54 protein-coding genes (1 of these 54 only partly in view) are annotated in these 55,423 nt (G+C 73.2%); 32 read left to right on the top strand and 22 right to left on the bottom strand.

The window, feature by feature from the left end:
• From ACIGAN_RS01110 to ACIGAN_RS01075, 8 genes are all read right to left on the bottom strand, one after another.
• A protein-coding gene (locus ACIGAN_RS01110; RefSeq protein WP_365097868.1) for a phosphatidylserine decarboxylase crosses the window boundary here: on the bottom strand, positions 1-443 show its 5' portion. The gene continues 214 nt to the left of window position 1, outside the view; 443 of the gene's 657 nt are visible here — the first part of the coding sequence; the start codon lies at positions 441-443; its stop codon lies off the left edge, out of view.
• Positions 444-613: 170 nt separating this feature from the next.
• Positions 614-1,819 carry an acyl-CoA dehydrogenase family protein gene (locus ACIGAN_RS01105; RefSeq protein WP_365739624.1) on the bottom strand — a complete coding sequence of 402 codons (1,206 nt, stop codon included), beginning with the start codon at positions 1,817-1,819 and terminating at the stop codon, positions 614-616.
• 2 nt (positions 1,820-1,821) lie between these two features.
• Entirely contained in the window at positions 1,822-2,334 is a 513-nt protein-coding gene (locus tag ACIGAN_RS01100; RefSeq protein ID WP_365739761.1) for a MaoC family dehydratase, read from the bottom strand.
• 5 nt (positions 2,335-2,339) lie between these two features.
• Positions 2,340-3,314, bottom strand: a complete 975-nt coding sequence (locus tag ACIGAN_RS01095; RefSeq protein WP_365097873.1) for an HpcH/HpaI aldolase/citrate lyase family protein — start codon at positions 3,312-3,314, stop codon at positions 2,340-2,342.
• Positions 3,311-5,359 (bottom strand): protein meaA, encoded by a 2,049-nt coding sequence (locus ACIGAN_RS01090; protein ID WP_399854350.1) that lies wholly within the window; start codon positions 5,357-5,359, stop codon positions 3,311-3,313. The genes ACIGAN_RS01095 and ACIGAN_RS01090 overlap by 4 nt, the downstream gene beginning before the upstream one ends.
• 10 nt (positions 5,360-5,369) lie before the next feature.
• On the bottom strand, positions 5,370-6,707 hold the full coding sequence (ccrA, locus tag ACIGAN_RS01085; RefSeq protein WP_365097903.1) for a crotonyl-CoA carboxylase/reductase: 1,338 nt from the start codon (positions 6,705-6,707) through the stop codon (positions 5,370-5,372).
• Positions 6,708-7,114: 407 nt separating this feature from the next.
• A complete protein-coding gene (locus tag ACIGAN_RS01080; protein WP_311680911.1) occupies positions 7,115-7,924 on the bottom strand; it encodes a TetR family transcriptional regulator in 810 nt (269 codons plus the stop codon).
• Positions 7,925-8,060: 136 nt separating this feature from the next.
• Positions 8,061-9,866, bottom strand: coding sequence for a 3-hydroxyacyl-CoA dehydrogenase family protein (locus ACIGAN_RS01075; protein ID WP_399854349.1), 1,806 nt, complete (start codon positions 9,864-9,866; stop codon positions 8,061-8,063).
• 418 nt (positions 9,867-10,284) lie between these two features.
• Between ACIGAN_RS01075 and ACIGAN_RS01070 the strand changes: the two genes are divergently transcribed.
• Positions 10,285-10,860, top strand: coding sequence for an adenylosuccinate lyase (locus ACIGAN_RS01070; protein WP_365739619.1), 576 nt, complete (start codon positions 10,285-10,287; stop codon positions 10,858-10,860).
• Between the two features lies 1 nt (position 10,861).
• Here the strand turns inward: ACIGAN_RS01070 and ACIGAN_RS01065 are convergent, their stop codons facing one another.
• From ACIGAN_RS01065 to ACIGAN_RS01050, 4 genes are all read right to left on the bottom strand, one after another.
• Positions 10,862-11,359: a GNAT family N-acetyltransferase gene (locus tag ACIGAN_RS01065; RefSeq protein ID WP_365739760.1), complete on the bottom strand. Its 498-nt coding sequence runs from the start codon at positions 11,357-11,359 to the stop codon at positions 10,862-10,864.
• 20 nt (positions 11,360-11,379) lie between these two features.
• Positions 11,380-11,775: a RidA family protein gene (locus tag ACIGAN_RS01060; RefSeq protein ID WP_399854348.1), complete on the bottom strand. Its 396-nt coding sequence runs from the start codon at positions 11,773-11,775 to the stop codon at positions 11,380-11,382.
• Positions 11,776-11,836: 61 nt separating this feature from the next.
• Positions 11,837-13,426 (bottom strand): alpha/beta hydrolase, encoded by a 1,590-nt coding sequence (locus tag ACIGAN_RS01055; protein WP_399854347.1) that lies wholly within the window; start codon positions 13,424-13,426, stop codon positions 11,837-11,839.
• Positions 13,427-13,563: 137 nt separating this feature from the next.
• Positions 13,564-14,607, bottom strand: coding sequence for an Rv2578c family radical SAM protein (locus ACIGAN_RS01050; RefSeq protein WP_365097881.1), 1,044 nt, complete (start codon positions 14,605-14,607; stop codon positions 13,564-13,566).
• A 170-nt stretch (positions 14,608-14,777) separates the two neighbouring features.
• Between ACIGAN_RS01050 and ACIGAN_RS01045 the strand changes: the two genes are divergently transcribed.
• The 11 genes from ACIGAN_RS01045 (at position 14,778) to ACIGAN_RS00995 (ending at position 30,075) form a co-directional block, all read left to right on the top strand.
• Positions 14,778-15,221, top strand: a complete 444-nt coding sequence (locus ACIGAN_RS01045) for an SRPBCC family protein (RefSeq protein ID WP_351361730.1) — start codon at positions 14,778-14,780, stop codon at positions 15,219-15,221.
• A 184-nt stretch (positions 15,222-15,405) separates the two neighbouring features.
• Positions 15,406-17,790 (top strand): MFS transporter, encoded by a 2,385-nt coding sequence (locus ACIGAN_RS01040; RefSeq protein ID WP_365739612.1) that lies wholly within the window; start codon positions 15,406-15,408, stop codon positions 17,788-17,790.
• 144 nt (positions 17,791-17,934) lie between these two features.
• The gene (locus ACIGAN_RS01035; RefSeq protein ID WP_365739611.1) at positions 17,935-20,394 is read left to right on the top strand and encodes an ATP-binding SpoIIE family protein phosphatase; all 2,460 of its coding nucleotides are present in this window, start codon (positions 17,935-17,937) and stop codon (positions 20,392-20,394) included.
• 97 nt (positions 20,395-20,491) lie between these two features.
• Positions 20,492-21,217 carry a class I SAM-dependent methyltransferase gene (locus ACIGAN_RS01030; RefSeq protein WP_399854346.1) on the top strand — a complete coding sequence of 242 codons (726 nt, stop codon included), beginning with the start codon at positions 20,492-20,494 and terminating at the stop codon, positions 21,215-21,217.
• 105 nt (positions 21,218-21,322) lie between these two features.
• Positions 21,323-22,420: an SGNH/GDSL hydrolase family protein gene (locus ACIGAN_RS01025; protein ID WP_399854345.1), complete on the top strand. Its 1,098-nt coding sequence runs from the start codon at positions 21,323-21,325 to the stop codon at positions 22,418-22,420.
• Between the two features lie 74 nt (positions 22,421-22,494).
• Positions 22,495-23,328, top strand: coding sequence for a M55 family metallopeptidase (locus ACIGAN_RS01020; protein WP_399854344.1), 834 nt, complete (start codon positions 22,495-22,497; stop codon positions 23,326-23,328).
• Positions 23,321-24,634 (top strand): M20/M25/M40 family metallo-hydrolase, encoded by a 1,314-nt coding sequence (locus ACIGAN_RS01015; protein WP_365097891.1) that lies wholly within the window; start codon positions 23,321-23,323, stop codon positions 24,632-24,634. The genes ACIGAN_RS01020 and ACIGAN_RS01015 overlap by 8 nt, the downstream gene beginning before the upstream one ends.
• Before the next feature lie 4 nt (positions 24,635-24,638).
• Positions 24,639-26,606, top strand: a complete 1,968-nt coding sequence (locus ACIGAN_RS01010) for a S9 family peptidase (RefSeq protein WP_399854343.1) — start codon at positions 24,639-24,641, stop codon at positions 26,604-26,606.
• A complete protein-coding gene (locus ACIGAN_RS01005) occupies positions 26,603-27,535 on the top strand; it encodes an LD-carboxypeptidase (protein ID WP_399854342.1) in 933 nt (310 codons plus the stop codon). Before ACIGAN_RS01010 ends, ACIGAN_RS01005 begins: the two co-directional genes overlap by 4 nt.
• 148 nt (positions 27,536-27,683) lie before the next feature.
• Positions 27,684-29,468, top strand: a complete 1,785-nt coding sequence (locus ACIGAN_RS01000) for a CocE/NonD family hydrolase (RefSeq protein ID WP_399854341.1) — start codon at positions 27,684-27,686, stop codon at positions 29,466-29,468.
• 46 nt (positions 29,469-29,514) lie between these two features.
• Positions 29,515-30,075, top strand: coding sequence for a GNAT family N-acetyltransferase (locus ACIGAN_RS00995; protein WP_399854340.1), 561 nt, complete (start codon positions 29,515-29,517; stop codon positions 30,073-30,075).
• 18 nt (positions 30,076-30,093) lie between these two features.
• Here ACIGAN_RS00995 and ACIGAN_RS00990 read toward each other — a convergent pair whose 3' ends face one another.
• On the bottom strand, positions 30,094-30,441 hold the full coding sequence (locus ACIGAN_RS00990) for a VOC family protein (protein ID WP_365739593.1): 348 nt from the start codon (positions 30,439-30,441) through the stop codon (positions 30,094-30,096).
• 48 nt (positions 30,442-30,489) lie between these two features.
• Here ACIGAN_RS00990 and ACIGAN_RS00985 point away from each other — a divergent pair, with 48 nt between their 5' ends.
• Positions 30,490-30,966, top strand: coding sequence for a phage holin family protein (locus tag ACIGAN_RS00985; protein WP_399854339.1), 477 nt, complete (start codon positions 30,490-30,492; stop codon positions 30,964-30,966).
• 192 nt (positions 30,967-31,158) lie between these two features.
• On the opposite strand, the gene ACIGAN_RS00980 is transcribed toward ACIGAN_RS00985, so the two are convergent.
• Both ACIGAN_RS00980 and ACIGAN_RS00975 read right to left on the bottom strand, forming a co-directional pair.
• Complete coding sequence (locus ACIGAN_RS00980; RefSeq protein ID WP_399854338.1) at positions 31,159-31,542, bottom strand: hypothetical protein; 384 nt, start codon at positions 31,540-31,542, stop codon at positions 31,159-31,161.
• A gap of 49 nt (positions 31,543-31,591) precedes the next feature.
• Positions 31,592-32,545: an LLM class F420-dependent oxidoreductase gene (locus ACIGAN_RS00975; RefSeq protein ID WP_399854337.1), complete on the bottom strand. Its 954-nt coding sequence runs from the start codon at positions 32,543-32,545 to the stop codon at positions 31,592-31,594.
• A 173-nt stretch (positions 32,546-32,718) separates the two neighbouring features.
• Between ACIGAN_RS00975 and ACIGAN_RS00970 the strand changes: the two genes are divergently transcribed.
• The 13 genes from ACIGAN_RS00970 to ACIGAN_RS00910 all read left to right on the top strand — a co-directional run bounded on the left by ACIGAN_RS00970 (position 32,719) and on the right by ACIGAN_RS00910 (position 42,763).
• A complete protein-coding gene (locus tag ACIGAN_RS00970; protein WP_399854336.1) occupies positions 32,719-34,527 on the top strand; it encodes an FAD-dependent oxidoreductase in 1,809 nt (602 codons plus the stop codon).
• Positions 34,524-36,371, top strand: coding sequence for a transketolase (locus tag ACIGAN_RS00965; protein WP_399854335.1), 1,848 nt, complete (start codon positions 34,524-34,526; stop codon positions 36,369-36,371). Before ACIGAN_RS00970 ends, ACIGAN_RS00965 begins: the two co-directional genes overlap by 4 nt.
• On the top strand, positions 36,368-37,354 hold the full coding sequence (gene ligD, locus ACIGAN_RS00960; RefSeq protein WP_399854334.1) for a non-homologous end-joining DNA ligase: 987 nt from the start codon (positions 36,368-36,370) through the stop codon (positions 37,352-37,354). The genes ACIGAN_RS00965 and ligD overlap by 4 nt, the downstream gene beginning before the upstream one ends.
• 93 nt (positions 37,355-37,447) lie before the next feature.
• The gene (locus tag ACIGAN_RS00955; protein WP_399854333.1) at positions 37,448-37,819 is read left to right on the top strand and encodes a gas vesicle protein GvpO; all 372 of its coding nucleotides are present in this window, start codon (positions 37,448-37,450) and stop codon (positions 37,817-37,819) included.
• A gap of 49 nt (positions 37,820-37,868) precedes the next feature.
• The gene (locus ACIGAN_RS00950; protein ID WP_362282388.1) at positions 37,869-38,291 is read left to right on the top strand and encodes a gas vesicle structural protein GvpA; all 423 of its coding nucleotides are present in this window, start codon (positions 37,869-37,871) and stop codon (positions 38,289-38,291) included.
• A complete protein-coding gene (locus tag ACIGAN_RS00945) occupies positions 38,288-39,061 on the top strand; it encodes a GvpL/GvpF family gas vesicle protein (protein WP_365093810.1) in 774 nt (257 codons plus the stop codon). The genes ACIGAN_RS00950 and ACIGAN_RS00945 overlap by 4 nt, the downstream gene beginning before the upstream one ends.
• 4 nt (positions 39,062-39,065) lie before the next feature.
• Entirely contained in the window at positions 39,066-39,329 is a 264-nt protein-coding gene (locus ACIGAN_RS00940) for a gas vesicle protein GvpG (protein WP_365093812.1), read from the top strand.
• Positions 39,326-39,967, top strand: a complete 642-nt coding sequence (locus ACIGAN_RS00935) for a DNA primase (protein WP_399854332.1) — start codon at positions 39,326-39,328, stop codon at positions 39,965-39,967. The genes ACIGAN_RS00940 and ACIGAN_RS00935 overlap by 4 nt, the downstream gene beginning before the upstream one ends.
• Positions 39,964-41,151 carry an SRPBCC family protein gene (locus tag ACIGAN_RS00930; RefSeq protein WP_399854331.1) on the top strand — a complete coding sequence of 396 codons (1,188 nt, stop codon included), beginning with the start codon at positions 39,964-39,966 and terminating at the stop codon, positions 41,149-41,151. The genes ACIGAN_RS00935 and ACIGAN_RS00930 overlap by 4 nt, the downstream gene beginning before the upstream one ends.
• Positions 41,148-41,486, top strand: a complete 339-nt coding sequence (locus ACIGAN_RS00925; protein ID WP_309094210.1) for a gas vesicle protein — start codon at positions 41,148-41,150, stop codon at positions 41,484-41,486. The genes ACIGAN_RS00930 and ACIGAN_RS00925 overlap by 4 nt, the downstream gene beginning before the upstream one ends.
• Complete coding sequence (locus ACIGAN_RS00920; protein WP_399854330.1) at positions 41,483-42,238, top strand: GvpL/GvpF family gas vesicle protein; 756 nt, start codon at positions 41,483-41,485, stop codon at positions 42,236-42,238. The genes ACIGAN_RS00925 and ACIGAN_RS00920 overlap by 4 nt, the downstream gene beginning before the upstream one ends.
• A 16-nt stretch (positions 42,239-42,254) precedes the next feature.
• Complete coding sequence (locus ACIGAN_RS00915) at positions 42,255-42,443, top strand: gas vesicle protein (RefSeq protein WP_003994122.1); 189 nt, start codon at positions 42,255-42,257, stop codon at positions 42,441-42,443.
• Positions 42,440-42,763: a gas vesicle protein K gene (locus ACIGAN_RS00910; RefSeq protein WP_365093819.1), complete on the top strand. Its 324-nt coding sequence runs from the start codon at positions 42,440-42,442 to the stop codon at positions 42,761-42,763. The genes ACIGAN_RS00915 and ACIGAN_RS00910 overlap by 4 nt, the downstream gene beginning before the upstream one ends.
• A gap of 59 nt (positions 42,764-42,822) precedes the next feature.
• Here ACIGAN_RS00910 and ACIGAN_RS00905 read toward each other — a convergent pair whose 3' ends face one another.
• Entirely contained in the window at positions 42,823-43,644 is an 822-nt protein-coding gene (locus ACIGAN_RS00905; protein WP_399854329.1) for a class I SAM-dependent methyltransferase, read from the bottom strand.
• Positions 43,645-43,743: 99 nt separating this feature from the next.
• A complete protein-coding gene (locus tag ACIGAN_RS00900; protein ID WP_399854328.1) occupies positions 43,744-45,231 on the bottom strand; it encodes a diacylglycerol kinase family protein in 1,488 nt (495 codons plus the stop codon).
• Between the two features lie 90 nt (positions 45,232-45,321).
• Between ACIGAN_RS00900 and ACIGAN_RS00895 the strand changes: the two genes are divergently transcribed.
• Complete coding sequence (locus ACIGAN_RS00895) at positions 45,322-45,864, top strand: MOSC domain-containing protein (protein ID WP_399854327.1); 543 nt, start codon at positions 45,322-45,324, stop codon at positions 45,862-45,864.
• A 90-nt stretch (positions 45,865-45,954) separates the two neighbouring features.
• The gene (locus tag ACIGAN_RS00890; protein WP_399854326.1) at positions 45,955-47,574 is read left to right on the top strand and encodes an ABC-F family ATP-binding cassette domain-containing protein; all 1,620 of its coding nucleotides are present in this window, start codon (positions 45,955-45,957) and stop codon (positions 47,572-47,574) included.
• 91 nt (positions 47,575-47,665) lie between these two features.
• Here ACIGAN_RS00890 and ACIGAN_RS00885 read toward each other — a convergent pair whose 3' ends face one another.
• Complete coding sequence (locus ACIGAN_RS00885) at positions 47,666-48,766, bottom strand: baeRF2 domain-containing protein (protein WP_365744988.1); 1,101 nt, start codon at positions 48,764-48,766, stop codon at positions 47,666-47,668.
• A gap of 61 nt (positions 48,767-48,827) precedes the next feature.
• Between ACIGAN_RS00885 and ACIGAN_RS00880 the strand changes: the two genes are divergently transcribed.
• On the top strand, positions 48,828-49,115 hold the full coding sequence (locus ACIGAN_RS00880) for a DUF6158 family protein (protein WP_399854325.1): 288 nt from the start codon (positions 48,828-48,830) through the stop codon (positions 49,113-49,115).
• A gap of 128 nt (positions 49,116-49,243) precedes the next feature.
• On the opposite strand, the gene ACIGAN_RS00875 is transcribed toward ACIGAN_RS00880, so the two are convergent.
• From ACIGAN_RS00875 to ACIGAN_RS00865, 3 genes are all read right to left on the bottom strand, one after another.
• Positions 49,244-49,786 (bottom strand): type 1 glutamine amidotransferase domain-containing protein, encoded by a 543-nt coding sequence (locus ACIGAN_RS00875; RefSeq protein WP_399854324.1) that lies wholly within the window; start codon positions 49,784-49,786, stop codon positions 49,244-49,246.
• A gap of 62 nt (positions 49,787-49,848) precedes the next feature.
• Positions 49,849-50,283 carry a CBS domain-containing protein gene (locus tag ACIGAN_RS00870; protein WP_365741979.1) on the bottom strand — a complete coding sequence of 145 codons (435 nt, stop codon included), beginning with the start codon at positions 50,281-50,283 and terminating at the stop codon, positions 49,849-49,851.
• A gap of 79 nt (positions 50,284-50,362) precedes the next feature.
• Positions 50,363-50,764, bottom strand: a complete 402-nt coding sequence (locus tag ACIGAN_RS00865; protein ID WP_365093842.1) for a DUF2795 domain-containing protein — start codon at positions 50,762-50,764, stop codon at positions 50,363-50,365.
• A 157-nt stretch (positions 50,765-50,921) separates the two neighbouring features.
• Between ACIGAN_RS00865 and ACIGAN_RS00860 the strand changes: the two genes are divergently transcribed.
• Positions 50,922-51,101: a hypothetical protein gene (locus ACIGAN_RS00860; protein ID WP_365093844.1), complete on the top strand. Its 180-nt coding sequence runs from the start codon at positions 50,922-50,924 to the stop codon at positions 51,099-51,101.
• Here ACIGAN_RS00860 and ACIGAN_RS00855 read toward each other — a convergent pair.
• Positions 51,055-52,848: a thiamine pyrophosphate-requiring protein gene (locus ACIGAN_RS00855; RefSeq protein WP_399854323.1), complete on the bottom strand. Its 1,794-nt coding sequence runs from the start codon at positions 52,846-52,848 to the stop codon at positions 51,055-51,057. The genes ACIGAN_RS00860 and ACIGAN_RS00855 overlap by 47 nt on opposite strands.
• Before the next feature lie 241 nt (positions 52,849-53,089).
• Between ACIGAN_RS00855 and ACIGAN_RS00850 the strand changes: the two genes are divergently transcribed.
• Both ACIGAN_RS00850 and ACIGAN_RS00845 read left to right on the top strand, forming a co-directional pair.
• Positions 53,090-53,770, top strand: a complete 681-nt coding sequence (locus ACIGAN_RS00850) for a hypothetical protein (RefSeq protein WP_399854322.1) — start codon at positions 53,090-53,092, stop codon at positions 53,768-53,770.
• A gap of 265 nt (positions 53,771-54,035) precedes the next feature.
• Positions 54,036-55,283, top strand: coding sequence for an aminotransferase class I/II-fold pyridoxal phosphate-dependent enzyme (locus tag ACIGAN_RS00845; protein ID WP_399854321.1), 1,248 nt, complete (start codon positions 54,036-54,038; stop codon positions 55,281-55,283).
• Positions 55,284-55,423 lie beyond the last annotated feature (140 nt).

The raw sequence follows: 55,423 nt of genomic DNA, 5'->3' as shown, positions 1-55,423 counted from the left end.
TCGGTGTCGAAGTGCCAGACGACCCGCTCGTTGTTCTCGCTCTCCTTGTTGAAGGCGGGAACGAAGCCACCGGGGATGTGCTCGACCGACGTCACCGTGCCGGCCAGCGGGGCGCGGTTCACGTGGACGTTCAGCGGGCTCATGAAGATCGCGACGCGGGTGCGGCCGTCCTTCCACGGCATGATGCTCTGCACCACACCGTCGGCGGGCGAGATGACCCGGCCCCGGGTGATCTCGCGCTCGGGGTCGCGGAAGAACCACAGCATCCCCGCCGCGAGCGCGGTGGCGGGAACGGCGACGGCCTTGGCCGCGCCGGAGCGGCGGGCGCGGGCCAGGCTGAGGGCTGCGGTGGCGACGGTCGGAAGGAGCCACGGCGATGCTCCGCGCGCGAGGCGTACGCCGGCCCGGCTGTCGCGAGGTGCAGAGGTTTGGCTGTGGGGCATGGATGACCTTCGTAGCGGATGATGCCGCACTCTGACGGGGGACGGCGGCTTTCCGGCGATCGTAGCGGCTCGGGGCCGTAACTGGGTAAGCCAGGCAGCCGAGTCGGCGGCCGAAGAGTGCTGACGGGGTGTGATCTTCTTCTCCAAGAAAACACCCCGTATCCGGACATTCAGCCCTGGAATCGATACTCCTCGAGCAGGCGCCTGCCGATGATCATTTTCTGGATCTCGGCGGTGCCTTCACCGATCAGCAGCATCGGCGCCTCACGGTAGAGGCGTTCGATCTCGTACTCCTTGGAGAAGCCGTAGCCGCCGTGGATCCGGAAGGCGTCTTCCACGACCTCCTTGCAGTATTCGGAAGCGAGATACTTCGCCATACCGGCTTCAAGGTCGTTTCGTTCACCGGAGTCCTTTTTGCGTGCTGCGTTCACCATCATCGCATGGGCGGCCTCGACCTTGGTAGCCATCTCCGCCAGCTTGAACTGGATCGCCTGGTGCTGGGCGATCGGCTTCCCGAAGGTGTGACGCTGCTGCGCGTACTGGACGCCCAGTTCGAACGCACGCTGAGCGACGCCGCAGCCACGCGCCGCGACGTTCACGCGGCCCACCTCGACGCCGTCCATCATCTGGTAGAAACCACGGCCGGTGACCCCGCCGAGCACGCGATCCGCAGGAATCCGCAGGCCATCCATGATGAGTTCGGTGGTGTCCACCCCCTTGTAGCCCATCTTCTCGATCTTGCCGGGGATGGTGAGGCCGGGGCGGACCTCGCCGAAGCCGGGCTCCTTCTCGACGAGGAAGGTGGTCATCGACCTGTGCGGCGCGGTGCCCTCGGGGTGACCTTCGTCACTTCGCACCAGAACGGCCACCAGAGACGACGTTCCGCCGTTCGTGAGCCACATCTTCTGGCCGTTCAGGACGTACTCGTCGCCGTCCCTCACCGCCTTCGACGTGATCGCCGACACGTCCGAGCCGAGCCCCGGCTCCGACATCGAGAAGGCGCCCCGGATGTCGCCGGCCGCCATCCTCGGCAGGAAGTGGTCCTTCTGCTCCTGCGTGCCGTGCTGCTTGAGCATGTACGCCACGATGAAGTGGGTGTTGATGATGCCGGAGACCGACATCCAGCCGCGGGCGATCTCCTCGACGCACAGGGCGTAGGTCAGGAGCGACTCGCCGAGCCCGCCGTACTCCTCGGGAATCATCAGGCCGAACAGGCCCAGCTCCTTCAGCCCGTCGACGATCGCCTGCGGGTACTCGTCGCGGTGCTCCAGCTCCGTGGCAACCGGGATGATCTCCTTGTCCACGAAGTCCCGGACGGTGGACAGGATCTCCCGCTGGACATCCGTCAGACCGGCGGTCTGGGCGAGTCGCGCCATGACTACTTCTCCTGCTCTCGCAGCTCCGGGCGGCCGGGCTGCTCGCCGCCGCGCTCCTTGATGTACGTCTCGGTCGGCACCATCACCTTGCGGCGGAACACGCAGACCAGCGTGCCGTCCTGCTTGTAGCCCTTGGTCTCTACGTAGACGATGCCGCGGTCGTCCTTCGACTTCGACGGCCACTTGTCGAGCACCGTCGTCTGGCCGTAGACCGTGTCGCCGTGGAAGGTCGGCGCCACGTGCCTGAGCGACTCGATCTCCAGGTTGGCGATCGCCTTGCCGGAGATGTCGGGCACGGACATGCCGAGCAGCAGGGAGTAGATGTAGTTGCCCACGACGACGTTCCTGCCGAAGTCGGTCGTCTTCTCCGCATAGTTGCTGTCCATGTGGAGCGGGTGGTGGTTCATGGTGAGGAGACAGAACAGGTGGTCGTCGTACTCCGTGACCGTCTTGCCCGGCCAGTGCTTGTACGTCGCCCCGACCTCGAACTCCTCGTAGGTGCGTCCGAACTGCATGGCCGTCACGCCTCCGGGATCTCGAACGTGCTGGTGCGCCGCATGCCGGCGGCGCGTCCCTTGCCGGCGATGACCAGGGCCATCTTGCGGCTGGCCTCGTCGATCATCTCGTCGCCGAGCATCGCCGAGCCCTTCTTGCCGCCCGCCTCGGACGTGTAGTACTCGTACGCGTCCAGGATCAGCTCGGCGTGGTCGTAGTCCTCCTGCGACGGCGAGAAGATCTCGTTGGACGCCTCCACCTGGCCCGGGTGCAGCACCCACTTGCCGTCGAAGCCGAGCGCGGCGGCGCGCCGCGCGACCTCGCGGTAGCCGTCGACGTTGCGGATCTGCAGGTAGGGGCCGTCGATCGCCTGGAGGTCGTTGGCGCGGGCGGCCATCAGGATCTTCATCAGGATGTAGTGGTAGGCGTCCGCCGGGTAGCCGGGCGGCTGCTCACCCACGACCAGCGACTTCATGTTGATGGAGGCCATGAAGTCGGCCGGGCCGAAGATGATGGTCTCCAGGCGCGGGGAGGCCTGCGCGATCGCGTTGACGTTGTTCAGGCCCTGCGCGTTCTCGATCTGCGCCTCGATGCCGATGCGGCCGACCTCGAACCCCATCGTCTTCTCGATCTGCGTCAGCAGCAGGTCGAGCGCCACGATCTGTTGGGCGTCCTGGACCTTCGGCAGCATGATGCAGTCGAGGTTGGGTCCGGCACCCTCGACGACCGTGACGACGTCCCGGTAGGTCCACTCGGTCGTCCAGTCGTTGACCCGGACCACACGCGTCTTGCCCGTCCAGTCGCCCTCGTTGAGGAACTTGACGATGGTGTGCCGCGCCTCGGGTTTGGCGAGCGGCGCGCACGCGTCCTCCAGGTCGAGGAAGACCTGGTCCGCCGGGAGGCCCTGGGCCTTCTCCAGGAAGCGCGGGTTCGAGCCCGGTACCGCCAGGCAGGAACGCCGGGGGCGAAGGCGGTTGACCTGCGGAGCAGGGCTGGTCATGCGGGGACCTCCAGGGGGTCGAGCTTGTTCGCTTTCCGGATCTCGTCGACGATCGCGCCGATGATGCCGGTGATGTCGAAGTCCTTCGGGGTGAAGACCGCGGCCACTCCGGCTGCCCTGAGCTGCTCGGCATCACCGTTCGGGATGATGCCACCGGCGATCACCGGGATGTCTGTGGCACCGGCCACACGGAGCCGTTCGAGGACGTCCGGCACCAGCTGGGCGTGCGAGCCGGACAGGATGGAGAGCCCGACCGCGTGCACGTCCTCCGCGAGGGCCGCGTCCACGATCTGCTCGGGCGTCAGCCGGATGCCCTGGTAGACCACCTCGAAGCCGGCGTCCCGCGCGCGCACCGCGATCTGCTCGGCGCCGTTGGAGTGCCCGTCCAGGCCCGGCTTGCCGACCAGGAAGCGCAGCTTGCCCACGCCCAGGTCCTTCGCCGTCAGGTCCACCTTCCGGCGCACCAGGGCCAGTGCGCTGCCCTCCTCCGCGGGGACGGCCACCGGCGCCGAGGAGACGCCCGTGGGCGCCCGGAACTCCCCGAACACCTCGCGCAGCGCCCCGGCCCACTCGCCGGTCGTCGCGCCGGCCCGGGCGCACTCCAGGGTGGCCTCCATGAGGTTTTCCGTGCCGCGGGCCGCCTCCTTCAGCCGCTCCAGGGCCTTGCAGGGCCGCGGGTGGTTGAAGGGCGGCTGGTAGCGGCTGTCGCGCCAGCGCTGCAGCGCCTCGACGACCCGGGCCTCGACCGCCGGGTCGACCGTCTGGATCGCGGTGTCCAGGTCGGCGGTGAGCGGGTTGGGCTCGGTGCCCTCGAAGATGTTGACGCCGACGATCTTCTCCTGGCCGGACTCGATCCGGCCCCGGCGCTCGGCGTGCGAGGCGACCAGCTGCGACTTGAGGTAGCCGGACTCGACGGCCGCCATCGCGCCGCCCATCTCCTCGATGCGGTCCATCTCGGCGAGCGCCGCCTCGACCAGACCGGTGACCTTCTCCTCGACCACCTTCGAGCCCTCGAAGATGTCGTCGTACTCCAGCAGGTCGCTCTCGTACGCCAGCACCTGCTGGATGCGCAGCGACCACTGCTGGTCCCAGGGGCGGGGCAGGCCGAGCGCCTCGTTCCAGGCGGGCAGTTGCACGGCACGCGCGCGGGCGTCCTTGGAGAGGGTCACGGCCAGCATCTCCAGCACGATCCGCTGGACGTTGTTCTCCGGCTGCGCCTCGGTCAGGCCCAGGGAATTGACCTGGACGCCGTAGCGGAAGCGGCGGTGCTTGGGGTTCTCGATGCCGTACCGCTCGCGGGTGACCTGGTCCCAGATGCGGCCGAAGGCGCGCATCTTGCACATCTCCTCGATGAAGCGGACGCCCGCGTTCACGAAGAACGAGATGCGGCCGACGACATCGCCCATGCGCTCCTGCGGCACCTGGCCGGAGTCGCGCACGGCGTCGAGCACGGCGATCGCGGTGGACATCGCGTACGCGATCTCCTGCACCGGCGTGGCGCCCGCCTCCTGCAGGTGGTAGCTGCAGATGTTGATCGGGTTCCACTTCGGCAGGTGGGAGACCGTGTACGCGATCATGTCCGTCGTCAGGCGGAGGGACGGTCCCGGCGGGAAGACGTGCGTGCCCCGGGACAGGTACTCCTTGACGATGTCGTTCTGGGTCGTGCCCTGGAGCTTGGTGATGTCGGCACCCTGCTCCTCGGCGACGACCTGGTAGAGCGCCAGCAGCCACATGGCCGTGGCGTTGATGGTCATCGAGGTGTTCATCTGCTCCAGGGGGATGTCCTGGAACAGCCGGCGCATGTCACCGACGTGCGCGATCGGCACGCCGACCCGGCCCACCTCGCCGCGGGCGAGGACGTGGTCGGAGTCGTAGCCGGTCTGCGTCGGCAGGTCGAACGCCACCGACAGACCCGTCTGGCCCTTGGCGAGGTTGCGCCGGTACAGCTCGTTGGACGCCTCGGCCGTGGAGTGACCGGCGTAGGTCCGCATGAGCCACGGCCGGTCCTTCTCCCGCCTGCCTTCGGCGGGCTGACGCTCAGTCATGCAGCGCTCCTCAGACGTTCCGGAAGCGGTTGATCGCGTCGATGTGCTGCGCGCGCTTGGCCTCGTCGCGCACGCCCAGGCCCTCCTCGGGGGCCATGCACAGCACGCCGACCTTGCCCTGGTGCAGGTTGCGGTGCACGTCGTAGGCCGCCTGGCCGGTGTCCTCCAGGGAGTACACCTTGGACAGGGTCGGGTGGATCTTGCCCTTCGCGATGAGCCGGTTGGCCTCCCAGGCCTCGCGGTAGTTGGCGAAGTGCGAGCCGATGATCCGCTTCAGCGACATCCACAGGTAGCGGTTGTCGTACTCGTGCATGTAGCCCGAGGTCGAGGCGCAGGTGGTGATGGTGCCGCCCTTGCGGGTGACGAAGACGGACGCGCCGAAGGTCTCGCGGCCGGGGTGCTCGAAGACGATGTCGATGTCCTCGCCACCGGTGAGTTCGCGGATGCGCTTGCCGAAGCGCTTCCACTCCTTGGGGTCCTGGGTGTTCTCGTCCTTCCAGAACCGGTAGCCCTCGGCGTTGCGGTCGATGATCGCCTCGGCGCCCATCGAGCGGCAGATCTCCGCCTTCTGCGGCGAGGAGACGACACAGATGGGGTTGGCGCCGCCGGCCAGCGCGAACTGCGTGGCGTAGCTGCCCAGTCCGCCGCTCGCGCCCCAGATGAGCACGTTGTCGCCCTGCTTCATGGCGGCGCCGTTGCGGGAGACCAGCTGCCGGTAGGCGGTGGAGTTGACCAGCCCGGGGGCGGCGGCCTCCTCCCAGCTGAGGTGGTCCGGCTTGGGCATCAGCTGGTTGGACTTCACCAGCGCGATCTCGGCGAGGCCGCCGAAGTTGGTCTCGAAGCCCCAGATCCGCTGCTCCGGGTCGAGCATCGTGTCGTTGTGGCCGTCGGACGACTCCAGCTCGACGGAGAGGCAGTGCGCGACGACCTCGTCACCGGGACGCCAGGCGTTGACGCCCGGTCCGGTGCGCAGCACGACGCCCGCGAGGTCGGAGCCGATGATGTGGTACGGCAGGTCGTGGCGCTTGGCCAGCTCGCTGGTGCGGCCGTAGCGCTCCAGGAAGCCGAAGGTGGACAGCGGCTCGAAGATCGACGTCCACACCGAGTTGTAGTTGACCGAGGAGGCCATGACGGCCACCAGGGCCTCGCCCGGCCCGAGCTCGGGCAGCGGCACCTCGTCCAGGTGGATCGACTTGCGGGGGTCCTTGTCGCGCGTGGCGAGCCCGGAGAACATCTCCGTCTCGTCCTTGTGCACGGTGATCGCGCGGTACGACTCGGGCAGCGGGAGGGCGGCGAAGTCCTCCGACGTGGAGTCGGGCGACTGGATCGCGGCCAGGATGTCCTTCACGGTCACGGTGTTGCCTCCGGCGGTGAGCGCCCTGAGGGAGGGGCGCCGATGGTTACGTCGGTGCTGCTGAGGGTGCGAGGGGGTGCCGTCGGTTCGGCGGTGGTGCTGTGCGGCGGCGCTGGTGGCGCGGGAGGTTGCCTGTGACGCAGGCGCCCGGGCGGACAGGCGCGGAGCCTGCTGGGACGTCGCCCGGACCCCTTCAACGTATGACACCGCGTGTCACCCCGCAAGGCACTGAGTGCCAGAACTTGCTCTCAGATGAAATCTTTGCGTAACACATGAGCGATGATCGATCGAACGGGCCCGCGGAAGGGCTGCAAAACCGCCCCTGACATGCCAAAACGGCCACCCCGTCGGGGTGGCCGTCATCACAGCCGCGAGCGCCTCAGCGCTCAGCTGCGTACGCCTCAGCGCTCCTTGAGCGCCTGCTCGATCGTCCGCATGACCTCGTCGAGCGGGGCGTCGGTGCGGGCGACCGTGACCAGCACCTCACCCTGCGCCGAGGCGGTCGCCGCGGCCGGCTGCGGCTCCGCCGAGCGCCCGGCGCCGATCCCGGTGCCGAACGTCCGGCGCACGATCGCGAAGGCGTGGTCCAGCTGCGCCTCCACGTCCCCCTGCCCGCCGGCCCTCAGCCAGCGCCGCAGGACGTGGTTGTGGGCGGTGACGACCGCGGAGGCGGCCACCTCCGCCAGCAGCGGATCGTCGTTGGCGTCGTCGGCGTGCGCGCGCTCGTCGAAGTGGCCGAGGAGATAGCGGGTGAACAGGCGCTCGTAGCGGGCCACCGACGCGATCTCCGCCTCGCGCAGGGTGGGCACCTCGCGCGTCAGCTTGTAGCGGGCGACCGAGATCTCCGGCCGGGCCGCGTACATCCGCATGACTTCCTTGATGCCGCGGCACACCGTGTCGAGCGGATGCTCGTGCGCGGGCGCGGCGTTGAGCACCGCCTCGGCGCGGATCAGGGTGTCGTCGTGGTCGGGGAAGATCGCCTCTTCCTTGGAGCGGAAGTGGCGGAAGAAGGTGCGGCGGGCGACCCCGGCCTGGGCCGCGATCTCGTCGACGGTGGTCGCCTCGTACCCCTTGGTCGCGAACAGCTCCATCGCGGCGGCCGCCAGTTCCCGGCGCATCTTGAGCCGCTGGGCGGCGGCACGGGAGCCTGCGGCACTTTCCGGCGCGTCGGTCGTAGCTGGTGTACGTGCGGACTTGGCGGGCTGGGACATGCCCTGAACGTACTGCATGTGCGCAGCTCGGTGCGCATGAGCCGGTTCGCCGCCCCCGCCGGAGGGGGCGGCGAACCGGTCCGGGCCGAGCAGGCCGCCCCACCCGGCACCGGACCGGAACCAGTCGCCGGGACGCTCAGCGCTTGGCATATTCGCGGAAGCCACGGCCGGTCTTGCGGCCGAGGCAGCCCGCGGCCACCAGGTGCTCCAGCAGCGGCGCCGGGGCGAGCCCCGGGTCGCGGAACTCGCGGTGCAGGACCTTCTCGATGGCGAGCGAGACATCGAGCCCGACGACGTCCAGCAGCTCGAAGGGGCCCATCGGGTAGCCGCCGCCCAGCTTCATCGCCGCGTCGATGTCGTCGAGCGAGGCGTAGTGCTCCTGGACCATCTTGATCGCGTTGTTGAGGTACGGGAACAGCAGCGCGTTCACGATGAAACCGGCGCGGTCCCCGCAGTCGACGGCGTGCTTCCTGATCCTGCCGCACACCTCGCGGACCGTGGCGTGGACGTCGTCGGCGGTCAGCACCGTGCGGACGACCTCGACCAGCTTCATCGCCGGGGCCGGGTTGAAGAAGTGCATGCCGATCACGTCCTGCGGACGCGAGGTGGCCCGGGCGCAGGCGACGACCGGCAGGGACGAGGTGGTGGTGGCCAGCACCGCGCCCGGCTTGCAGACCTTGTCCAGCGTGGCGAACAGCTGCCGCTTCACCTCCAGGTCCTCGGCGACCGCCTCGACGGCCAGGTCGACGCCGGCGAAGTCGTCGTAGGTGCCCGTGGCCGTGATGCGGTCCAGGGTCTCGGCGGCGGCCTCGGCGGTCATCCGGCCCTTGTCGACCGAGCGGGCCAGGGACTTGCCGATCCGGGCCTTGGCGGCCTGCGCCTTCTCCTCGCTGCGGGCCGCCAGCACGACCTCGTACCCGGCCTTGGCGAAGACCTCCGCGATACCGGAGGCCATGGTGCCGGAGCCGGCGACGCCGACCGAGGTGACGCTCCGGCCGGGGACCGCCGCGCCGCCCTCCGCCGGGGTCAGCGCGTCCGGCACCACCGTGCCGCTGCCCGGCGCCTCGTACGTGTAGAAGCCGCGCCCTGCCTTGCGGCCCGTCAGGCCCGCCTCGCTGAGCTGCTTGAGGATGGGGGCGGGGGCGTGCAGCCGGTCGCGGGACTCGGCGTACATGGCGTCGAGGACCGTGCGGGCGGTGTCGACGCCGATCAGGTCGAGCAGCGCCAGCGGGCCCATGGGCAGTCCGCAGCCCAGCCGCATCGCGGCGTCGATGTCCTCGCGGGAGGCGTACTTCGCCTCGTACATCGCGGCGGCCTGGTTGAGGTAGCCGAACAGCAGCCCGTCGGCGACGAAGCCGGGCCGGTCGCCGACCGCGACCGGCTCCTTGCCCAGGTCGAGGGCGAGGTCGGTGACCGCCGTGACGGCCGCCGGCGCGGTCAGCACCGAGGAGACCACCTCGACCAGCTTCATGGCCGGGGCCGGGTTGAAGAAGTGCAGGCCCAGCACCCGCTCGGGACGCGCCGAGTCGGCGGCCAGCCGCGTCACGGACAGGGCGTTGGTGCCGGTCGCCAGGATGGCATCGGGCCGCACGATCGCGTCGAGCTCCCGGAAGATCTGCTGCTTGACCTCGTACGACTCCGGCGCGACCTCGATGACCAGGTCGGCGTCCGCGGCGGCCCGCAGGTCGGCGGAGGTGCGGACGCGGCCCAGGATCTCGGCGCGGTCCTGCTCGGTGAGCCGCCCGCGCTCGACGCCGCGGGCCGTGGAGGCCTCCAGGGCGGCGACGCACTTCGCGGCCTGGGCCTCGCTGATGTCGATGCCGACGACCTCGCGGCCGGCCTTGGCGAGGACCTCGGCGATGCCGGTGCCCATCGTGCCGAGGCCGACGACGGCGACGGTCCGCAGCGGGGACAGGGACGGGTCGGACAGGGGAGTGGCCATCGCGGGACTCCAGGATGAGGGTGACGACGGGGAACGCGGCCCGGGCGCCGGGGACGGCCCGGCGAGGGCCGGGATCCCGGGCGCACCGGGTGCGCGGGAGATGCGGGTGTGGGCCGGGCTGCGATGCGCACACGCCCGGTGCCGTCGTCGCGGGCGCGCACACGCCCGGGGCGAACGGCCGTTCCGACCGGCCCTGTCCCGGGGCCGAGCCGTACTGCGGTACCTGAGGCACCGAACCGACTTCCCCCACGTGAAGCGTGGGAGGTACCCCCCGCGGTGGCCGCGTCACCAGACCGCCGCGAGGAAGGCGAGTGGGTAACTCGCTCGTCTGAGCTTAACTGGCGGGTAACGAGCGCGCCAGCCCTCGTCTTTGTGATGTACGTCCCGAGCGGCGGACCGGGGTCCTAACCTCGGTGTCATGGACGAAGAGTTGCGATCACTCACGGAGCGCTTACGGCAGGAGTCGGGGGCGTCGGCCGCGTTCGAGCGGCTCGTGGCGACCGGCGATCTCGATGCCCTGGCGGGGGTGCTGACCGCACCCGGGCAGCCGCTGTGGGCCCGGGAACTGGCCGCGTTCCGGCTCGGTCTGGCGGGGGACCGGCGGGCCTTCGAGGCCCTGGTGCTGCTGCTCAACCACCGTGATCCGCCGCGCTGCGCCTCCGCCGCGTACGCACTCGCCCGCCTCGGGGACCCGCGCACCGCCCGCGCGGCCGCCGCGCTGGCCACCAACGAGCTGCGGGTCGCCTACGCGCTGCACCCGGTCCGTCTCCTGGTCGAGCTGCGCGCCCCGGAGGCCGTGCCCGCGCTGATCACCACGCTCCGGCGCCGACTGCGCCCGCACGATCCGTACCGCCGCGTGGCGCTCGCCTGCGTGGACGGACTGGGCGCGTTGGGGGACGGCCGGGCCGCACCCGTGCTGAACGAGGCGCTGGCGCACCCGGCGCTGGCCGAGGCGGCGGTACGCGCGCTGGGACGGATCCCGAGGCAGAGGTGAGTCAGAGCGCCAGGGCGTAGCGCACCTCCGGCACCGCCACGCCCTCGACCTCGAAGGGCTCCTCGGCGCCGTCCGGCCGCAGACCCGCCCGCTCGTAGAAGCGGCGGGCCCGGACGTTCTCCTTCAGGACCCACAGCAGGAGACGGCCGCGGCCCGCGGCGGCGCAGCGCATGAGGGACTCGGCGAGCAGGGCCCGCCCCGCGCCCCGGCCGAGCCGGTCCGGGTGGACGTAGAGCGCGTACAACTCGGCGTCGCCGGTGAGGACTTCGCCCTCCCGGTACGGACCGTGGCAGGCCCAGCCGACGACCTCGCCGCCCGCGTCCTCGGCGACCAGGTTCACCACCGCTGCGTCGGCCCGCGCCAGTTGCTCCCGGCGCCGCTCGGCGTCCCGCGCGACGCTGAGCCCGTCGAGGTAGGACCGCGGGATCATCCCGCGGTACGCGTGCTGCCAGCCGCGGACCCGGATCTCCGCGACGCGGTCGCAGTCGGCGAGGGTCATCTCCCGGACGCGGGGGTCCGTCACCGCGGTACCACCGCGAAGGCCTCGATCTCCATCAGGCAGTCGGGGCGGACCAGCCCCGCCACCTGCACCGCCGACGCGGCCGGCAGCCGGTCGTCGGGGATGTGCCCGGCGCGCGCGGCGCGGATCGCGGGCATGTGGGCCATGTCCGTGACGAAGTAGGTGAGTTTGACGACGTCGTCGAAGGTCGCCCCGGCCGCGGCCAGGCACCGCCGGAGGTTCTCGAAGACCTGGCGGGCCTGGGCCGCCGGATCGTCCACGCCGACCGGCCGGCCCTCCTCGTCCAGCGGGAGTTGACCGGCGACCGCCACGAGACGGCCCGTGCCCGTCACCACATGGCTGTACTGCGCCGCGGGGGCTCCGTCGGGGGCGGGGATCCTCGTCAGCTCACTCATGGGTCCATAGTGGATCACAGGTCCGACAGCGCCCGCCCCCGGCGGACGGGCCGTGCAGGGCTCAGCCGCGGAAGCCGAGCAGGCCGTGCAGCGTCGAGCCCTTCGAGGAGCCCGGCCCCGCCTTCTTCGCTCCCTCGGCCGCCGCCGGCTCGGGATCCGGCAGCGCCTGGCACACCGCGTCCACGGTGCCGTACCCGCGCGGCACGGTGCCGTCGGCCAGGTAGGCCGCCAAGTGCCCGTCCAGGCAGGCGTTCCCGCTCAGCGTGATGCCGTGGTTGCCGCCGCCCTCCTCGACGACCAGGCTGGAGCGGGCCAGCAGACGGTGGGCCGTGACGGCGCCCTCGTACGGGGTGGCGGCGTCGCCGGTCGCCTGGAACAGCAGCACCGGCGGCAGCGTGCCGTTGGCGACGTTCACCGGCCGCAGCGGCGGGGCCGGCCAGAACGCGCACGGCGCGTTGTACCAGGCGTTGTTCCAGGTCATGAAGGGCGCCTTCGCGTACACCGCCCAGCTGTCCTCGCGCCACCGCCGCCAGGCGCCCGGCCACGCGGCGTCCCGGCACTGCACGGAGGTGTACACGCTGTAGCCGTTGTCCCCCGAGGCGTCGACCGCGCCGAGGTCCTCGTACGCCTCGATGAGCGGCCCGGGGTCGTTGTCGTTGACGTACGCCGCGAACGCCTCGGCGAGGCGCGGCCAGTAGCCGTTGTAGTAGCCGCCCGGGACGAAGGTGTCCTCCAGCTCCGAGGCGCCCACCGTGCCGCCTGCCGGCTTCTTGGCCAGCGCGGAGCGCAGGGCGTACCACGTGGCCTCGACCTGCTCCGGATCGGTGCCCAGGCGGTACGTCGAGTCGTACCGGGCGACCCAGGCCAGGAAGGCGCGGTGGCGGTCGTTGAAGGCCAGGTCCTGGTTGAGGTTGGCCTCGTACCAGACGCCGGTCGGGTCGACCACCGAGTCCAGCACCAGCCGCCGCACCCGCTCGGGGAAGAGCCTGGCGTAGACCGCGCCGAGGTAGGTGCCGTACGAGTAGCCGAAGTAGTTGATCCTCTCGGCGCCCAGGGCCCGGCGGACGGCGTCCATGTCGCGCACGGTGCTGGTGGTGTCGATGTACGGCAGCAGGTCCCCGTACTTCCTGCCGCAGGCGGCGGCGAAGGACCTGGCGCGGGCGAGGCCGGCCCTCTCGATCGCGGGCGTGGTGGGCAGGGAGTTCGGGCGGACCGGGTCGAAGTGGCCCGGCCGGCAGTCCAGCGCGGGCTTGCTCGCGCCCACGCCGCGCGGGTCGAAGCCGATCACGTCGTACTGGGCCGCGACCTGCTTCGGCAGCGCGGAGGCGACGAATCCGGCCAGCGTCAGGCCACTGCCGCCGGGACCGCCTGGGTTGACCAGCAGCGGCCCCTGGTAGGTCCTTGCGGTGTGCGGCACGCGGGACAGGGCGAGGGTGATCTGCCGTCCCCGCGGCCTGCGATGGTCGAGCGGCACCTTCAGGGACGCGCACTGCAGCGTCGGGTAGGCGTCGGTGGCGCACTTCTTCCAGGTGAGCTTCGCGGTGTGCACGGAGGGCGCGGTGCTCGGTGCGCTCGCCTCGGCGGGAACGGCCGCGAAGGTCCCGGCCATGACGGCGGCGGCGCCGCACAGCGCGGCTGCGCGTTTTCTCATGGAGTCCTCCCAGGACGGCGGGATCGAGGCCCGCGAGGGTCGCCGTCCTCGCCGCATCGTCCCGGAAAGCGGTCCCGGAAGAACTCATTCCGTCATCCGCATGACCCGATCGGATCTTCGGATGCGCTCGAATGCTCCTAAAGGAGCGACAGTTGGGTGGGCCCGGTCACGGGCGGTTCCGCCACCGGCTCGGGCGGCCGGATCCGCCGGGGCGCTCCCGCGCGCGAGGGCCCGATGCCGTACTCCTCGGCCAGCTCGTGCACCTGACGGGTGATCCGGCGCTGGTACCACTTCGGCGCGTAGGAACCGTCCGCGTACAGCCGCTCGTAGCGCGGCACCAGGTGCGGGTGGTGCCGCCCCAGCCAGGTCATGAACCACTCGCGGGCGCCGGGCCGCAGGTGCAGCACCAGCGGGGTCACGGACGTCGCGCCCGAGTCGGCTATCGCCCGCACGGTCGCCCGGAGCTGGTCCGGGCGGTCGCTCAGGAACGGGATGACCGGCGCCATCAGCACACCGCAGCCGATGCCGTGCTCGCCGAAGGCCCGCACCACCTCCAGGCGCCGCTCCGGCGCGGGCGTGCCCGGCTCGACGGTGCGCCACAGCTCCTGGCCGGTGAAGCCGACCGAGACGGAGATGCCGACGTCGGTCACCTGGGCCGCCTGCCGGATCAGGTCCAGGTCGCGCAGGATCAGCGTGCCCTTGGTCAGGATCGAGAACGGGTTCGCGCGGTCGCGCAGGGCCGCGATGATGCCCGGCATCAGCCGGTAGCGGCCCTCGGCGCGCTGGTAGCAGTCGACGTTCGTGCCCATGGCGATGTGCTCGCCCCGCCAGCGGGGCGACGCCAGCTGCCGGCGCAGCAGCTCCGGCGCGTTGGTCTTGACCACGATCTGGCTGTCGAAGCCGAGCCCGGTGTCGAGGTCGAGATAGCTGTGCGTCTTGCGGGCGAAGCAGTACACGCACGCGTGCGAGCAGCCCCGGTAGGGGTTCACCGTCCACTGGAACGACATCCGGGAGACCGCGGGCACCCGGTTGATGATCGACCGGGCCCGGATCTCGTGGAACGTGATGCCGGCGAACTCCGGCGTGTCGAAGGTACGGGTCGTCACCGCGTCCGCGCCGAACAGCGCGGCGTCGGCCCGGCCGTGTTCGGCGGAGTCCGCTGTGAGGTTCTCCCAGCGCATGGTGCCTCCTCGGTAGCACTGACCACAGAATAGAACACATGTTCCCTTGATCGTGCGAGGGTGTTTTCCGAACGTGTTCGACCGGGTGGGACACCCCCGATTTGAGGGTCCGGGCGGCAGGGTGGTTGGCTTGCCCCGACCCCCGAGCAACCAGGTCCTGGAGGAGAGCGATGGCGCAGGTCGAGGCCACTACGGAGCGGATCGTCGCGGCGGACGCGGAGACGGTGTTCGACGCCCTCGCCGACTACAGCGGCACGCGCGCGAAGCTGATGCCCGAGCAGTTCAGCGAGTACGAGGTCCGCGAGGGCGGCGACGGTGAGGGCACCCTCGTCCACTGGAAGCTGCAGGCCACCAGCAAGCGCGTGCGCGACTGCCTGCTGGAGGTCACCGAGCCCACCGACGGGGAGCTGGTCGAGAAGGACCGCAACTCCTCCATGGTCACCACCTGGCGCGTCACCCCCGCCGGCGAGGGCAAGGCCCGGGTCGTGGTGACCACCACCTGGACCGGCGCCGGCGGCATCGGCGGCTTCTTCGAGAAGACCTTCGCGCCCAAGGGCCTCGCCCGGATCTACGACGCGCTGCTCGCCCGGCTCGCGGCCGAGGTCGAGAAGTAGCCGTCCCCGGGCCCGAGTCGAGCCGGTCCCGGGCCCAAACCCCCAGTGGGACAGGGGTGTTGTGTCCCTCACCGGTTCGGGTGATCTCCGTACCGCTCCGCTCTGTGCCGTAACTCGTCGCGCTTGCTCATAGTTGTCGCTTTTACGCGGGAATGGTGTGGCAGCGCGACGAGGGGAGCGGTGAGTGGGCGGGATCACTCTGGCGCAGGACGAACCGGCGGTCGCACCTCCCGGCACCCTCGCCCCACCACCGCCCCCGGCCTCCCCGCTGAGCCCTCGCCGGGTGCGGCTGGTCTTCTTCGCGCTCATGCCGGCCCTGCTCCTGGCCGCCCTGGAGCAGATGATCGTCGCCACGGCCCTGCCGAAGATCGTCGGCGAACTGCACGGCCTGGACCGGATGTCCTGGGCGATCACCGCCTATCTGCTCACGGCGACGATCGGCCTGCCGATCTACGGCAAGCTCGGGGACCTGCTCGGCCGCAAGGGCGTCTTCCAGTTCGCCATCGTCGTCTTCGTCGCCGGCTCCGCGCTCGCGGGCCGGGCGCGGACCATGGACCAGCTGATCGCCTTCCGCGCCCTGCAGGGCGCGGGCGCGGGCGGCCTGATGATCGGCGTCCAGGCGATCATCGCCGACATCGCGCCGCCCCGGCAGCGCGCCCGCTACATGGGCCTGATCGGCGCCGCCTTCGGCCTCGCCTCGGTGGCCGGACCCCTGCTCGGCGGCTACTTCACGGACCACCTCACCTGGCGCTGGTGCTTCTACGTCAACGTGCCCTTCGGCCTGCTCACGCTCGCCGTCGTCGCCGTCGCGCTCAAGCTGCCCAAGCCCGCCGTCCGGGCCCGGCTGGACCTCCTCGGCGCGCTGCTGCTCACCACCGCCTCCACCTGCCTGGTCCTGCTGACCAGCTGGGGCGGCACCGAGTACGCCTGGGGCTCGCGGGTGATCCTCGGCCTCGGGGCCGGCGCCGCCGTGTCCACCGTCCTCTTCCTCGTCGCCGAGCACTTCGCCGCCGAACCCCTCATCCCGCTGCGGCTGTTCCGGGACTCCGTCTTCACCGTCACCGGCCTGATCGGCCTGGTGGTGGGGGCCGGACTGTTCGGCGCCGCCGGCTACCTGCCGACGTACCTGCAGATGGTCGACGGGGCCTCCGCGACCGAGTCGGGCCTGCTCATGCTGCCGATGACGGGCGGCATCGTCGGCGCCTCGATCATCGCCGGGCAGCTCATCAGCCACACCGGCCGCTACAAGGCCTACCCGATCCTCGGCGGCGCCCTGTCCGTCACCGGCATGTGGCTGCTGTCCCGCCTGGAGGCCGGCACGCCGCGGCTGCACTACAGCGTCTGGACGGCCGTCCTCGGCGCCGGCATCGGCCTGGTGATGCCGGTGCTGATCCTCGCCGTGCAGAACTCGGTGCGCCCCGCCGACCTCGGCACCGCCACCAGCGCCAACAACTACTTCCGGCAGATCGGCGGCAGCGTCGGAGCCGCCGTCTTCGGCACCCTCCTCGCCGAGCGGCTCGCCCACGCCCTGGCCGACCGCCTGCCCGCGCGCGCCGGCGGCGGCCTGCCCGACCCCGAGTCCCTCACCCCGCAGCTGGTGCACGCCCTGCCCCCGGCCCTGCGCGACGGCTACATCCGGGCCTACGCCGACGCGATGCCGCGCATCTTCCTCTACCTGGTGCCGGTGCTGGTCCTCGGACTGGTCGCCGCCCTCTTCCTCAAGGAGAAACCCCTGGTGTCCCACAACGCCTCCGTCACCGACCCGGACCCGGGGACCACCCCGATCCCCCAGGCGCGCGGCGCGTTCGCCGCCGGGGTCCCCGTCTGCGGCTCGGTGCAGCACCACGACGGCACCGTCGTGCCCCGCGCGGCGCTCACGCTCATCGACGTCACCGGCCGGCAGACCGGGCGCGGCGCGAGCGGCGAGGACGGCCGCTACGCGCTGGCCACGCCGGGCCCGGGCTCGTACGTGCTGATCGCCGCGGCCGGCGGCCACCAGCCGCAGGCGGTCTCCGTGACCGTCGGCGAACGCCCCGTCGAACTCGACATCGTCCTCGGCGGCGCCGGAAACCTGATCGGCACCGTCGTCACCGCCGACGGCACGCCCGTGCGGGACGCCACCGTCACGCTCACCAACGTCCACGGCGAGGTCGTCGCCACCACCCGCAGCGGCCGGGAGGGCGGCTACGTCATCACCGAGCTGGTCGCCGGCGAGTACACCCTCGCCGCCAGCGCCCCCGCCTTCCGCCCGGCCGCGCTCCCCGTCACCGTGCAGGCCGCCCGCGAGACCCGCCGGGACATCGAACTGGCCGGCGGAGCCGTCCTGCGCGGTACCGTCCGGGCCGGGGGCGGCCGGCCCGTGGAGGACGCCCGCGTGACCCTGCTGGACGTGGCGGGCAACGTCGTCGACACCCTCACCACCGGCCCCGACGGCACGTTCCGCTTCGTCGACCTCTCCTCCGGCGAGTACACCGTCATCGCCGCCGGTTACCCGCCCGTCGCCACCGTCCTGCAGGTCGCCGGGGGCGGGCGGACCGAACGGGATCTGCAGCTGGGGCACGAGGACTGACCCCCACCGGCGCGCGGGGTCGCACGCCGGTGCGCACCCCGCGCGAGCAATTCCCGCATTGCCGCACATCGCCCGTGGCCCCCGCCGTACGGTGGTGACGCCGGCACAGATCTTGCGGATCCGTGGGGAGAGAGGGCCTGGGCCATGGACCGTGGCAGCGAGCGGGAGACGCCTTGCGGCCCACAAGCCGGGCAGGGGGCGGAGCCCGCCCCGCCCGGACGCGTCCCCCTGGCCGTGGTCGTCGTCGACCGCGACGGCCTCGTGTCGCACTGGAGCCGGGGCGCACGCCGGCTGTTCGGCGTCCCCAAGGAAGAGGCCATCGGCCGCACGGCCCTGGATCTGCTCCCCGTCTCCGGCGCCCTGACCGAAGGGCGCGATGGGGCCCCGCACGCCGACGACGGCCTCGGACCCGACCTCGAATCCTCCCTGGACGGCGGGCTGTCCTACCCCGCGGCGGGCCGCGCCCGGCTCGCCGCGCCCGGCCGGGAGCGGGCCGACGTCCTGTGGTGGGCCTACCCGCTGGTCGGCCCCGGACCCGAGCGGCTCCTCGTGCTCGCCGCCGACGCGGAGGGCCTGCGCCCCGGCGACGGGACCTTCGAGCGGATCGCGCCCGGCTTCGCGCTGCACACCGACTTCCCCGGCGCGCAGGACCTCGCCCGCCGGCTGCCCGAGATCCTGCCCAGCATGAGCGTCGGCGAGAGCGCCCGCGTCGTCGGGCAGATCCTCGAACTGGGCTACCCCGTCCTGGAGTTCAGCCAGAACGACCGGGTGCCCGTCACCCCCGACTGGGGTGTGGCCCGGCGCACCGAACGCAAGGCGCGCCGCGAGCGGGCCGCCCGCGCCCGGGCCGCGGGCGAGCCCGTGCCGGAGGACCTGCGCGACGAGGCCGAGGACCTGGAGTACGCCGCCGTCCGCGAGCGCCTGGAGTTCCTCAACGAGGTCAGCGGCCGCATCGGCACCTCCCTGGACCTGTCGCGCACCGTCGTCGAGGTCAGCAGGGCCGTCGTGCCGCGGTTCACGGACGTCGCGGGCACCTATCTGCGGGAACAGGTCGTCGCGGGCGAGGGGTTCCCCGACGGTGTGCCCGACACGACGACCCTGTGGCACCGGGTCGCCGTGGAGCACACCGACGAACCCGGCCGCTGGGACGACGTCGTGCCGGTCGGCGAGGCGATGCCCTTCCCGGCCCACACGCCGTTCTTCCGGTGCATGACCACCGGCGAGCCCGTGCTCGTGCCGCGCATCGGCGAGGAGATGGGCCACGCCATCGCCGCGCAGTTCGAGAAGCGCGACATCCGGCCGCTCATCACGGGCCGCTCGATGCTGGTGGTGCCGCTGAAGGCACGCCACGTCGTCCTCGGCTTCATGATCCTGCTGCGCCACCCCGAGCGGCCCGTCTTCAACGACATGGACCGGGTCACCGGCGCCGAACTCGCCGCCCGCGCGGGCCTGGTGCTGGACAACGCGCGCATGTACACGTTCCAGGAGAACGTCGCCGAGACGCTCCAGGACAGCATGCTGCCGCACATCCCGCCCCGCATGGCGGGCTGCGACATCGCCACCCGCTACCTGCCGGGCACCCTGCTCGGACGGGTCGGCGGCGACTGGTTCGACGCGGTGAAGCTGCACGGCGGGCGCACCGCGCTCGTCGTCGGCGACGTCATGGGCCACGGCCTGAACTCGGCCGCCATGATGGGCCAGTTGCGCACGGCCGTGCAGACCATGGCCGGACTCGACCTGCCGCCCGCCCAGCTGCTGCGCAACCTCGACGACCTCGCCCAGCGCCTCGGCGACAGCTACCTCGCGACCTGCCTGTACGCGGTCTACGACCCGATCGCGGGCGAACTGCACCTCGCCAACGCCGGGCACATACCGCCCGTCCTGGTCCGGGCCGAGGACGGCCGCAGCGAGCTGCTCGACCTGCCCACGGGGGCGCCCATCGGCGTCGGCGGCGTGCCCTTCGAGGCGGTCCGGGTGCGCGTCGAGCCCGGCGACCGGCTGGTGATGTGCACCGACGGACTGGTCGAGGTGCGCGGCGAGGACATCGGCGTCGGCCTGGCCACCCTGTGCGCGTCCGCCGCCCACCCGGCCGCCTCCATGGACGACGCCTGCGACACGATCATCCGCTCCCTCAACACGCGCGGCGGACGCAAGGACGACGTGGCCCTGCTGATGGCCCGGCTCAACGGCATCGCGCCCGACGACGTGGCCGAATGGCGCCTGGCCCTGGACCCGGCCGAGGCCGGCCGGGCCCGCGCGGTGGTCCGCGAGCAACTGCACGACTGGGGACTGACCGAACTGGCCGCGCCGGCCGAACTCCTGGCGAGCGAACTCGTCACCAACGCCGTACGGCACTCCCGCGCCCGCCCGGTCGCCCTGCGCCTGGTGCGCGGTGACACCCTGCTGTGCGAGGTGGACGACGACGACCACGAGCTGCCGACGCTGCTCAGCGCCGGCCCGCTGGACGACCGGGGGCGCGGTCTGCGGGTCGTCAGCACGCTGGCCCGGCAGTGGGGGACCAGCCGCACCGGGGCCGGCAAGACGGTCTGGTTCGAGCTGACCCTGCCGCGCCGCCGCGCACCCTCCGCGCCGAACGCGAGGTGAAGGAACGCGCCGCGTCCTTGTGGCCGTGACCGGGGCGCGGTACACCGTACTGGCCCGTCGCTGAGGGCGGGATCGGTTCGCACCCCGGGGAGTGGGCATGAGCGTGACGAGTCGGTACCGGGAGTCCTGGGAGGGGTTCTGGCGTGAGGCGCCCGACGCGCCGGGGGCGGTGCTCTGGGACGCGGAGCCGGCCCTGACCGTCGGGCCGCACCTGGCCCTGTTCGAGCCTCACCTGACCGATCCCGCCCTGCCGTTGGTCGATCTCGGCTGCGGCAACGGCACCCAGACCCGGTACCTGGCCGACCGGTTCCCGCGGGTCGTGGGCGCCGACCTGTCCGCCGCCGCCCTGGAGCACGCCCGCCGGGCCGACCCCGCGGGCCGGGCGGTGTACCGGCAGCTCGACGCCGCCGAGAAGGACGCGGTTGGGGCCCTGCACGCGGAGTTCGGCGACGCCAACGTCTATGTGCGGGGCGTTCTGCACCAGTGCCGGCCCGACGACCGGCAGCCGCTCGCCGACGGGATCGCCACCCTGGTCGGCGAACGGGGCCGGGCCTTCCTCGTGGAACTCTCCGGCGCCGCCAAGGCGGTGCTCAGGGGCCTGGCGGACGGCCCGGACGGGCCGCCGCCCAAGCTGGCGCCGGTCTTCCGGCACGGCCTCGCACCGGGTGAGGTCGCCGACGAGGCCGTGCCCGCGTATCTGCGCTCGGCGGGGCTCACCGTCCTCGCGCACGGCGAACTGCCGCTGATCACCACGGATTACCGCCCCGACGGCACACGGATCGAGCTGCCGTCCCAGTGGCTGGTGGTGGGGCGCACCGGCTGAGAGCGGGGCCCCGGGACGCGCACCCTGGTGACCTTGCATTTTGTCGGTGTACCGTCACCGAGTGTTCCGTGTGTCCCTCACCCGCCCCGCCCCCGGAGGACAGCCATGCCGTCGCCCTGGTCACGGATGCTGCTCGCCTCGGCGGCCTCGGTGGTGCTGCTCGGCACCACGACCCAGGCCGCTGCCGCCGCGCCGGACGCGAAGGGCGTGTCGGCGACCGTGCACACCGCCGGACGGGTCCAGGACGCGGGAGACGTGCTCCGCTACAGCTGGCCCGGCGTGTACTTCGAGGGCCGCGTCCGGGGCACCGCGGTGGGCGTCGTGCTCGACGACCCGGCCGCCGACTACGACGTCCAGGTGGACGGGGCCACCGTCGCCACCCTCGTCGCGCCGGGCAGCACCACCCACTGGATCAGGGGCCTGCGCGACGGCGCGCACACCGTGCGGCTCGTCAAGCGGAACGACACGCCCTGGAGCACCAGTTCCTTCGGCGGCTTCGTCGCCGCCCCGGGCGGCGCCGTGCTCGCCCGGCCGGCCGCGCGCAGCCGCCAGATCGAATTCATCGGCGACTCCCTCACCGCCGGCTACGGCAATCTCTCCTCCTCCCGTGACTGCACCGACGAGCAGGTGAAGCGCACCACCAACGCCGACGTGAGCTACGGCGCCCTCACCGCCCGGAGGCTGCACGCCGACTACCAGGTCAACGCGTACTCCGGCCAGGGCATGGTCCGCAACTACAACGGAGGCTCCCCGGAGGTGAACTACCGCACCTTCTACGACCGCGCGCTGCTGAACGTGCCGGGCGACGTCTGGCAGAACCCGGGCACCTGGCGGCCGCAGCTGGTGGTGGTCCACCTCGGCACGAACGACTTCTCGACCCCGATCACCCCCGGCGAGCCCTGGACGGACGAGAGCCTGGCGGCGGCGTACCGCGGTGCCTACGCCGGTTTCCTGGAGAAGCTGCGCACCCGCCACGGCCCGGGCACCACCCTGCTCGCCGTGGGCGCCGGTTCGTTCGCCGGACACGTCGAGCAGGTCGTGCGGGAGCGCGTCGCCGCCGGGGACCGCCGGGTCCGCTTCTGGCGGCTGGACGACACCGGCCTGGACCTCGCCGGCTGCCACTGGCACTACTCGGCGCGCGACCACCGGCTCCTCGCGGACCGGCTCACCGCCCACCTGGCCGACCTGCCGATCCGCTGGTGACCACGTCGTAGCCGGTCGGGCCCGCACCGCGTAACGTGACGAACCATGAAGATCTCCACCCTGGACGGCTCGTCATGAGAATCCTCATCAGCGCCGACATGGAGGGCGCCACCGGCGTCACCTGGCCGGACGACGTGCTGCCCGGCGCGTCCCAGTGGGAGCGCTGCCGGTCGCTGTTCACCTCCGACGTCAACGCCGCCGTGCTCGGCTTCCTCGACGGCGGCGCCGACGAGGTGCTCATCAACGAGGCCCACTCGACGATGCGCAACCTGCTGCTGGAGCAGCTCGACGAACGGGCCCAGATGCTCACCGGGCGGCACAAGGCGCTGTCCATGGTGGAGGGCGTGCAGTACGGCGACGTCGACGGCGTCGCGTTCGTCGGCTACCACGCCGGCGCCGGGATGGAGGGCGTCCTGGCCCACACCTACCTGGCCAACTCCATCACGGGCGTGTGGCTGAACGACGTGCGGGCGAGCGAAGGGCTGCTCAACGCCCGTGTCGCCGCCGAGTTCGGGGTGCCGGTCGTGCTGGTCACCGGGGACGACGTGGCCTGCGAGGACGCGCTCGGGTACGCGCCGCAGGCGCTGAAGGTCGCGGTGAAGGACCACGTCTCCCGCTATGCCGCCGTGTGCCGCACGCCCGCGCGCACCGCCGCCGACATCCGGGCCGCGGCCAAGGAGGCCGCGGCCCTGGCGGTACGTCAGGAACCGGCGCGGGACGGGCCGTTCACCGTCGCCGTCGAGTTCGACGCGGAGCACCTGGCGATGGCCGCCACCGTCGTGCCGGGTGTAAACCGGATCGCGGAGCGGACGGTGGCCTACACGAGCGGGACCATGTACGAGGGCATCCGCACCTTCAAGGCGGTCACCACGATCGTCGCGGCCGCGGTGGAGGAGCAGTATGGCTGAGCAGGTGGACGAGCAGGCCCTGGCCGAGGTCGTGACGTACACGTCCGACCTCATCCGCATCGACACCACCAACCGGGGCGGCGGCGACTGCCGGGAGCGGCCCGCCGCCGAGTACGCCGCCGCCCGGCTGGCCGAGGCCGGCATCGAACCGGCCCTCCTGGAGCGCACCGAGGGACGCACCAACGTCGTCGCCCGCGTCGAGGGCACCGACCCCTCGGCCGGCGCGCTGCTCCTGCACGGCCACCTCGACGTCGTGCCCGCGGCGGCCGCCGACTGGAGCGTGCACCCCTTCTCCGGGGAGATCCGCGACGGGGTCGTCTGGGGGCGCGGCGCCGTCGACATGAAGAACATGGACGCGATGATCCTGGCCGTGGTGCGCGGCTGGGCCCGCCGGGGCGTCCGGCCCCGCCGGGACGTCGTCATCGCGTTCACCGCCGACGAGGAGGCCAGCGCCGCGGACGGCGCCGGGTTCCTCGCCGACCGGCACGCCGCGCTCTTCGAGGGCTGCACCGAGGCCGTCGGCGAATCCGGCGCGTTCACCTTCCACGACGGCGGCGGACGGCAGATCTATCCCATCGCCGCCGGGGAACGCGGCACCGCCTGGCTCAAGCTCACCGCGCGCGGACGCGCGGGCCACGGCTCCAAGGTCAACCGGGACAACGCCGTCACCCGTCTCGCCGGCGCCGTCGCCCGGATCGGCGCGCACGAGTGGCCGCTGCGCCTGACCCCCACCGTGCGCGCCGCGCTCACCGAACTCGCCGCGCTGTACGGCATCGAGACCGACCTCACCGACGTGGACACCCTGCTGGACAAGCTGGGCCCCGCGGCCGGGCTCGTCGAGCCGACCCTGCGCAACAGCGCCAACCCGACCATGCTGGACGCCGGTTACAAGGTCAACGTGATCCCCGGCGAGGCCGTGGCCCACATCGACGGCCGGTTCCTGCCCGGCGGCGAGGAGGAGTTCCGCGCCACGCTGGACCGGCTCACCGGCCCGGACGTGGAGTGGGAGTTCCACCACCGCGAGGTGGCCCTGCAGGCGCCGGTGGACTCGCCGACCTTCGCCCGGATGCGGGCCGCTGTCGAGGAGTTCGCGCCGGAGGGCCACGTCGTGCCGTTCTGCATGTCCGGCGGCACGGACGCCAAGCAGTTCTCCCGCCTCGGCATCACCGGCTACGGCTTCACCCCGCTGAGGCTGCCGGACGGCTACGACTACGCTGCGATGTTCCACGGCGTCGACGAGCGGGTACCGGTCGAGGCGCTGCACTTCGGCGTCCGCGTCCTCGACCGGTTCCTGCGGACCGCCTGACCGAGTGGGGGAGACGGTGCGGACGCTGGCGTACGGGGCCTGGCCCTCGCCCATCGACGCGGCCCTGGCCGCCGCGCACGACGGGCACCCGGAGTACCTGGGCTTCGTGGGTGACGAGGTGTGGTGGACCGAGCCGCGCCCCGCCGAGGCAGGCCGGCGCACCCTAGTACGGCGGCACACCGACGGCCGGGAGGAGCCGCTGCTGCCCCCGCCGTGGAACGTGCGCAGCCGGGTCATCGAGTACGGCGGGCACCCCTGGGCGGCCCTGCCGGGCGACGACGACGGCCCGCTGGTGGTGTTCGTGAACTTCGCCGACCAGCGGCTCTACCGCTGCCGGCCGGGCGGCGAACCGAGCCCGCTCACGCCCGTCTCCCCGGTGGGCGCCGGCCTGCGCTGGGCGGAGCCGCTGCTCCGGCCGGAACACGGCGAGGTGTGGTGCGTGCTGGAGGAGTTCACCGGAGAGGGGCCCACCGACGTGCGCCGCGTGCTGGCCGCCGTACCGCTGGACGGCTCCGCCGCCCAGGACCGGGGCGCCGTGCGGGAACTCACCGACGGCCGGCACCGGTTCGTGACCGGGCCGAAGCTCTCGCCCGACGGGCGGCGGGCGGCCTGGCTCGCCTGGGACCACCCGCGCATGCCCTGGGACGGTACCGAGCTGGTCCTCGCCGACGTCGGCGACGACGGCACCCTGCGCGGCGCCCGTACCGTGGCCGGCGGGCCCGGGGAGGCGATCGCCCAGGCCGACTGGACGCACGACAACCGCCTGCTGCACGCGAGCGACCGCACCGGCTGGTGGAACCTGTACCGCGACGGGCAGCCGGTGTGCCCGCGCGAGGAGGAGTTCGCCGACGCCTTGTGGAAGCTGGGCTCCCGGTGGTTCACGCCCCTGGCGAGCGGACTCGTCGCCGTCGTCCACGGCCGGGGCGCCACCGCCCTGGGCGTCCTCGACCCCGAGACGGGCGAGGTCGTCGACGCGGCCGGGCCCTGGACCGAGTTCGCGCCCACCCTCGCGGCCCACGGCGAACGGGTCGTCGCCGTGGGCGCCAGCCCGCGCAGCGCCTACGAGGTCGTGGAACTGGACACCCGCACCGGCCACGCGCGCGTGATCGGCGCCGAGCACGACGACGCCGTCGACCCCGCCTTCTACCCCGAGCCGCAGATCCGCACCTTCACCGGCCCGGACGGGCGCGACATCCACGCCCACATCTACCCGCCGCACCACCCCGCCTGCGTCGCGCCCGGCGACGAACTGCCGCCGTACGTCGTGTGGGCGCACGGCGGGCCCACCGGCCGGGCCCCCCTCGTGCTCGACCTGGAGATCGCCTACTTCACCTCGCGCGGCATCGGCGTCGCCGAGGTCAACTACGGCGGCTCCACCGGCTACGGCCGCGCCTACCGCGAGCGGCTGCGCGAGCAGTGGGGCGTGGTCGACGTCGAGGACTGCGCCGCCGTCGCCCTGGCCCTCGCCGGCGAGGGCACCGCCGACCGCGCCCGGCTCGCCGTGCGGGGCGGCAGCGCGGGCGGCTGGACCGCGGCCGCCTCGCTCACCACGACCGACGTCTACGCCTGCGGCACCATCAAGTATCCGATCCTCGACCTGACCGGCTGGGGCACGGGGGAGACCCACGACTTCGAGTCGCTGTACCTGGAGAGCCTGATCGGCCCGCTCGCCGAGGTGCCCGCGCGGTACGCCGAACGCTCGCCCGCCGCCCACGCCGACCGCCTGCGCGTGCCGTTCCTGCTGCTGCAGGGCCTCGACGACGTGATCTGCCCGCCCGTCCAGTGCGAGCGGTTCCTGGCCCGGCTGGCGGGCCGGGGGGTGCCGCACGCCTACCTCGCCTTCGAGGGGGAGGGGCACGGGTTCCGCAGGGCGGAGACCATGGTGTCCGCCCTGGAGGCCGAACTCTCCCTGTACGCCCAGGTGTTCCGGCTGGACCCGCCCGGCGTCCCCACCCTGGAGCTCACCCGGTGAAACCGCTCGTCCGGCCGCCCCGGCTCACCCCCGGCGCCCGCGTGGCCGTCGTCGCCCCCAGCGGCCCGGTGCCCGAGGAGCGGCTGCAGGCCGGGCTCGACATCCTGCGCGGCTGGGACCTGGACCCGGTCGTGGCGCCCCACGCACTGGGCCGGCACGGGACGCTGGCCTACCTGTCCGGCACGGACGAGCAGCGGGCCGCCGACCTGCAGAACGCCTGGTGCGATCCGTCGGTCTCCGCGGTGCTGTGCGCCCGGGGCGGCTACGGCGCGCAGCGCATGGTGGACCTGCTCGACTGGGACGCGATGCGGGCGGCGGGCCCCAAGGTGTTCGCCGGGTTCAGCGACATCACCGTCCTGCACCAGGCCTTCGCCACCCGCCTGGGCCTGGTCACCCTGTACGGGCCCGCGGCCGCCGGCGTCGACTTCCTCAAACAGGCCCGCGCCCAGGAGCAGTTGCGGGCCACCCTCTTCGATCCCGAGTCCGTGCGGACCCTCACGGCCCTTCCCCCGGGCCGCCCCGCGCTGGTCCCCGGCCGGGCCCGGGGCGTCACCCTGGGCGGCTGCCTGAGCCTGCTCGCGAGCGACCTCGGTACCCCGCACGCCCCGGCCGGTGCCCGGGGCGGGCTGCTGCTGATGGAGGACGTCGGCGAGAGCGCGTACCGCCTGGACCGGTGTCTGACCCAGCTGCTGCGCTCCGGCTGGCTGGACGGGGTCGCGGGGATCCTGCTGGGATCCTGGGCCGCCTGCGGACCGTACGAGGAACTGCGCGCGGTCTTCGCCGACCGGCTGGGCGGCCTCGGCGTGCCGGTCGTGGAGGAGTTCGGGTTCGGGCACGGCGACGGCGCGCTGACCGTGCCCTTCGGCGTCACGGCCGAACTCGACGCCGGCGCGCGCACCTTGACGCTCGACGAACCGGCGCTGAGCTGAACGGGCCGGTCACTGACATGTCGTCAAGAAAACCCCCGTGGGGGTGATTGACGCCTCCTGACACGTGTCACACCATGACTACCGGCCAGTACCTACTGGTCGGTATCCAGGTTCGCCGGGTGCCGTCGCCCTCACCGTGGAGGTCCGTGTGTCCCGACGCGTGCCCAGATTCCGCCCGCCCCTCGCTCTCGCCCTGGGCGCGGCCCTGGCCGCCCCGCTCGCCCTCACCCCGCCCGCGACGGCGGCCGGCTCACCCACCGTCACCCCGCTGACGTTCACCGTCCGGGCGGGCGGCCGGACCTGCACGGTCGACGCCGACCTGTACCGCCCGCAGGGCGTGGACCGCCAGCACCCGGCGCCCGCCGTGCTCGGCACCAACGGCTTCGGCGGCAGCAAGGCGGACGGCTCGACCGACACCATCGGCAAGGCCTTCGCCCAGCGCGGATACGTCTCGCTCGTGTACTCGGGGCTCGGCTTCGGCCGCAGCGGCTGCCTCATCTCCCTCGACGACCCGGACATCGACGGCGCCGCCGCAGCACAGCTCGTCGACTTCCTGGCCGGTGAACGCGCCGCCGACGACGGCACCACCGCCGACTTCGTCACGCGCGACGCCCCCGGTGACCCCCGGGTCGGCATGATCGGCGGCTCCTACGGCGGCGCCGTGCAACTGGCGACGGCCGCCGTCGACCACCGCCTCGACGCGCTCGTCCCCATGATCACCTGGAACGACCTGGCGTACGCGCTCGACCCGAACAACGCCGTCGGCGCCACCGGCGTCCCGGGCGCCTTCAAATGGCAGTGGACCAACGGCTTCTACCTCATCGGCGAGGGGCAGCCGCTGCTCCAGCCGGGCCTCGACCCGTCCCGCATCAACTCCCTGACCTGCCTGCACTTCGTCACCGAGGCCTGCCGGACCGTGCACACCCTCAACTCCGGCCGCTACCCGGCCGACCGCACCGCCGAGCTGCTCGCCTTCGCACGCCGCGTGTCACCGGCGTCGTACCTGCACCGCGTCGAGGCGCCCACGCTGCTGGTGCAGGGGCAGGCCGACACCCTGTTCAACCTCAACGAGGCGACGGCCACGTACCGGGCGCTCGAGGCGCAGGGCACGCCCGTGAAGATGATCTGGCAGTCCTGGGGGCACAGCGGCGGCATCACCGGCCCCGCGGCCGCCGGCGAGCTCGACCTGTCGAAGGGCAACCTGGAGACCAGCTACGTCGGCCGGCGCGTCCTCGCCTGGTTCGACCGGTACCTGCGCGAGCGGGCGGGCACCGACACCGGGCCCGCCTTCGCCTACTACCGCGACTGGGTCACCGACCCGGACCGCGCCTACGCCACCGCCGACCGCCTGCCCGCCCTGAACCGCACCCTGTACCTCTCCGGCGACGGCAGGCTCGTCGGCCACCGCGGCCAGGTGGCACCCGGCCGCCGCACCTACACCAACGGGGTGATCCCCACCAGCCATTCGGAGAGCTCCCTGGCCGGACTCCTCGGGGTGCCCGACTCGCCGCCGCACGACACCAGGGGCACCCACCTCGCCTGGACCAGCGCCCCGCTGCGGCGGCCCCTCGACGTCGTCGGCGCGCCCCGGGCCACGCTCGAGGTCGTCTCCCCGGCGGCGGAACGCGTCCAGCACTCGGGCGACGCGGCCGACAAGCTCGTCCTGTTCGCCAAGGTCTACGACGTCGCCCCCGACGGCACCCGCACCCTGGTGCGCCGCCTGGTCGCGCCCGTCCGGGTGCCGGACGTGACCAAGCCCTTCACGGTCACCCTGCCCGGCATCGTGCACCGCTACGAGACCGGGCACCGGCTGCGGTTCGTGATCGCGGCCAGTGACGACGCCTACTTCGGCAACCGCGGGATCAAGTCGGTGACCGTCGTCAGCGGGCCCGGCCGCACCGGGACGCTCCAGCTGCCCGCGGCCGGCTCCTGAGCCACCGGTCCGGGGAGGTCACCGGAGGGCGGGTTACTGTGGCGGGGTGCCCCACAACGCATCCCCCTACCTCGCCGAAGGCCCCCGGGTGGGCGTACGGCACTTCACCCTCGAGGACGGCGCCGAGTTCACCGCGCGGGCCCGGGAGAGCAAGGACCTGCACCACCCCTGGCTCTTCCCGCCCCTCACCGTCCAGGCCTACACCGCCTACGCGGGCCGGCTGATCGAGGACCCCACCAAGGCCGGCTTCCTGGTCTGCGAGAAGGACGACGGCGCCCTCGCCGGATTCATCAACATCAACAACATCGTCGAGGGCGGCTTCCGGTCCGGGGCCCTCGGCTACGGGGCCTTCGCGCACGCCGCCGGACGCGGGCTGATGCGCGAAGGGCTGGACCTCGTCGTGGGGTACGCCTTCGGCCCCCTGCGGCTGCACCGGCTGGAGATCAACGTCCAGCCCCGCAACACCGCGTCGATCGCCCTGGCCCGCGCCTGCGGGTTCCGCCTGGAGGGTTTCTCGCCCGACATGCTCTTCGTCGACGGGGCCTGGCGCGACCACGAGCGCTGGGCGCTCACCACCGAGATGGTCGGCGGTCCCCGGCGGCGCTGAGCGGGGACCGGGCCGGGATCAGGTCCGGCGGTCCACGTACTCGTAGACCGAGCCGTCCGGGTGCAGGGCGATCAGGTTGCGGCCCGCCGGTGAGGCGATCGGGCCCGCGACGACGTGGGCCCCCAGCTCGGTCAGCACCTTGTGGGTCTCCTCCACGTCCGTCACGGCGATCGTCGCCGCCACCTTGCGCAGCAGCTCCAGTTCGGCCGGCGGGCCGCTCATCAGCAGGAAGCAGCCGATCGCCGCCACCTGGACACCGCCCCGTTCGAAGCGCTGGGCGCTGCCGCCCGCCAGCCGCTCGTAGAAGGGGATCGCCGTCTCGAGGTCGTCGACGCAGACGCGCAGTGTGGCACCCAGAATCTCCATGCCCACGAGCCTAGTTACCGGCCGGGGGGCGAGGGTACCCGACCGGGCATGAAGCCGTTGGATCACCTGGAGCATCTGGACAAGCACCTGGTCGACGAACTGGCGCAGGTGGCGCGCGAGACCGTACGGGACGAACTGCGCGAGCAGACGCGCAAGCAGCGGCGCAAGGCCGCGCTGTACGCCGCGTCCGGCGCCCTCGCCCTGTACGCGGGCGCGGCGGTCGCGCTCGCCGTGGGACTGGCCCTGGCCCTCGTCCTGCCCGACTGGACCGCCGCGCTGATCACCGCCGTGCTCCTGGGCGCCCTGGCCTACCTGCTGCGCGGCATGGCCAGGCCCTCCCGGCCCGGTGGCGGGCACGCGGCCGGCACGGTCCCGGGCCCCGGCGGAGCGCACCGGGCCGGCGGCGTGCCCGTCCCGCCCGTCCCGCCGGCCCCGCCCGTCGCGGGCGGCCCCGCCGGGCCCGCCCCCGGCACCGTGCCCCCGCGGCCGGCCGGCGACCCGGACGTCCCGCACCAGCGGGGCTGACGCGCGACCGGGCCCGCGCGGCGATTCCCGCCGAGGGCATACGAGGGCATAGCAGGCCGGAGGCCCTGTGGATCGCTCCACAGGGCCTCCGGCCTGCTCGGTCCGGCAGCGTTCTGCCAGGTCCGCCCGGCCGGGTGGCGCGGGCGCCGGGCCGGTCCGGCCGCGGTGCTGCTCGGCGGTCGTCGAGGGCGGTCAGCGCGGCTCTGCGGTGGGCAGGGGCTCGTCCGTGGCGCCGAGGAAGCCCAGCAGTACCCGGGCCTCCGCCCGGAGCCGTTCGGCGCGGGCGGCGTGCGCGGGGGCGGTCAGCCGGGCCGCCGCCTCCAGCCTCTCGTCGGCCTCGGCACGCACCACGGCGAGCACCTCGTCCTCGGCGAGTTCACGCCGGGCCACCTCCGTGGCGCCGGCACCGGCCGGCGAGGCCTCCAGCGCCCCGGCGCGCGGCGCGCGCTCGTCCGCGGGAACCGCCTCGGCGTTGTCCAGCGCGGCCAGCGCCCCGCGCAGAGCGCTCACCGCGGCCTTGTCACCGGACCGGATCGCCTCCGGCAGGGCGGTACGCAGACGCAGACGAAGCAACATGCCGGCGACTGTAGGCGACCCGGTCCCGCGCCACCTCCCGTTTTCGCGCTCACTGCAGCTGCGGCAGCACCTTCGTGCGGTAGAAGTCGAAGAAGCCGCGCATGTCCGGGCCGATCTGGTTGACGTAGACCCGGTCGAAGCCGGCGTCGGCGAACTGCTTCAGCTCCGCCACGTGTTCGTCCACGTCGTCGCCGCACACCCGGTTCTCGCGCACCATGTCCTCGGTGACCAGCTGCTGCGCCTGCTCGAAGTGCTTGGGCGAGGGCAGCACCTGGCCCAGCTCGCCGGGCAGTTGCTCGTTCGCCCAGAGCCGGTGGACGGTGCGCACGGCCTCCTCCTTGTCGGTGCCGTAGCAGACCTTGGTGCCGCCGCTGACCAGCTTTCCGCCGCCCCCGCCCTTGCGGTACTGCTCCACCATCGTCTCGTCGGGCACGACCGTGATGTAGCCGTCGCCGACGCGGGAGGCGAGCGCGGTCGCCGCCGGGCCGAAGCCGGAGATGTCGATCGGGATCGGCTCGTCCGGGACCGTGTACAGGCGGGCGTTCTCCACCGTGTAGTGCGGGCCGTGGTGGTTGACCTCCTCGCCCGTGAACAGGCGGCGCATCACCTGGATGGCCTCCTCCAGCATGTCGAGGCGGACGTGCGCCGGCGGCCAGTGGTCGCCCAGGATGTGCTCGTTGAGGGCCTCGCCCGAGCCGACGCCGAGCCGGAACCGGTTGTTCGTCATCACCGCGCTGGTCGCCGCGGCCTGCGCCACCACCGCCGGGTGCATCCGCACGGTCGGGCAGGTCACCGCCGTCTCGATCGGCAGGGACACCGCCTCGGACAGGGCGCCGATCACCGACCACACGAACGGGCTCTGGCCCTGCTCGTCGTTCCACGGGTGGTAGTGGTCGGAGATCCACAGCGACTGGAAACCGGCCTGCTCGGCCATGCGCGCCTGCTCGACCAGCTCCGCGGGTCCGTACTGCTCGCACGAGAGGAAGTAACCGTACTCGGGCATGGGGGAGTGCCTCCGCGACGTCGGCGGTCCGTGTCCCGCACCGGGTACCCGGGCGCGCGGCCGGAAACCGGCGGCATCCGCCCGGGCCGCCCCCCGGCGGACGTTTGGGTGCCCTGGCCAGGGGGACGCGGAAGGCTCCCGAGGTTCGCGACAGCGCCGGAGGCGAGTCAGCCGTGAGTCGACCCCGCATCCTCGTCGTCGGTGCCGGCTTCGCCGGTTACCGCACGGCCCGCACCCTGTCCCGCATCACCCGGGGCCGGGCCCGCATCACCCTGCTGAACCCGACCGACTACTTCCTCTACCTGCCCCTGCTGCCCCAGGTCGCCGCGGGCATCCTGGAGCCGCGCCGGGTCATGGTCTCCCTCTCCGACACGCTGCGCGGCGTACGACTGGTGCTGGGCGAGGCCGACCGGATCGACCTGGACGAGCGCGCCCTGCACTACACGGGCCCCGAGGGCGAGGAGGGCACCCTCGCCTACGACCGGCTGGTGCTCACCGCGGGCAGCGTCAACAAGCTGCTGCCGATCCCCGGCGTCGCCGAGCACGCGCACGGGTTCCGCGGGCTGCCCGAGGCGCTGTACCTGCGCGACCACGTGACCCGGCAGGTGGAGCTCGCGGCCGCCGCCGACGACCCGAAGACGTGCGCCGCGCGCTGCACCTTCGTCGTGGTGGGCGCGGGCTACACCGGCACCGAGGTCGCGGCGCACGGGCAGCTGTTCACCGACGGTCAGGTCCGCAGGCACCCGCTGCGGCGGGGCATGCGGCCGCGCTGGATCCTGCTGGACGTGGCGCCGCGCGTGCTGCCCGAGATGGACCGGAAGCTGTCGGCCACGGCCGACCGGGTGCTGCGGCAGCGGGGCGTGGACGTGCGGATGGGCACCTCCGTCAAGGAGGCCACGCACGACGGGGTGGTGCTGACCGACGGCGAGTTCGTCGAGACGCGGACCCTGGTGTGGTGCGTGGGCGTACGGCCCGACCCGCTGGTCGAGTCCCTCGGGCTGCCGATGGAGAAGGGGCGGCTGCTCGTCGACCCGCACCTGCAGGTGCCGGGGCGGCCGGAGGTGTTCTCCTGCGGTGACGTGGCCGCCGTGCCCGATCTGGAGAAGCCGGGCGCCTACACGCCGATGACCGCGCAGCACGCCTGGCGGCAGGGCAAGGTCGCCGCCGGGAACGTCGCCTCGTCGCTGGGCCTCGGCGGGATGCGCAAGCCGTACCGCCACCGCGACCTGGGCTTCGTCGTCGACCTGGGCGGGGCGAAGGCCGCCGCCAATCCGCTCGGCGTGCCCCTCTCGGGCGTACCGGCGGGTGCGGTGACCCGGGGCTACCACCTCGCCGCCATGCCGGGCAATCGCGTGCGGGTCGCCGCCGACTGGCTGCTCGATGCGGTACTGCCGCGGCAGGCCGTGCAGTTGGGGCTCGTACGGTCCTGGTCCGTGCCGCTGGACACGTCGTCCCCGGAGGTCGCCCGGGTGCCGGGCGGACCCGGGCAGCGGCAGGACGCGGGCGCGCGGCCGGGGCCGGGGGCGGCGATCGCGGCCGCCGCGCAGGACGCAGGGACCGGCACGGGTGCCGACGGGGCCCGGGCCGGTGACGAGCCCGCGAAGGGGCGGCCCGGACCCGCTCCGGCCGGTCCGCGGCCGGGGTCCGGGCCGGCGGAGCTGCGCCGGTTCGAGTCGGACGCGGCGAAAGGACGCCCGGACGACGGAACTTCCGGTGACCACCGGGGCTCCGGCTCCGCGGTGCTGCGCCGCTCCGAGTCGGACACGGCCAAGGGCCGCCCGCGCGACGCGACGCCGGCAGCCGGTTCGGGCGGCGAGCCGCAGCCCGGTCAGCCGGAACCGGCGGGCACCGAGCCGGCGAGGAGCCGGCCCGGTGGCGGGTCCGCCGAGGAGCCCCCGGCCCCCGGCCCGCCCCCGGGATCCTCCCCCGGCCCCGTCAAGCGCACCGACCTCCCGGACGACTCCGCGAAAGGAGACTCATGAACACCGGTGAACTCACCGACCTCGGACAGCAGTTGCGCGTGGACAGCGTCCGCGCCGCCGCCGCGGCGGGCTCCGGGCATCCGACGTCCTCGATGTCCGCCGCGGACCTGATGGCCGTGCTGTTCGCCCACCACTTCCGCTACGACTTCGACCGCCCGGCCCACCCCGGCAACGACCGCTTCGTGCTGTCCAAGGGGCACGCCTCACCGCTGATGTACGCCGCGTACAAGGCGGCCGGCGCCATCGACGACGAGGAACTGCTCACCTTCCGCAAGCTGGGCAGCCGCCTCGAAGGGCACCCCACCCCGCAGCGCCTGCCGTGGGTCGAGACGGCCACCGGCTCGCTCGGGCAGGGCCTGCCCGTCGGCGTCGGCATCGCGCTGGCCGGCAAGCGCCTGGACCGCGCCGACTACCGCACCTGGGTGCTGTGCGGCGACAGCGAACTGGCCGAGGGATCCGTGTGGGAGGCGGCCGAGCACGCCGGCCACGAGCACCTCGACAACCTGACCGTGATCGTCGACGTCAACCGGCTCGGCCAGCGCGGCCCGACCCGGCACGGCCACGACCTGGACGCCTACGCCCGCCGCTTCCAGGCCTTCGGCTGGCACACGATCGAGGTGGACGGCCACGACGTGGACGCCGTCGACCGCGCTTACGGCGAGGCCGCCTCCACCAAGGGCCAGCCCACCGCGGTCCTCGCCCGCACCCTCAAGGGCAAGGGCGTCGAGGGCGTCCAGGACCGCGAGGGCCTGCACGGCAAGCCGCTGCCCGACGCCGACGAGGCGATCGCGGAGCTCGGCGGCCCGCGCGACCTGCGGATCCGGGTGCAGGAGCCGCCCGCCACCCGCATGCTGCACTCCGTCCACACCGGGGACATCACGCTCCCGCGCTGGGAGCGGGGCGAGGAGGTCGCCACCCGCAACGCCTTCGGCGAGGCGCTGGCCGCGCTCGGCACCGGCCGCGGCGACATCGTCGCCCTGGACGGCGAGGTGGGCGACTCCACCCGCGCCGAGGCCTTCGCCAAGGAGCACCCGGACCGCTACTTCGAGTGCTACATCGCCGAGCAGCAGCTGGTCGCCTCGGCGGTCGGGCTCGCCTCCCGCGGCTGGGTGCCGTACGCGGCCACCTTCGCGGCCTTCCTGACCCGGGCGTACGACTTCATCCGCATGGCCTCGGTCAGCGGTTCCGGCATCAACCTCGTCGGCTCGCACGCCGGTGTCGCCATCGGCCAGGACGGGCCCAGCCAGATGGGCCTGGAGGACCTGGCGATGATGCGGGCGGTGCATGGCGCGACCGTGCTGTACCCGTGCGACGCCAACCAGACCGCCCGGCTCGTCGGCGCCATGGCCGGCCTGGAGGGCATCCGCTACCTGCGCACCTCCCGCGGCGAGAGCCCGGTGATCTACGGCCCGGACGAGGACTTCCCGGTCGGCGGCAGCAAGGTGCTGCGCTCCTCCGGCGAGGACCGGCTGACGCTGGTCGCCGCGGGCGTCACGGTGCACGAGGCGCTGGCCGCCGCCGACGCGCTCCAGGAGCAGGGCATCCGGGCGCGGGTGATCGACCTGTACTCGGTCAAGCCCGTCGACCGTGCCACCCTGCGCCGGGCGGCCGAGGAGACCGGCTGCCTGGTGACCGTGGAGGACCACCACCCGGAGGGCGGCATCGGCGACGCCGTCCTGGACGCGTTCACCGACGGCCGCCCCGTGCCGCGCCTGGTCCGGCTCGCCGTACGGACCATGCCCGGCTCGGCGTCCCCGGACGAGCAGCTGCGCGCGGCCGGCATCGACGCGGAGTCGATCGCGGCGGCCGGACGGCTGCTGGTGGAGGAGGCGGTCGTGCCGTGAGCGGCGGTGAGGGCGCCCGCAGGGTGCGGGCGGGCCGCCGCACGGTGGAGGTGCACCGGCCGGACAAGGTGCTCTTCCCCGGCGACGGCGACGGCGACGGCGACGGCGACGGCGAGGGCCGGGGCGAAGGCGACGGCAGCGGCGGCGACGCCGGGGGGTACACCAAGGGCGACCTGGTCGACTACCACCGGGCCGTCGCGCCCTTCATGCTGCCGCACCTGCGCGGCCGGCCCCTGATGCTGGAACGGCACCCGGACGGCATCGCGGGGCCCCGGTTCATGCAGAAGAACACCCCGGAGCACTACCCGGAGTGGATCAGGCGCGTCGAGCTGGCCAAGGAGGGCGGCACCGTCCGGCACGCCGTGTGCGACGACACCGCCACCCTGCTCTACCTGGTCGACCAGGCGAGCATCACCCTGCACCGCTGGCTGTCCCGCGCCGACCACCCGCACCACCCCGACCGGATGGTCTTCGACCTCGATCCGGCGGGCGACGACTTCGAGGCCGTCCGGGAGGCGGCCGGCCTGCTCGGGGAACTGCTCGACGAGCTGAAGCTGCCGTCCGCGCCGATGACCACCGGCTCGCGCGGGCTGCACGTGGTCGTGCCGCTGAACGGCCGGCACGACTTCGACGAGGTGCGCGCCTTCGCCCGGGACGTGGCCGACACCCTCGCCGGCGCCCACCCCGAGCGGCTCACCACCGCCGCCCGCAAGAAGGAGCGCGGCGAGCGGCTGTACCTCGACATCCAGCGCAACGCCTACGCGCAGACCGCCGTCGCGCCCTTCACCGTCCGCCCCCTGCCGGGCGCGCCCGTGGCCACCCCGATCACCTGGGAGCAACTGGACGACCCGGAACTGACCGCCCGCCGCTGGACCGTCGCCGACGCGGTCGAGCAGGCGCGCACCAACCCCTGGTCGGGCCTGCTGGACCGGGGCCGGGCGCTGGGGCCGGCCCGGCGGCGGCTGAACGCCCTGCGCGGCTGAGCCCGTCCGCCCCGGATGCGGACGGGTGGCAGATGCACGCGCCCGGAGAGGTTTGGCGAACACACTTGCGGCCACACGGAGGGGGAGGTGGCCATGTCGAACACAAAAAATTCGCAGGACTCACAGAGTTCACAGGAGTCACAGGACTCTCAGGACTCGCGTACATCGAACGGCAACGAGACGGCCCGGAAGCGGCCGAACCCCATGGAGGTGCTGCGTCAGGCACGCGGCCAGCTCGCGGAGCTGACCGGCATGGAAGCCGAGTCCGTGTCCTCCTTCGAGCAGACGGAGGACGGCTGGGCGCTGGAGGTCGAGGTCCTCGAACTCGAGCGCGTGCCCGACACGATGAGCCTGATGGCGAGCTACCAGGTGGAGCTCGACCAGGACGGGCAGCTCACGGGCTACCGGCGGGTCCGCCGCTACGAACGCGGTCGTTCGGACGCGCGCAGGTCCGGCGGCCGCTAGGCCGCCCGACCGGACCACCCGTACCCACAGACGAGGAGGAACACCCGGAATGACTGTCGTACCGGCACAGCAGACCGGCGGCGGAGGCGGCAGCAGCGGTCTCTACGACGTGCTCGAACTTGTTCTGGACAGGGGGCTCGTGATCGATGCCTTCGTTCGGGTCTCCCTGGTCGGCATCGAGATCCTCAAGATCGACGTCCGCGTCGTCGTCGCCAGCGTCGACACCTATCTGCGCTTCGCCGAGGCGTGCAACCGGCTCGACCTGGAGGCCGGGCCGCGCAAGGACCCGGGCCTGCCCGACCTGGTCGGTGAGATGACCGAGTCCGGCGCACGCGGCAAGTCCAAGGGCGCGCTGTCCGGCGCCGCCGAGACCATCTCCGACGCCTTCAAGCAGGGTCGGGGCGAGAGTGAGACCGAATCGCGGCCGCGTGCGCGCAAGACGTCGGCCCGCCGTAAGGAGGAGCAGGAGTGAGCACCTACGTCTACGGCATCGCGGCGAGTTCGCACCCCGCGCTTCCGGAGGGCATGGGCGGCGTCGGCGACCCGCCCCGCCCGGTGCGCATCCTGCGCGAGGGTGACCTCGCCGCCGTCGTCAGCGAGGCGCCCGAAGGGCTGCGGCCCAAGCGCAAGGACCTGCTCGCCCACCAGAACGTGCTCAGCGAGGCCGGCGCGGCCGGCTGCGTGCTGCCCATGCGGTTCGGCAGCGTCGCCCCGGACGACCACTCCATCACGGCGGTGCTCGCCGAGCGCGCCGAGCACTACAAGGAGCGGCTGCAGGCGCTGGACAACCGGGTCGAGTACAACATCAAGGCCAACCACGTCGAAGAGGCCGTCCTGCACCGGGTGATGGCCGAGAGCCCCGACATCCGGAGTCTCGCCGAGGCCAACCGGCAGGCGGGCGGCGGCAGTTACGACGACAAGATCCGCCTCGGCGAGATGGTCGCGGCCGCGGTCAAGGCCAAGGAGTCCGAGGACGGCGCCGCCCTGCAGCGCGCCCTGGAGGGTGCCGCCGACGACGTCAGCGTGGGCCCCGAGTCCACCGGCTGGCTGGCCAACGTGTCGTACCTGGTGGACCGGGAGGCGGCCGAGTCCTTCCTGGCCGCAGTCGAGCAGGTGCGCAAGGACATGCCGCACCTGGAGGTTCGGGTCAACGGCCCGCTGCCGCCCTACAGCTTCGTCGAGCCCGGCCCGGCCGAGCCGGCGGGCACCGCCGCGGGTGGCACGGACACTGGAGCGGGGTGACGACGTGGGCCTGATCTCTGAGGTGCTGCTGCTGCCGTTCGCACCGGTGCGCGGCAGCGCCTGGGCCATCAAGCAGGTCGTCCAGGAGGCCGAGCGGATCTACTACGACCCCGCGACGATCCGGGCCGAACTGGCCCGTCTGGAGGAGCAGCTGGAGGCCGGGGAGATCACGGAGGAGGAGTTCGACCGACAGGAGGACGAACTCCTCGACCGGCTGGAGACCGCTTCGCGTCAAGGCGCGGGAACAGGTAACGGGACGACACGATGAACCGAATGGGACTGGGTCTCGCCGTGGGGGCCGGATACCTCCTGGGACGGACCAAGAAGCTCAAGATGGCGGTGGCCGTCGGCGGACTGGTGGCCGGCAAGAAGCTGAACCTGAGCCCGCGCATGGTCGCGGAACTGGTCCAGCAACAGCTGCAGAACAACCCGCAGTTCAAGGAGATCGGCGATCAGCTGCGGGGCGAGCTGCGCGGGGTCGGCAAGGCCGCCTCCGGCGCCCTGGTCGAGCGCCGGCTCGACGCGCTCGCCGACCGGCTGCACGGCCGTACCGCCCAGATGCGCGAGCAACTGGCCGGCGGAGGCCCGGGCCGCCGCGACAAGGACGCCGACGAGGCCGACGCCGCCGACGACGCCTACGACGACGAGGACGAGGAGTTCGAGGGCGAGGAGCCCGAGGATTCCGGACCCGAGGAGGACGACGAGGAGCCGGAGGCGGAGGAAGCCCCCGCCCGGAAGGCTCCGGCGAAGAAGGCCGCGAAGAAGGCTCCGGCCAAGAAGGCCCCCGCCAAGAAGACGGCGGCGGCTCGCAAGACGGCGGCGAAGAAGACCTCGGCCGCGAGAAAGACGGCGAACCGGGGCGGCGACAGCCGCTCCCGGCAGCCGAAGGGAGGCGGTGAGGAATGACCGACACCCTCGGATCGGCGAAGTCCGCCGCGAACGGAGCGTCGAAGAACCCGCTCGCCGACGTGGCCCACAGCGAGGCCGCCGACCGGCTCAAGGCGGAGGTGCAGGAGTACCTCGCCGCGCAGGCCACGCGCATGCTGACCGGCGTGGGCCGCAAGCTCGGCGAGACCACCGGCAAGCTGAACGACATCGCCGAGGGCAACAGCCCCGGCCTCGGCAAGCTCGCCCTGTCCGGCGGCCGCAAGCTCGCCGAGGGCAAGAGCCCGTTGCGGGCGGCGGTGGAGACGGGCGGTTCGGCCCTGAAAGACAAGGTCACCGGCGCCTTCAAGAACCTGGGCGGCGGCAAGAAGGGCAAGGGCCGCTCCGGCAACAAGCCCACGGTGATCATCGAGCACATCGACGTCGGTGTGCCGCTGCGCACCGCCTACGACCAGTGGACGCAGTACCAGGACTTCAGCACCTTCGCCAAGGGCGTCAAGAGCGCGAGCCGCGACGACGACACCCACTCCGACTGGCAGGCGAAGATCTGGTGGTCCAACCGCAGCTGGAAGGCGAAGACGACCGAGCAGATCCCCGACGACCGCATCGCGTGGACGTCGGAGGGCGCCAAGGGCACCACCAAGGGCGTCGTCTCCTTCCACCGGCTCACCGACAACCTGACCCGGGTCCTGCTGGTCATCGAGTACTACCCCTCCGGCTTCTTCGAGAAGACGGGCAACATCTGGCGCGCCCAGGGCCGCCGCGCCCGGCTCGACCTGAAGAACTTCGTCCGCTTCATCACCATCAAGGGCGAGGCGGAGGACGGCTGGCGCGGTGAGATCCGCGACGGCGAGGTCGTCACCAGTCACGAGGACGCCCTCGCCGAGGAAGAGTCGGAGTCGGAGGAGGGCTCGGAGCAGGAGCCCCGCGACGAGGACCAGGAGGACGCGGACCAGGAGGACGAGGACCTGGAGGACGAGGAGCCCGAGGGCGAGGAGCCCGCGGGTGAGTACGAGGACGAGGAAGAGGAAGAGGAGGACGGGGAGCCGGAGGGCGCGTACGAGGACGAGGACGAGGCTGACGACGACGAGGCCGAGCCCGCGGACGAGGAGGAGCCTGAGGCGGAGTACGACGAGGACGAGGAGTACGACGAGGAGGCCGAGGAGGCCCGGGACCAGGACGTCGAGGCGGGGAGCCGGCGATGACGACGCCCAGCAGGATGCCCGAACCCTACGGCCAGGGGAGCGGCGCGAACCTCGCCGACATCCTTGAACGTGTGCTCGACAAGGGCATCGTGATCGCGGGCGACATCCGGATCAACCTGCTCGACATCGAACTCCTCACGATCAAACTGCGGCTGATCGTGGCCTCCGTGGACAAGGCGAAGGAGATGGGCATCGACTGGTGGGAGACCGACCCGGCGCTCAGCTCGCGGGCCCGCCGCGACGAACTGGCCCGTGAGAACGCCGAGTTGCGCGAGAGGCTGGCCCGGCTGGAGGAACTGGAGCCCGGCCGCGCGGAGAAGAAGGAGGCACCGTGACCGGACTGCGGTACGTCTACGCCGTCTGCCGCCCCTTCAGTACCCCGCTCCAGGCCCAGCTGACGGGGGTGGCGGGTGATCCGCCCCGAGCGCTGACTCACCGCGGCCTGGTGGCCGTGGTGAGTCACGTACCGGAGCAGGACTTCGCCGAGGAGCCGCTCCGGGCCCATCTGGAGGACCTGGACTGGCTGACCGGGACCGCCCGCGCCCACCAGGGCGTGATCGACGCGCTCACCACCGTCACGACCCCGCTGCCGCTGCGGCTGGGCACCGTCTTCCTGGACGACAGCGGCGTGCGGACCATGATGGAGGCCCGCGAGGAGGACTTCCTGCGCACCCTCGACCGGCTGGAGGGCCGGGTCGAGTGGGGCGTCAAGGTCTACGCCGAGCCGGAATCGCAGGAGAGCGCCCGGCCCGCGCAGAAGCCCGCCTCGGGACGGGACTACCTGCGCCAGCGGCGCATGCAGACCAGGTCGCACGAGGAGATGTGGCAGAAGGCCGAGGCGTTCTCGACCAGCCTGCACGAGAGGCTCTCCGGGTTCGCGGAGGACTCCCGGCTGCATCCGCCGCAGAATCCGGCGCTGTCCAAGGTGTCCGGGCGGAACGTGCTGAACGCCGCCTATCTCGTACCGCGCGCGCACTCCGAGGAGTTCGTGGAGTTGGTCGACCGCACCAAGGACGAGGCCCCCGGGATGCGCGTGGAACTCACCGGCCCCTGGGCCGCCTATTCGTTCGCCGGGGAGGGCGCATGAGCGACGGGGAGAAGCCGTGACCGTAGTGGAACGCCGTGAGGTGGCCCTCGTGGACCTGCTCGACCGACTGCTGGCCGGCGGTGTCGTCATCACGGGGGACATCACGCTGCGGATCGCCGACGTCGACCTCGTCCGCATCGACCTCAACGCACTGATCAGTTCGGTGAACGCCCAGGTGCCTTCACCGTTCGAGGAGTTGCTGTGACCTCCCCCGAGCCCCTGCCGGAACCCGGTGAACCCGCCCGCCCGCCGCGCAAGCGGCTGGAGCTGGAGCCCGACACCGTCGAGCGCGACCTCGTCAAACTCGTGCTGACGGTGGTCGAGTTGCTGCGCCAGCTCATGGAGCGCCAGGCGTTGCGCCGGTTCGACGTGGGGGACCTGACCGAGGACCAGGAGGAGCGCATCGGCCTCACGCTCATGCTGCTGGAGGAGCGGATGGCCGAGCTGCGCGACCGCTACGGGCTGCGGCCGGAGGACCTGAACCTGGACCTCGGGCCGCTCGGACCGCTGCTGCCCCGGGACTGACCCGGTCCCGGGGCAGCGGGCCCCGTGCCGAGGCCGGGGGTCTCGGCAGGCATCCTCCGTCAGGCGTCCTTCCGGCAGAGGATCTCCCCGTGCAGCACGCTGAACCAGCCGTCCTCCCGGGCACCCCATTCCCGCCAGGCCCCGCTCACCTCCCGCAGCTCCTCCGCGCTCGCGTGGCCGCCCTCCACGGCCCGGCCGGCGTACGCCGAGGCCAGCGTGCGGTCGGCCCACAGGCCGCTCCACCAGGCCCGTTCCCCGGCGGTGGCGAAGGTCCAGGTGCCGGAGCCGGCCGTGACGTCCGTGAACCCGGCCCGCAGCGCCCAGGCCCGCAGCCGCCGCCCGGCGTCCGGCTCCCCGCCGTTGGCGCGGGCGACCCGGCGGTACAGGCCGAGCCAGGCGTCGAGCCCCGCGGAGGCCGGGTACCAGGTCATCGCCGCGTAGTCGGCGTCCCGCACCGCGACGAACCCGCCGGGCCGGGTGACGCGCTGCATCTCCCGCAGCGCGCGCACCGGGTCCCCGACGTGCTGGAGCACCTGGTGGGCGTGGACCACGCAGAAGGTGTCGTCCGGGTAGTCCAGGGCGTGCACGTCGGCGACCGCGAAGTCGGTGTTGGCCAGCCCCCGTGCCGCCGCCGTGGCGCGCGCCTGCTCGAGGATCTCCGGTGCCCGGTCGACCCCGGTGACATGCCCGTCGGGCACCAGTTCCGCCAGGTCGGCGGTGATGGTGCCCGGTCCGCAGCCGACGTCCAGGATCCTCATGTGCGGCTGGAGCGAGGGCAGCAGATAGGCGGCCGAGTTGGCGGCGGTCCGCCAGGTGTGCGAGCGCAGCACCGACTCGTGGTGCCCGTGCGTGTAGACGGCGGTCTCCCGAGGTTCCGGCATGGCGGACCCCATCCCTTCCGTTGCGGTCGGCAGGGGTCAACCGTACGCAGTCCTACCGAATGATGAGACCAGCGTCCCGCGATACGGACTGACGAGCCGTCAGCCCTCCGGGACGGGCCGGTACACCGTCAGCGCCTCGGGCAGCTTCTCCAGCGTCACGCGGCCCTCCACCTCGGTCACCTCGCCGTCGTAGGCCAGCAGCGTGCCGGGCGCCACGTGATCCAGGCGCAGCCGCCCCACCTGCACGGCGGCGTGGGCCGGAGAGCGGGTCAGGGGCCCGGCCAGGGCCGCGGCCAGCAGCCGCACGGCCGGCCGGCGGCCCCCGTGCACGACCCGCACGTCGAGCCGGCCGTCGGCGAGGTCCACCCGGCGCCCCGGCGCCAGCCCCATGCGGTGGTACGTGCCGTTCCCGGCGAACAGCAGCCACAGGGGACGCGTGCGCCCCCGGAACTCGGCCTCCAGCGGATGCCGGCCGGCCCGCAGCACCCGCAGGGCCGCGAGCACCCCGGCCGGCCAGCCGCCGATCCGGTGCGACCACCGCTCCCGCTCCCGCACCAGCTCCGGGTACACGCCGACGCTGCACGTGTTGAGGAAGACGCCCTGCCGGTCCCCGCAGGAGTACCGCCCCACGTCCACGCGCACGGCGTCGCCCCGGCGCAGCGCCCGGGCGAGATCACGTGCGTCCTCCACGCCCAGGTCGTAGGCGAAGTGGTTGAGGGTGCCGCCGGGCAGGACGGCGAGGGGGACACCGCGGCGCAGCGCGACGCGGGCCGCGGTGTTCACGGTGCCGTCGCCGCCGCACACCCCGAGGACCCGGGCCCGGGCGGCCGCCTCCTCCAACCGCGCGGTCACGTCCGCCGGTTCGCACTCGACGACCTCGGCCCGCGGGAGGGCGGCGCGCAGCGCCCGGGCCCGCTCGGCGCTGCCCGAGGCGGTGTTCGCCACCAGCACGAGCCCGTCGCCCTCCGGCAGCGCCGGTACCTCGGCGCGGGGGCGGGCCGGCGGGGTGGTCTGCTGCCGTGTCGGCACCAGGCGGCGCAGCGCGAACGCGGCGCCCACGCCCAGGGCCGCGCCCGCCAGGACCTCGCTCGGGAAGTGGCCACCGGCGCGGACGCGTGCCAGGGCGACCGAGCCGGCCACCGGGGCGGTGACCGCGCCCCACGCCGGGGACTCCAGGGCGACCCCGGCGGCGAAGGCGCCGGCCCGTACCGCACGGCCGGAGGGGAACGAGGTGGTGACCGGCCCGAGCCTTTGGAGCAGTGGGTACGGGGCCAGGGCCGGCCGGGGGCGGCGGACCCGGCGCGGGCCGAGCGCCTTCAGGGCGAGGGAGGCCAGGACCGTCGAGGCCAGGCCCCGGGTCGCCGCGCGGCGGGCACGGGGCGTGCGGCTCGCCGCCAGCGCGGCCGCCGCCGCCCACCAGACCAGGCCGTGGTCGCCACCGCCGCCCGGCCCCGGCGGCCCGGGGCGCGCGCCCCGCCTGCGGGCGGCGAGAGCCCGGTGGAGGCGGGCGTCCAGGGCGAGAGCGCGGGCGCGCAGGGGGTGCCGCCCGGGCTTCGTGGCGGTGAGGTCCAGGTCGGGAGTCGTCATGAACCGGCGGGTACCCGGCGAGAGCCGGCGCACCGCCCCCGGGGTAGGGTCGGGGTCCGGCACCGCTGCTTCGGAGGGGGAACCGCGGCCATGAGCAGGCACGTCACGGCGGTCAGCAGCAACGGGGAGTACTCGTTCACCAAGCCCAACCGCGACAGCGTCACGCTGCTCGCCGGCCTGGGGGTGGAGGGGGACGTGCACGCCGGTGTGACGGTCCGGCACCGGTCCCGGGTCGCGCAGGATCCCACGCAGCCGAACCTGCGCCAGGTGCACCTCATCCACGAGGAACTGCTCGCCGAGGTCCGCGAGGCGGGGTTCGAGGTGGCGCCCGGGGCACTGGGGGAGAACATCACCACGCGGGGCATCGACCTGCTCGGCCTGCCGACGGGCACGCTGCTGCACATCGGCGACCGCGCGGTCGTGGAGGTGACGGGGCTGCGCAATCCCTGCGTGCAGATCGACCGTTTCCGGGCGGGCCTGCTCAAGCGGGTGGTCGGCCGGGACGCGGCGGGCGTCGTCGTGCGCAAGGCCGGGATCATGAGCGTGGTGCGGGAGGGCGGTGTGGTGCGCCCGGGCGACCTGATCAGGACGGAACTCCCGGCGCAGCCGCACCGGCCGCTGCGGAAGGTCTGACCGCCCACCGGTACCGGGGTGCGGGACGGACGCGGCCTGGGGCCGAAATGCGTTTGCCCGTCCCGGCCCCGGCCGCACAGAATCGCCGCCATGGGTCATCTCGAAGCCGCGCACCTGGAGTACTACCTGCCCGACGGAAGGGCACTGCTGGGTGATGTGTCGTTCCGCGTGGGGGAGGGCGCCGTCGTCGCCCTCGTCGGGCCCAACGGCGCCGGGAAGACGACCCTGCTGCGGCTGCTCGCCGGGGAGCTGGCACCGCACGGCGGCTCCGTCACCGTCGGCGGCGGGCTCGGCGTCATGCGGCAGTTCGTCGGATCCGTGCGCGACGAGACGACCGTACGCGACCTGCTCGTCTCCGTGGCGGCCCCGCGCATCCGCGAGGCGGCCCGGGCCGTCGACGCCGCCGAGCACGCCATGATGACCGTCGACGACGAGGCCGCCCAGCTGAGCTACGCCCAGGCCCTCGCCGACTGGGCCGAGGCCCGCGGGTACGAGGCCGAGACGCTGTGGGACATGTGCACCACCGCCGCGCTCGGCATCCCCTACGACAAGGCACAGTGGCGTCAGGTCCGCACCCTGTCCGGCGGCGAGCAGAAGCGGCTCGTCCTGGAGGCGCTGCTGCGCGGCACCGACGAGGTCCTCCTCCTCGACGAGCCGGACAACTACCTCGACGTGCCCGGCAAGCGGTGGCTGGAGGAACGCCTCGCCGAGACCCGCAAAACCGTCCTGTTCGTCTCCCACGACCGCGAGCTGCTCGCCCGAGCGGCGCAGCGCATCGTCTCCCTGGAACCCGGCCCCGCCGGAGCGGACGCCTGGGTGCACGGCGGCGGCTTCGCCACCTTCCACGACGCCCGGCGCGAGCGCTTCGCCCGCTTCGAGGAGTTGCGCAGGCGCTGGGACGAGAAGCACGCCCAGCTGAAGAAGCTGGTGCTGAACCTGCGTCAGGCCGCCGCGGTCAGCCACGAGATGTCCTCCCGGTACCAGGCGGCCCAGACCCGCCTGCGCAAGTTCGAGGAGGCCGGCCCGCCGCCCGAGCCGCCGCGCGAGCAGGACATCAGGATGCGGATCAAGGGCGGCCGCACCGGCGTCCGGGCCGTGACGTGCCAGAAGCTGGAGCTCACGGGCCTGATGAAGCCCTTCGACCTGGAGGTCTTCTACGGCGAGCGCGTCGCCGTCCTCGGCTCCAACGGCTCGGGCAAGTCCCACTTCCTGCGGCTGCTCGCCGGCGACGACGTGGCGCACACGGGACAGTGGAAACTGGGCGCCCGGGTCGTGCCCGGCCACTTCGCGCAGACGCACGCGCACCCGGAGCTGGAGGGCCGCACCCTGCTGGACGTGCTGTGGAAGGAGCACGCGCAGGACCGCGGCGCCGCGATGTCCCGGCTGCGCCGCTACGAGCTGACCCAGCAGGCCGAGCAGACGTTCGACCGGCTGTCGGGCGGGCAGCAGGCCCGCTTCCAGATCCTGCTGCTGGAGCTGCAGGGCGTCACGGCCCTGCTGCTCGACGAGCCGACCGACAACCTGGACCTGGAGTCGGCGGAGGCGCTCCAGGAGGGCCTGGAGGCCTTCGAGGGGACGGTCCTCGCGGTCACCCACGACCGCTGGTTCGCCCGCTCGTTCGACCGTTTCCTGGTCTTCGGCAGCGACGGCCGGGTCCGCGAGACCCCGGAACCGGTCTGGGACGAACGCAGAGTGGAACGAGCCCGCTAGCCCCGGTCCCGCGGGGAGGGCCGGCCCTCCACAGAGGGCCGGCCCTTCGTGCAGGCCCGGCCCTCTGTGGAGGGCCGGGCCGTCGTCGGGGTCACCTCCAGCGCAGGAGTGCCCCCAGGCCGCCCGTGGGGACCTCCTGGGCGGCAACCGACAGGGCGCCGGCGTCCGTGGCCACCGCCGAGCGGATCAGCGCGTCGTCCGCCCGGGCCGCCCACGAGTGCTGCTCGCCGAGGATCTTCAGGTCGGTCCGCCGCACGGCGACCTGGTCGGGGTCCTCACCGATCCACACCTCGCGGTGCGCGTCGGGCCCGTCGAGCCTGATCAGCAGTTCGTCGATGCGGTGCTCGCGCGCCGCCTCGACCAGCGCGGGAACGCCCTCGACGGCCCCGGCCCGGCCCTCGCCGTCCGGGGTGCGGGCCGCGCGGAACCGTTCCAGCTCCGCCTCGGCCCGCCGCGCCACGTGCTCGGCGCGGGCCCGCTCCACGTCGTCGTCCAGGAGCCGGCTGCCGGTGCCGTGCGGCGCCTCCACCACCAGGTCGTGCAGCCGCTTGGGCAGCCGCTCGCGCACGGACCGCCGCTCCCGGTCGTCGCCGACGAGGATCAGCAGGTCGGCCCTGGTCTCCTCCTGGCACACGGCGAGCGCGTCGGCGACCTCCGCGGCGTTGTGCTCCCAGGTGTTCTCCACCCGCAGCTGGAAATGCCGCTCGGACCAGTCCACGGAGCTCGTCCGGTGCAGCGGCCACTGCCGGCCGGTCACGCCCCCGGCGTCCTCCCGGCCCAGCGCACTGCGCAGCTCGAAGTCCGCGCCCTTGCGGTCGACGTAGGCGACGACGCACACCGGGTCCTCGCCGGCCAGCTCCAGCAACGGCGTCACACGGGGCAGCGGCGCCCATTCGGCCCAGTCGCCGCCCTGCGGCGGACGCACCAGCGGCGGGTCGAGGACCACCTCGCCGGCGCGGGCGAACAGGGCCCGGCCGTGTGGCTCGGACGAGTGCCGCAGATCCTCGATCGCGCTCCGCACGGCCCGGCAGGTCGCCTCGTCCGCGCCCTGGGCGGCGAGCTGCCGTGCCATCGCCTGGGCCGTCAGGTGACGCTCGTGGGGGGTGTCCTCCGTATGCCGGGAGGTGTCGACGTACACCGAGGCCCACGGGCCGGGGTGTTCGTACAGTGGGTGCAGGAAAGCGAGATCCATGGCTCCTCCGGATGCCGCTCGGGTGGTGCTCAGGTGCTCCCGGGGCGGGTACCCGGACCGCATGGACGAACACGACGAGCGGGGCGACACGATGACCGGAGTGGACCCTGGCCGGCTGGACGACCAGCAGCTCATGAAGGAGCTGGAGACCATCCACCGCACGCGCCACGACACACTGCTGTACGGCTCGAACGACGCGCTGCGGGCCCACAACGAGCGCATGGCGCAGCTGGAGGGCGAGTACCTGCGCCGCAATCCGAACCGCCCGGTGGCCGCCGGCCGCACGCGCGAAGGGGCCCGGGAGCGCGGGAGCGGGGAGTCGGCGACTCCCACGACACCCGGCACCTGAGCCCCGCACGTCACCGCGCACGCCACCCGGAGGCCCCCACGCCCCCGCCGGGGCGTGGGGGCCTCCGCACCACCGTGGCGCCCGCGAGCGACGCGCCCGGCCTCCGCGCCGGGCGCGCGCCGGTGCCGTCAGGCGACCTCGCGGGCGAAGACGTCCAGGAACGTCTCGCAGAACGCCTTCAGATCGTCCGGCTTGCGGCTGGTGATCAGCTTGTTCGCCCCGTGGTCGCAGACCTTGACCTGCTCGTCGACCCAGGTGCCGCCCGCGTTGCGGATGTCCGTGCGCAGGCTCGGCCACGAGGTGAGCACCCGGCCGCGCACGACGTCCGCCTCGACCAGGGTCCACGGCGCGTGGCAGATCGCGGCGACGGGGCGGCCCTGCTCGAAGAAGTCCCGCACGAACGCGACGGCCCCCTCGTCCATGCGCAGGAAGTCCGGGTTGGCCACGCCGCCCGGCAGCACCAGCGCGCCGAACGAGCCCGGCGAGGTCTCACCGACGACCTCGTCGACCGGGAAGGTGTCCGCCTTGTCGAGGTGGTGGAACGCCTGGATCTCCCCCTCCTTCGTCGACACGAGCACGGGCTCGTGACCGGCGTCCTTCGCCGCCTGCCACGGATCGGTCAGCTCGACCTGCTCGACGCCCTCGGGCGCGACCAGAAACGCGATACGCATGATGTCCGACGTCCTTCCTGGTTGATCTGTCCGGTTCCTCGAATCCGCCGCCCGGGTCCGGGCTAGCCGTCGCCGCGGGCGTCCGGCTCGGCGCGGCTGATGTCCGCCAGCGCCGACGCGGGGTCCTCGGCCTCGGCCACGTCGCCGAGGCTGACGATGCCGACCGGCAGCCCGTTCTCCACCACCGGCAGCCGGCGCACGGCGTGCTCCCGCATCAGCGCCACCGCCGTCGCGACCCTGTCCTCCGGCGTCACCGTGACCGGGTCCTTGCTGCACACGGCCCGGGCGCTCACCGTCATGGGATCGGCGCCGTCGGCGACGGCCCGCACCGCGATGTCACGGTCGGTGAGCACCCCCACCACGTCCTGCCCGTCGGCCACCACGACGTCGCCGATGTTCTGCGCGCGCATCAGCTGCGCCGCCTCGACGAGCGAGGCGTCCGGGCGCACGGCGACCACACCCGCCGTCATCACGTCCTTCACCAACTCGGCTTTCACCGGTGTCTCCGTTCCGTTCCGGGCCGACGAGAGCACCGCGGCGCACCTCCGGCGCGGCCGCGGTGCCCTCGCACGGTCCCTACGCGTACTCCTGCGGACCGGTCTCCCGGGCCCGGACCAGGGCTCGGGCCAGCTCCTGGACATTGCCGTAGCGCTCCTGGCGCGGCAGCCGCTCCAGTGCCTCGACGAGCGCGTCGGGCGCCTGGCGGCCCCGCAACGCGCGGGCCAGCTCGCGCGGACTCGCGGGGAACGCCCTGCGGCCCAGGATCCGGGCCAGGTCCAGCCGCACCGACTCCAGGGACGTCGGCCCGCGGCCCGGTGTCACCGGCCCGTACGCGACGTCGGGGTCGTCCTCGGCGGCCGGCTCCGGGTCGTGCCACTCCTCACTGCGCGTGGGATGCCCGGACCTGAGCAGACCCTGCAGTTCGTGCTTCATCTCGTCGTCCCGGTGGACGCTCAGCCGGTCGCTGCCTCGCTGCATGTCTCCCTCCAGACCTTCGGGGGTCCGCACCGCGTACCCGAACACCGGGAGCCGACACGGGTCCGGCGCCCCGGATCCCCGCGGCGACCCGGTTTGCGCCACCGGCTGCGGGAGACCCGGACCGCACCCCCCACACCTCCCTGGGGAAGGACACGCCATGGCGCTGCTCGCTGTGCTCATTCCGCTGCTGATGCTCGGGGTGATGCTGGGCCTGGGCCGATACGAGGAACTGCTGCTGCCGCAGGGCGACACCGGCCGGCGTGAACCGGCCGGTGCCTCCCCCGCGGTCGCTACTTCTTCTCCCGCCCCGGCAGGAACTCCTGCACCTTCGCCCTGAAGCCGCGCCTGACCACCGGTCCCCGGTCCGCGTCACCCTTCAGCAGCGACGCGGCGGTCGCCTCCAGCTGCTCCCAGGTGGCGTGCGGCGGGACCGGTGGGACGGCCGGATCGGTCAGGAACTCCACCACCGCGGGCCCGTCCGCCTCCAGCGCGGCACGCCACGCCGCCTCGACGTCCTCCGGCTTCTCCACCCGGATGCCGGTCAGTCCCAGGGACCGCGCGAACGCCGCGTACTGCACGTCCGGCAGCTCCTGCGACGGCAGGAACGACGGCGCGCCCCCCATGGCGCGCAGCTCCCAGGTGACCTGGTTCAGGTCGCGGTTGTTCCACACCCCGATCACCAGCCGCGGATCGTCCCACTGATGGCGGTACTTGGCCGCGGTGATCAGCTCCGCCATGCCGTTCATCTGCATCGCCCCGTCCCCGACGAGCGTGATCGCCGGCCGGTCCGGATGCGCGAACTTGGCGCCGATCGCGTACGGCACCGCGCAGCCCATCGTCGCCAGCGTGCCGGAGAGGGAACCGCGCATGCCCGGCCGCATGGTCAGGTGCCGCGCGTACCAGTTCGCCGTCGAGCCCGAGTCGGAGGTGACGATCGCGTTGTCCGGCAGCAGCCCGTCCAGCGCCCGGGCCACGTGCTCCGGGTTGACCGGATCGGCCTCCAGCGCGGCCCGGCGCTCCAGGACGTCACGCCAGTGCCGCACGTTGTCGCACACCGTGTCGTACCACTCGCGGCCGCGGCCGCCCTCGATCAGCGGGATCAGCCGCTCCAGGGACGCCTTGGCGTCGCCGACCACATTGACCTCGTAGGGGTAGCGCATCCCGATCATGTGCGGGTCGATGTCGATCTGCACGCCCCGCGCCGTGCCGAACTCCGGCAGGAACTGGGAGTAGGGGAACGACGAGCCGATCGTCAGCAGCGTGTCGCAGTCCCGCATCAGCTCGTACGACGGACGGGTGCCCAGCAGGCCGATCGAGCCGGTGACGTAGGGGAGTTCGTCGCTGATGACGTCCTTGCCGAGCAGCGCCTTGGCGACGCCCGCGCCGAGCAGTTCGGCGATCCGCTCCACCTCGGCCCGCGCACCGGCCGCGCCCTGGCCGACCAGGATCGCCACCTTGTCACCGGAGTTGAGGATCTCGGCCGCCCGCCGCACCGCGTCGTCGGACGGAACCGCCGTCCACCCGCTGCGGTCCAGGCTGGAGGGCACCATCTTGAACTCGTGCGACGGCGGCTCGTGGTCGAGGTCCTGCACATCGCCCGGGATGATCACCGCGGTCGGGCAGCGACGCGCGTACGCGGTCCGGATCGCCCGGTCCAGCACGTTCGGCAGCTGCTCGGGCACCGTCACCGTCTCCACGAAGTCGGAGGCGACGTCCTGGAACAGCGAGTGCAGGTCCACCTCCTGCTGGTAGGAGCCGCCCATCGCGGTGCGGTGCGTCTGCCCGACGATCGCCAGCACCGGCACATGGTCCAGCTTGGCGTCGTACAGGCCGTTGAGCAGATGGATCGCGCCCGGCCCCGACGTCGCCACGCACACCCCGAGACGGCCGCTGAACTTGGCGTAGCCGACCGCCTGGAGCGCCGACATCTCCTCGTGCCGCGCCTGCACGAACCGCGGCTCGTTCTCGGCCCGGCCCCACGCCGCGAGCAGGCCGTTGATGCCGTCACCCGGGTAGCCGAAGACGTGCTCCACCCCCCACTCGCGCAGCCTGCGCAGGACGTGGTCGGAGACCTTGCTGCTCATGTACGACCTCCCGGACGCGTGACGGCACCGCCGGCCCTACGAGTCACCCTGTGCGACGGCGGAAAACGCGGACGTCCCAGGACCCGGCTGCCGCCCGGGGCGCGGCTGTCGCACGGGGGACGGTGTTCACCCGGTCGGCGGGTGCCGTCCCGCTAATGGGCGCCGGCCGCGCGCGGTGCCGCGCCGGGCTCGCTGTGATGGCGGCAGGGCCTTCCCGCCGACGCCCGAAGGAGCTCGCTCCATGCGCCGCACCCTCCACGCACTGTCCGTCGCCGCCCTGACCGGCCCGGCCCTGCTGGGCCTCGCGCCGGCCGCGGCCGCCGAACCGGCCGCCGAGGTCGCTCCGGCCACCGTCCGGCCCGGGGGCACGCTCACGATCTCGGTCACCTGCGATCCGGACGGCGGGCCCCCGCCCGAGAGCATCGACGCCACCTCGCAGGCCTTCGAGGAGGGCACGGTGGCGCTCCACAAGGTCGGCGGCAACGACGACGAGCTGTCCGGCCCCGCCTACCGCGGCACGGCCCTCATCGCCTCCGCCGAGAACTTCGAGGGCGACCCGGACGCCCTCGGCGAGGACTCCGCGTGGAGCGTCGACGGCACCTGCCCGGCCGCTCCGGGCGGGGAGGGCAAGCCCTGGAGCGCGACCTTCACGGTGTCCCACGGGACGGGCCCGCAGCCACCGTCCCACCGGCCGAGCCACAAGCCCACGCACCACCACCCCTGCCCCGAGCCGTCCCACCACGGCGGTCCCCACCCCACCGCGTGCGGCGCAGCACCCGTCCAGCGCGGCGTGCGGGCCGGTGACGGGGGCGCCTTCACCGACTCCGTGCCGGCCCTGGTCGCCGGCGGGCTGCTGATCGCGGGCGCGTGCGGCGCCGCCGTACACCGCCTGCGCAACCGGGGGAGCGACACCCACCACTGACACCCACCACTGACGCCCGGCGCACGGCAGCGGCCCCCGGCCTGCACCACGGCCCCGCGAGCCCCCCGCTTCCCCGGCCGCGTCCCGCTCATGCTGTGACCGTCACGACCCGGGCGGGGCTCATGGGGCGGCTGCCTCGTGGGTACTCAGGTGCCGAGGGCACGAGCCGCACCGTACGGACCACCGGGCAGCGGAGGGCGCGGACGCCGAAGACGACCCGACACGGCGGCACGACACGGCGGCACGAGTCACTGCGGAGGTACCGATGCGGCGCACGGACCCGGAAGGCCACGGCCCGGTCCGGTTCGGGCCACCGCTCCCCGAGGACGGCCTGCCCGTCCTGCCGGAACTGTCCGCCGTGCTGACGGCGGCGGCCACCCGCGGCGGCCACGAGCCGGTCGGCGGCGGCCCCGCCCTCCGCGAAGCCGCCTGCGGCTACTGGGACCGGCGCGGACTGCACTGCGACCCCGGCCGCGTCGCCGCCGCCCCCGGCGCGCCCGCGCTGCTGCTCGCCCTGACCGCGGCCCTCGGCGGCGACGTCCTCGTGCCGCGGCCCTGCGCGGCCTGGTGGGCGCCGTACGCCCGCCTGCTGGGACGCCCCGCCTTCCAGGTGCCGACCCCGCCGGAGAGCGGCGGCGTCCCCGACCCGTACGCCCTGCTGGAGACCGTGCGCCGGGTCCGCGCCGAGGGCGGCGACCCGCGCCTGCTGGTGCTGTCCGTCGCCGACGACCCCACGGCCACCGTCGCCCCGCCCGAGCTGCTGCACGAGACCGTGGAGGCCGCCCAGGGGGAGGGCCTGCACCTGGTCAGCGACGAGACCTGGCGCGACACCCTGCACGTTCCGCACGACACGGTGCTGCTCAGCCCCGCCGAGATGCTGCCCGACCGGGTCGTGGTCGTCTCGGACCTGGCCGGGGCGCTGCTCCCGCCCGGCTGGCCGGCCGCCGTGGCCCGCTTCCCGGCCGGTGACGACGCCGACGGCCTCCACGCGCGCGTGCTCGACGTGCTCACGGCCCTCGACGGGCGGGTCGCCGCCCCGGTCGCCGCGGCCGCCGGGTACGCCCTCGGGGAACCCGAGCCGGTCACCGGGCGCGTGACCGCCGCCGTGCGCCTGCACGCACGCCTGGCCGCCGCCGCGCACGACGCGGTGGTCTCCGCGGGCGCCCTCGCCCGGCCCCCGCGGTCCGGCCGCCACCTGTACGCCGACCTCGGCCCGCTGCGCCCGGCCCTGGCCGCGCACGGCGTCGGGGACGCGCAGGAACTGGAGGACTTCCTCAGCGCCCGGCTCGGCATGCCCGCGCCCGGCGGCCACCGTTTCGGCGACGGTCTGGAAGCCCTGCGCGTGCGGCTGTCCACCGGCGCGCTGTTGCCGGGCTCGGACACCGGACGCGCGGAATGCCTCACCTCACCCACGCCGTTGGAACTGCCGCACGTGCAACGCGCGTTGATCCGACTGAAGTCGGTCTTCGACGATCTCCGCGACGACGCTCAGCGAGGGGAGCCTGCGCGATGACGCAGCAGTCCGAGTCGACCACCGGCACGACGACCGGCACGGCCGCCGGCACGACGACCGGCACGGCCGCCGGCACGACGACCGGCACGGCCGCCGGCACGACGACCGGCACGGCCGCCGGCACGACGACCGGCACGGCC

Source organism: Streptomyces sp. NPDC085931 (assembly GCF_044540565.1).
Classification (GTDB): domain Bacteria; phylum Actinomycetota; class Actinomycetes; order Streptomycetales; family Streptomycetaceae; genus Streptomyces.
The sequence above is the reverse complement of the archived record's forward strand: the minus strand, read 5'-3'. Positions and strand labels throughout refer to the sequence as shown.

What these genes read in the sequence shown, in the direction of transcription:
- ACIGAN_RS01015 (WP_365097891.1), top strand. Translation starts at nt 23,321, where the DNA reads ATGGCTGAGCAGGTGGACGAGCAGGCCCTGGCCGAGGTCGTGACGTAC.
- ACIGAN_RS00965 (WP_399854335.1), top strand. Translation starts at nt 34,524, where the DNA reads ATGAACACCGGTGAACTCACCGACCTCGGACAGCAGTTGCGCGTGGAC.
- ACIGAN_RS00850 (WP_399854322.1), top strand. Translation starts at nt 53,090, where the DNA reads ATGCGCCGCACCCTCCACGCACTGTCCGTCGCCGCCCTGACCGGCCCG.
- ACIGAN_RS01080 (WP_311680911.1), bottom strand. Translation starts at nt 7,924, where the DNA reads ATGTCCCAGCCCGCCAAGTCCGCACGTACACCAGCTACGACCGACGCG.
- ACIGAN_RS00875 (WP_399854324.1), bottom strand. Translation starts at nt 49,786, where the DNA reads ATGCGTATCGCGTTTCTGGTCGCGCCCGAGGGCGTCGAGCAGGTCGAG.
- ACIGAN_RS01035 (WP_365739611.1), top strand. Translation starts at nt 17,935, where the DNA reads ATGGACCGTGGCAGCGAGCGGGAGACGCCTTGCGGCCCACAAGCCGGG.
- ACIGAN_RS00935 (WP_399854332.1), top strand. Translation starts at nt 39,326, where the DNA reads ATGAACCGAATGGGACTGGGTCTCGCCGTGGGGGCCGGATACCTCCTG.
- ACIGAN_RS01100 (WP_365739761.1), bottom strand. Translation starts at nt 2,334, where the DNA reads ATGCAGTTCGGACGCACCTACGAGGAGTTCGAGGTCGGGGCGACGTAC.
- ACIGAN_RS00975 (WP_399854337.1), bottom strand. Translation starts at nt 32,545, where the DNA reads ATGCCCGAGTACGGTTACTTCCTCTCGTGCGAGCAGTACGGACCCGCG.
- ACIGAN_RS00880 (WP_399854325.1), top strand. Translation starts at nt 48,828, where the DNA reads ATGGACGAACACGACGAGCGGGGCGACACGATGACCGGAGTGGACCCT.
- ACIGAN_RS01020 (WP_399854344.1), top strand. Translation starts at nt 22,495, where the DNA reads ATGAGAATCCTCATCAGCGCCGACATGGAGGGCGCCACCGGCGTCACC.
- ACIGAN_RS00990 (WP_365739593.1), bottom strand. Translation starts at nt 30,441, where the DNA reads ATGGAGATTCTGGGTGCCACACTGCGCGTCTGCGTCGACGACCTCGAG.
- ACIGAN_RS00985 (WP_399854339.1), top strand. Translation starts at nt 30,490, where the DNA reads ATGAAGCCGTTGGATCACCTGGAGCATCTGGACAAGCACCTGGTCGAC.
- ACIGAN_RS00905 (WP_399854329.1), bottom strand. Translation starts at nt 43,644, where the DNA reads ATGCCGGAACCTCGGGAGACCGCCGTCTACACGCACGGGCACCACGAG.
- ACIGAN_RS01075 (WP_399854349.1), bottom strand. Translation starts at nt 9,866, where the DNA reads ATGGCCACTCCCCTGTCCGACCCGTCCCTGTCCCCGCTGCGGACCGTC.
- ACIGAN_RS00855 (WP_399854323.1), bottom strand. Translation starts at nt 52,848, where the DNA reads ATGAGCAGCAAGGTCTCCGACCACGTCCTGCGCAGGCTGCGCGAGTGG.
- ACIGAN_RS00860 (WP_365093844.1), top strand. Translation starts at nt 50,922, where the DNA reads ATGGCGCTGCTCGCTGTGCTCATTCCGCTGCTGATGCTCGGGGTGATG.
- ACIGAN_RS00955 (WP_399854333.1), top strand. Translation starts at nt 37,448, where the DNA reads ATGTCGAACACAAAAAATTCGCAGGACTCACAGAGTTCACAGGAGTCA.
- ACIGAN_RS00930 (WP_399854331.1), top strand. Translation starts at nt 39,964, where the DNA reads ATGACCGACACCCTCGGATCGGCGAAGTCCGCCGCGAACGGAGCGTCG.
- ACIGAN_RS01060 (WP_399854348.1), bottom strand. Translation starts at nt 11,775, where the DNA reads ATGAGTGAGCTGACGAGGATCCCCGCCCCCGACGGAGCCCCCGCGGCG.
- ACIGAN_RS00925 (WP_309094210.1), top strand. Translation starts at nt 41,148, where the DNA reads ATGACGACGCCCAGCAGGATGCCCGAACCCTACGGCCAGGGGAGCGGC.
- ACIGAN_RS01055 (WP_399854347.1), bottom strand. Translation starts at nt 13,426, where the DNA reads ATGAGAAAACGCGCAGCCGCGCTGTGCGGCGCCGCCGCCGTCATGGCC.
- ACIGAN_RS00895 (WP_399854327.1), top strand. Translation starts at nt 45,322, where the DNA reads ATGAGCAGGCACGTCACGGCGGTCAGCAGCAACGGGGAGTACTCGTTC.
- ACIGAN_RS00845 (WP_399854321.1), top strand. Translation starts at nt 54,036, where the DNA reads ATGCGGCGCACGGACCCGGAAGGCCACGGCCCGGTCCGGTTCGGGCCA.
- ACIGAN_RS01030 (WP_399854346.1), top strand. Translation starts at nt 20,492, where the DNA reads ATGAGCGTGACGAGTCGGTACCGGGAGTCCTGGGAGGGGTTCTGGCGT.
- ACIGAN_RS01070 (WP_365739619.1), top strand. Translation starts at nt 10,285, where the DNA reads ATGGACGAAGAGTTGCGATCACTCACGGAGCGCTTACGGCAGGAGTCG.
- ACIGAN_RS00980 (WP_399854338.1), bottom strand. Translation starts at nt 31,542, where the DNA reads ATGTTGCTTCGTCTGCGTCTGCGTACCGCCCTGCCGGAGGCGATCCGG.
- ACIGAN_RS01045 (WP_351361730.1), top strand. Translation starts at nt 14,778, where the DNA reads ATGGCGCAGGTCGAGGCCACTACGGAGCGGATCGTCGCGGCGGACGCG.
- ACIGAN_RS01065 (WP_365739760.1), bottom strand. Translation starts at nt 11,359, where the DNA reads ATGACCCTCGCCGACTGCGACCGCGTCGCGGAGATCCGGGTCCGCGGC.
- ACIGAN_RS00865 (WP_365093842.1), bottom strand. Translation starts at nt 50,764, where the DNA reads ATGCAGCGAGGCAGCGACCGGCTGAGCGTCCACCGGGACGACGAGATG.
- ACIGAN_RS00885 (WP_365744988.1), bottom strand. Translation starts at nt 48,766, where the DNA reads ATGGATCTCGCTTTCCTGCACCCACTGTACGAACACCCCGGCCCGTGG.
- ACIGAN_RS01025 (WP_399854345.1), top strand. Translation starts at nt 21,323, where the DNA reads ATGCCGTCGCCCTGGTCACGGATGCTGCTCGCCTCGGCGGCCTCGGTG.
- ACIGAN_RS00950 (WP_362282388.1), top strand. Translation starts at nt 37,869, where the DNA reads ATGACTGTCGTACCGGCACAGCAGACCGGCGGCGGAGGCGGCAGCAGC.
- ACIGAN_RS00890 (WP_399854326.1), top strand. Translation starts at nt 45,955, where the DNA reads ATGGGTCATCTCGAAGCCGCGCACCTGGAGTACTACCTGCCCGACGGA.
- ACIGAN_RS00900 (WP_399854328.1), bottom strand. Translation starts at nt 45,231, where the DNA reads ATGACGACTCCCGACCTGGACCTCACCGCCACGAAGCCCGGGCGGCAC.
- ACIGAN_RS01105 (WP_365739624.1), bottom strand. Translation starts at nt 1,819, where the DNA reads ATGGCGCGACTCGCCCAGACCGCCGGTCTGACGGATGTCCAGCGGGAG.
- ACIGAN_RS01050 (WP_365097881.1), bottom strand. Translation starts at nt 14,607, where the DNA reads ATGCGCTGGGAGAACCTCACAGCGGACTCCGCCGAACACGGCCGGGCC.
- ACIGAN_RS01090 (WP_399854350.1), bottom strand. Translation starts at nt 5,359, where the DNA reads ATGACTGAGCGTCAGCCCGCCGAAGGCAGGCGGGAGAAGGACCGGCCG.
- ACIGAN_RS01095 (WP_365097873.1), bottom strand. Translation starts at nt 3,314, where the DNA reads ATGACCAGCCCTGCTCCGCAGGTCAACCGCCTTCGCCCCCGGCGTTCC.